Here is a 57,671-nt window from a genome sequence, read left to right as displayed (position 1 = left end):
ATCGGTTATCCGCTGGTCCGCGGCATCTTCCTGTCGCTGACCGACGCCAACGAGCGCAACGTCGCGCGGTCCATCGGTGTCAACCACCTGCCCGCCACGTACAAGTTCGTCGGTCTGGACAACTACGCCGATGCGCTCACCGGCGAACAGTTCCTCGGCACACTCGGGTGGACCCTGGTGTGGACGGTCTCCTGCGTCTCCATCACCTTCGTCCTCGGCATGGCGCTCGCGAACATCCTCAACCGCAGGATCGCCGGGCGCTCCGCCTACCGGATGGCGCTCATCCTGCCCTGGGCGGTCCCCGGGTTCGTCTCCGTCTTCGCCTGGCGCTTCCTCTACAACAACGACCGCGGGCTGCTCAACAAGATCCTCTCCGGCGCCGGCTTCGACGGGATCGACTGGCTGGGCGACCCCACCATCGCCAAGGTCGCCGTCATCGTGGTCAACGTGTGGCTCGGCGTGCCGTTCATCATGGTCGCCCTGCTCGGCGGTCTCCAGTCCATACCCGGCGAGCACTACGAGGCCGCGGAGATGGACGGCGCCAGCGCCTGGCAGCGCTTTTGCCACGTCACTCTGCCCGGACTGCGGCCGGTCTCCACGACCGTGATCCTGCTCTCCACCATCTGGACCTTCAACATGTTCCCGGTGATCTTCCTGCTGACCCGGGGAGGACCCGGCGACGCGACCCAGATCCTGGTGACGCAGGCGTACAAGTTCTCCTTCGAGATCAGCCCCCGCGACTTCGCGCAGTCCTCCACCTGGGGCGTGCTGATCCTCGTACTCCTGCTGATCTTCGCCACCGTCTACCGGCGAGTCCTGCGCACTCAGGGAGATGACTGGTGACCACCGCAACCACCCCCGCCGCGCGGCACTCCGCGCCCAAGGTCCGCAAGCGCGGCGAGCGTTCGCCGCTCGCCTCCACGGCCCTGCACCTGACGCTGATCGTCGCGTCCGTGATCGCGGTCTTCCCCGTGCTCTGGGTCCTGCTCACCTCGCTGAAGCCGGCCGAACTCGCGTCCACCACGGACTTCTTCAAAGAGACGACGTTCGAGAACTACACGAACCTCATCAAGGACACGAAGTTCCTGACCTGGTTCGGCAACTCGCTGATCGTCGCGGGGCTCACCACGCTCATCGGCGTCATCGTCTCCGCCTCCACCGGCTACGCCGTCAGCCGCTTCCGGTTCCCCGGCAAGCGCGGGCTGATGTGGACGCTGCTGATCACCCAGATGTTCCCGGTCGCCGTCCTCATCGTGCCGATCTACAACATCATGGCGGGCATGGGGCTGCTGAATAAGCCCGCCGGGCTCGTCATCACCTACCTGACCATCTCGGTGCCGTTCTGCGCCTGGATGATGAAGGGCTTCTTCGACACCATCCCGCGCGAGATCGACGAGTCGGGGCAGGTCGACGGCCTCACCCCGTTCGGCACGTTCTGGCGGCTGATCCTGCCGCTGGCCAAGCCCGGCCTCGCCGTCACGGCGTTCTACTCCTTCATCACCGCCTGGGGCGAGGTGGCGTACGCCTCCGCCTTCATGGTCGGCGAGGACAACCTCACCCTCGCGGGCGGACTCCAGCTGTTCGTCAACCAGTACGGCGCCCAGTGGGGTCCGATGACCGCCGCGTCCGTACTGATCGCGATACCCGCGGCCCTGGTGTTCCTGTTCGCGCAGAAGCACCTTGTCACCGGCATGTCCGCCGGAGCCGTCAAGGGCTGAGCGTCCTCAGCGGCACGCGCCCGTACGACCCGCACGCACCAGTCACGGTGGCGCCGGCATCCCGACCCGGTCCCGGCGCCACTCCCCACCCAGACACCCCAGGGACGACATGACCCAGCACCTCGCTGCCCCCTCCACCGGCACGTCCGACGAAGCCACGGGCCACCCCACCGGCTGGTGGCAGGACGCGGTGATCTACCAGGTCTATCCGCGCAGCTTCGCCGACGGCAACGGCGACGGCATGGGCGACCTCGCGGGCGTCACCGCCCGGCTCCCGTACCTCAAGGACCTCGGCGTGGACGCGGTCTGGCTCAGCCCGTTCTACGCCTCCCCGCAGGCCGACGCGGGCTACGACGTCGCCGACTACCGGGCCATCGACCCGATGTTCGGCACCCTGCTGGACGCCGACGCGCTGATCCGCGACGCCCACGACCTGGGCCTGCGGATCATCGTCGACCTGGTGCCCAACCACTCGTCCGACCAGCACGAGTGGTTCAAGCGCGCGCTCGCCGAGGGCCCCGGCTCCGCCCTGCGCGACCGCTACCACTTCCGCCCCGGCAAGGGCGCCGACGGCGAACTCCCGCCCAACGACTGGGAGTCCATCTTCGGCGGCCCCGCCTGGACCCGGACCACCGACCCGGACGGCACCCCCGGCGAGTGGTACCTCCACCTCTTCGCGCCCGAGCAGCCCGACTTCAACTGGGAGCACCCGGCCGTCGCCGACGAGTTCCGCTCGATCCTGCGCTTCTGGCTCGACATGGGTGTCGACGGCTTCCGCGTCGACGTCGCGCACGGCCTCGTCAAGGCCGAGGGGCTGCCCGACCTCGGCACCCACGACCAGCTCAAGCTGCTCGGAAACGATGTCATGCCGTTCTTCGACCAGGACGGGGTGCACGAGATCTACCGCAGCTGGCGCACCATCCTGGACGAGTACCCCGACACGATGGGGCCCGGAGCGCCTTCGTCGGACGGGCGGGTCCGGGCGACGGGCGGGCGCATCGCGGTCGCCGAGGCGTGGACGCCGACCGTCGAGCGCACCGCCAACTACGTGCGCCCCGACGAGATGCACCAGGCGTTCAACTTCCAGTACCTGGCCACCGCCTGGGACGCCGCCGCGCTCCGCGAGGTCATCGACGTCTCGCTCGACGCCATGCGGCCGGTCGGCGCCCCCACCACCTGGGTGCTCTCCAACCACGACGTCACCCGGCACGCCACCCGCTTCGCCAACCCGGCGGGGCTCGGCACCCAGATCCGTACCGCCGGCGACCGCGGGCTGGGCCTGCGCCGGGCCCGCGCCGCCACCCTGCTGATGCTGGCGCTGCCCGGCTCCGCCTACGTCTACCAGGGCGAGGAACTCGGCCTGCCCGACGTCACCGACCTGCCCGACGAGGCCCGCCAGGACCCGTCGTTCTTCCGCGCCGAGGGCCAGGACGGCTTCCGCGACGGCTGCCGCGTCCCGATCCCGTGGACCCGCGAGGGCTCCTCGTACGGCTTCGGCGCGGGCGGCAGCTGGCTTCCGCAGCCCGCGGGCTGGGGCGAGCTGAGCGTCGAGGCGCAGACCGGCACGGCCGGCTCCACCCTGGAGCTGTACCGGGCCGCGATCGCCGCCCGCCGGGCCCACACCGGTCTCGGGGCCGGCGCCGACGTGCGGTGGCTGGACGCCCCCGAGGGGCTGCTGTCCTTCGCCCGCCCCGGCTTCGTCTGCACCGTCAACACGACCGGTCAGCCGGTCCGTATCCCCGTCCAGGGCACCGTGCTGCTCTCCAGCACCCCGGTCGAGGCCGATGGCGACACGGTCGAGATCCCCGCGGACACCACGGTGTGGTGGACGGTGTGACGACCGTCCCCCTGCCACGGGGCCCCGGCGCGGGCGGCGCGCTCAGGCTGTCGGACATCGCGGGCCAGGCATCCGTCAGCGAGGCGACCGTCAGCCGGGTCCTCAACGGCAAGCCGGGCGTCGCGGACACCACGCGCCAGCGGGTGCTCGCGGCGCTCGACATCCTCGGATACGAGCGCCCCGTACGGCTGCGGCAGCGCAGCGCCGGGCTGATCGGGCTGGTGACCCCCGAGCTCACCAACCCGATCTTCCCGGCGTTCGCCCAGTCCGTGGAACAGGTGCTCGCCGGCCACGGCTACACGCCGGTCCTCTGCACCCAGCTGCCCGGCGGCGCCACCGAGGACGAACTCGTCGAGCAGCTCGTCGAACGCGGCGTCGGCGGCATCGTCTTCCTCTCCGGACTGCACGCCGACACCTCCGCCGACCCGGCGCGCTACGCCGCGCTGACCGAGCGCGGAGTGCCGTTCGTCCTGATCAACGGCTACAACGAGCGGATCAGCGCCCCGTTCGTCTCGCCCGACGACACCGCCGCCGTGCGGATGGCCGTGAGCCATCTCGCCGAACTCGGCCACCGCCGGGTCGGCCTCGCCATCGGACCGCAGCGCTACGTCCCCTCCCGCCGCAAGCGGGACGGCTTCGTGGACGCCGCGGTCTCCGTGCTGGGCCTGGGCCGCGAGGAGGCCGAACTCCTGGTCTGCTCCACGCTGTTCAGCGTCGAGGGCGGCCAGGTCGCGGCCGGCGCCCTGCTCGACCAGGGGTGCACCGGCATCGTCTGCGGCAGCGACCTGATGGCGCTGGGTGTGGTCCGCGCCGCCCGGGACCGCGGTCTGGACGTGCCGCGCGACGTCTCCGTGGTGGGCTTCGACGACTCCCAGCTCATCGCCTTCACCGACCCGCCGCTGACCACGGTGCGCCAGCCCGTCCAGGCGATGGCGGCGGCCGCGGTGGGCGCCCTGCTGGAGGAGATCGGCGGCAGCCCCGTCCAGCGCACGGAGTACGTGTTCCAGCCGGAGCTGGTCGTACGGGGTTCCACGGCGGCGCTGCGGAGCGCGTGAGGCGGCCGGGACGCGTGAAGGGCCGGCCGGAGGGGGCCGGCCCCGCGCCCGGGGGCGGTCCGCCTCAGTCCTGCCCGTCGCCCTCCTTGAAGAGGCGCACCGTGCCGAGGATCTCGCGGATCGTGGCGTCGGACACCTCGTCGGGCACGCCGTGCGCGCCGACGTAGGTCCAGGACACGAACGCGCCCTTCGCGTTCTTGAAGGCGAACGTCACCGCCTTGCCGTCGGTGTCGCACTTTCCCTTCTTCGGCGTCCCGGACGAGGTGACGGTCACGAGGCTGCCCTCGACGCCGCTCTCCGTCCGGAACGGCTCGGGCTCACCGACCGTGAGGCGGGAGCGGTCGGGCTGGGTGTAGAGGCCGTAGACCCAGGTCCTGGCGGTGTCCTCGGCGGCCGCGGCGGCGCTCTTGGAGCCCTGTTCCCCGGTGGTGCCCGTCGAGGCGAGCGCGTAGTTGTCCGCGGTGCCGTCCTTGTCGTCGTCGGACGTGCACCACTTCTCCTTGAGTACCGCCGGTGCCATCATCCCGACCAGCGGCTTCTCCTCGGGGTCGTCGTCCTCCGCCACGTAGCTCACCCAGTCCGCGGACTTCCGGGCCCAGGAGGCGGGCACGTCGAAGGTGATGCCGCGCTTGGCGTTGGTCACCGTCTTCCAGCCGGCGACGAGGGGGCCCGAGCCGCCCCCGGTCGTCGACCGGGCCGTGCCCTGGGGGCTCGGGGAGCCCGTCGGGGCCGGCTGCGGGCCCGCCTCGTCGTTCCCGTCGTCGCTGAGGACCCGGAAACCGATCACCCCGCAGGCCACGACGACGGCCAGGGAAGCGGCCACGACGGCGACCGTGATCAGGCTGCGGGGGCGGCGGGGCGGTTCGGGAACGGCCATGCCGACCGTGGGCGCGGTGTGCCGGTCGGGGCTTTCGCGGCCGGGCTGTACGGGGTCCGAACTGTGCTGCCCGCCTTGCGGGTTCGGCCGGCCGGGGGGCGACTGCTGTCCTTGCCACATGGAGGTCGAGCCTAAGGGGAGCCGCTCGGGCCGGACGGCTCAGGGGCGGGTCGGGAACGGTCGCAGGAGAGGCACCGGAGGTCGGCCCGGACGGGCCGGCGGGGAGGTGACCGCCGGTGCCTCTCTTGTCTTCGACCGGCCCGGCCGGCCGGGCGCGTGGGGCCCGGGGTAAGCGGGACCCCCGGCCGACCGGACCGGAGTCGGGAGAAACTTAACAGCGCTGCAATGTCTTGCGTAAGTCCTTGCAGGAAGAAATCTGCGGTATTTCGCGGATGTGAGCAGGGGATGTCCAAAGGGTTGACCGGGACCTGGCGGGCTCGTACGGTCTCCCCGCGGCAAGGTTTGCATTCTTGCAGCAAGAACCTTCAGGAGCCTTGAGGGCAGGGCGCGTTGCCGTATGAGGCTGAACCGTCACCCGCATTTCCCCCACCGCAGGAGGAAACATGGCCAGCAGACCCTTGTCTGCCGCGCTCGCCCTGATCGCGGGAGCCGCTGCCCTCGTGGTCCCCGCCACGACGGCCGAGGCTTCCGCCCCGGGCGGTAAGGACGTCACCGCCGTCCTGTTCGAGTGGAAGTTCGACTCCGTCGCCAAGGCGTGCACCGACACGCTCGGTCCGGCCGGGTACGGCTTCGTCCAGGTCTCACCGCCGCAGGAGCACATCCAGGGCGGCGAGTGGTGGACCTCGTACCAGCCGGTCAGCTACAAGATCGCCGGACGGCTCGGCGACCGGAGCTCCTTCGCCAACATGGTGAACACCTGTCACGGCGCGGGCGTCAAGGTCGTGGCCGACTCGGTCATCAACCACATGTCGTCGGGCTCGGGCACCGGCACCGGCGGCTCCTCGTACACGAAGTACGACTACCCCGGGCTGTACTCGGCGCCCGACATGGACGACTGCACCTCGCAGATCAACAACTACGGGGACCGGTACAACGTCCAGCACTGCGAGCTCGTCGGCCTGGCCGATCTGGACACGGGTGAGGACTACGTCCGGGGCAGGATCGCCGGCTACCTCAACGACCTGCTCTCGCTCGGCGTGGACGGCTTCCGCATCGACGCGGCCAAGCACATGCCCGCCGAGGACCTCGCCGACATCAAGTCCCGGCTGACCGACTCCGGCGTCTACTGGAAGCAGGAGGCGATCTACGGCGCGGGCGAGGCCGTGTCGCCCGACGAGTACGCCGGCACCGGTGACGTCCAGGAGTTCCGGTACGCCCGCAGCCTCAAGCAGGTCCTCAACAACGAGAGCCTCGCCAACCTGAAGAACTTCGGCGAGGGCTGGGGCTTCATGTCCTCCTCGAAGGCCGCGGTCTTCGTCGACAACCACGACACCGAGCGCAACGGCGAGACGCTGAACTACAAGGACGGCGCCAACTACACGCTCGCCAGTGTCTTCATGCTGGCCTGGCCCTACGGCTCGCCCGACGTCCACTCCGGCTACGAGTGGTCCGACAAGGACGCGGGCCCGCCCAACGGCGGCACGGTGAACGCCTGCTACAGCGACGGCTGGAAGTGCCAGCACGCCTGGCGCGAGATCTCCTCCATGGTCGGCTTCCGCAACACCGCGAGCGGCGAGTCCGTCAGTAACTGGTGGGACGACGGCGGCAACCGGATCGCCTTCGGCCGCGGCTCCAAGGCATACGTCGCGATCAACCACGAGGGCTCCTCGCTGACCCGTACGTTCCAGACCTCGCTGCCCGCCGGCGACTACTGCGACGTCCAGTCCGGCAACGGCGTCACGGTCAACGGCTCCGGCCAGTTCACCGCCACCCTGGGCGCCAACACCGCGCTGGCCCTGCACACCGGAGCCCGCACCTGCGGCGGCGGCTCGACGGACCCGACGGACCCGACCGACCCCACGGACCCGACCGAGCCCGGTACGGGCACCTCCGGCGCCTCCTTCGGCGTCAACGCCACCACGCAGCTCGGCCAGAACATCTTCGTCACCGGCAACCAGTCCGCCCTCGGCAACTGGAACACCGACAGCGCGCTGAAGCTCGACCCGGCCTCCTACCCGGTGTGGAAGCTCGACGTCGGCCTGCCCGCCGGGACCTCGTTCGAGTACAAGTACATCCGCAAGGACGCGAGCGGCAACGTCACCTGGGAGAGCGGTGCCAACCGCACGGCCACGGTGCCCTCCTCCGGCAAGGTCACGCTGACCTCGGACGTCTGGCGCGGCTGATCCTCCCGCCCCCCACCCGCCGGACGGGCCGTCCCCCTGCGGCCCGTCCGGCCCCGCACACCCCCGTACCCCTCCGAGGAGAGTCCGAGTGAAACGTCCGTCCCCGCGCGTGCCCGCGCGAAGAACGGTGCCCGCCGTCGTCGCGGCCGCCCTGTGCGCGGCCCTGGTGCCCGCACTGCCCGCCGCCGCGGCCCGGCCGCCCGCCGCGCCCTCGGACGCCGAGCTGGCCGCCCAGGCCACCCGGCACGACCTGACCCGCGAGCAGTTCTACTTCGTCATGCCCGACCGGTTCGCCAACGGGGACACCCGCAACGACCGCGGCGGGCTGACCGGCTCCCGGCTGGAGACCGGGTACGACCCCACCGACAAGGGGTTCTACCAGGGCGGCGACCTCAAGGGGCTCACGAACAGGCTCGACTACGTCAAGGGGCTCGGCACCACCGCCATCTGGCTCGCGCCGATCTTCAAGAACCGGCCCGTCCAGGGCACGGGCGAGGACGCGTCGGCCGGCTACCACGGCTACTGGATCACCGACTTCACCCAGGTCGACCCGCACTTCGGCACCAACGCCGACCTGACGAAGCTGATCGACAAGGCCCACCGCAAGGGCATGAAGGTCTTCTTCGACGTCATCACCAACCACACCGCCGACACCGTCGACTACGCCGAGAAGACCTACGGCTACAGGTCCAAGGGCGCCTACCCCTACCTCGACCGCGACGGCCGCCCCTTCGACGACAGCGCGGGCATGGCGCGGGTGGACGCCGACTCGTTCCCGTACAAGCCGGTGACCGGCGGTGGCAAGACGCCGTCCTGGCTCAACGACCCGACGATGTACCACAACCGCGGTGACTCCACCTATGCCGGCGAGTCCACCACGTACGGCGACTTCTCCGGTCTGGACGACCTGTGGACCGAGCGGCCCGAGGTCGTCTCCGGCATGGAGAAGATCTACGAGAAGTGGGTCCGGGACTTCCGGATCGACGGGTTCCGGATCGACACCGTCAAACACGTCGACATGGACTTCTGGACCCAGTGGGCGACCGCGCTCGACGCGTACGCGGCCCGGCACGGGCGCAAGGACTTCTTCATGTTCGGCGAGGTCTACTCCTCCGACACCGCCGTCACCGCGCCCTACGTCACCCAGGGCCGGCTGGACGCCACGCTCGACTTCCCCTTCCAGGAGGCGGCCCGCCAGTACGCCTCGCAGGGCGCCCCGGCATCGAAGCTCGCCGCCGTCTTCGCCGACGACTACCGCTACACCACCGACAAGGCCAACGCCTACGAACAGGTGACCTTCCTCGGCAACCACGACATGGGCCGCATCGGGACCTTCCTGGAGCAGGACAACCCGAAGGCCGGTGACGCGGAGCTGGTGAAGCGCGCCCGACTCGCCAACGAGCTGATGTTCCTCAGCCGGGGCAACCCCGTCGTCTACTACGGCGACGAGCAGGGCTTCACGGGCGCCGGCGGCGACAAGGACGCCCGCCAGACGATGTTCGCCTCGAAGACCGCCGACTACCTCGACGACGACCAGCTGGGCACCGACCGGACGCACGCCTCCGACGCGTACGACACCGGGCACCCGCTCTACCGCAACATCGCCGCCCTCTCCGAGCTGACCGCGAAGAACCCCGCGCTGCGCGACGGCGTGCAGACCGAGCGGTACGCCGAGGGCTCCGTCTACGCCTTCTCCCGTACGGACCCGAAGCACAGCAACGAGTACGTCGTCGCCACCAACAACGGCGACAGGGCGAAGACCGTCGAGCTGCCCACCGAGTCCGCCCGGATGGACTTCCGCACCCTGTACGGCGGCTCCGGCACCGTCCGCAGCGGCGCCGACAAGAAGATCGAGGTCACCGTCCCGGCCCTGTCGAGCATCGTGCTCCGCGCCGCGAAGCCCCTGGGCACCCCCGCCGCGAAGCCCAGGGTCTCCCTGAAGGCACCGGCCGCCGGCGCCACCGGCACCGTCGAACTGACCGCCGACGTCTCCGGCGGCTCCCTCAACCGGGTCGTCTTCGCCGCCCGGACCGGCAACGGCAAGTGGACGACCCTCGGCACCGCCGACCACGCCCCGTACAAGGTCACCCAGACCCTGAGCGACGACACGGCCGCCGGAACGCCCCTGCACTACAAGGCCGTCGTGGTCGACCGCACCGGCCGCACCGCGAGCGCCCTCGCCTCCTCCACCGCCGGGCAGGCACCCGCACCCGCCAAGCCCGTCGCCGTCGAGCGCGACTACGCCGTCGTCCACTACCAGCGCCCCGACGGCGACTACGACGGCTGGCAGCTCAGGTCCGGCGAGGCCACCGCGGACTTCACCGGGCGGGACGCCTACGGCGCGTTCGCCTGGGTCAAGGTCCCCGAGGACGCCACCTCCGTCCCGTACACCGTCGAGAAGTCCGGCACCGCCGACGGGCCCGAGCGCGCCGTCGACCTCGCCAGGACCGGCCAGGTCTGGATCGGGCAGGGCAAGGACGGCCAGGCCGAAACCGCCCCCGACGACGCCTACCCCGACCAGGACACCGGCAAGGCCGTCCTGCACTACTACCGGGCCGACGGCGACTACGACGGCTGGGGGCTGCACACCTGGACCGGCGCGAAGGAGCCCACCGACTGGGCCAAGCCGCTCCAGCCGGTGAAGCAGGACGCCTCCGGGCTCACCTTCGAGGTCCCGCTCACCGACGGCGCCACCTCGCTCAGCTACATCCTGCACCGGGGCGACGAGAAGGACCTGCCCAGTGATCAGGCGCTCGACATCGCGAGCCACGGCCACGAGGTCTGGCTGCTCGGCGGCACGGCCGGCTACCTGCTCCCGCAGGCCGGCGGCGTCCCCGCACCCGACCTCACCAAGGCCGAGGCGCAGTGGATCGACGCGGACACCGTCGTCTGGAAGGTGAAGGCCACCGAGGCCACCAGCCAGCAGCTCGTCTACGCGAAGAAGGGCGGCATCTCCGTCGTGGACGGGGCGCTGAGCGACGAGGGCCAGTGGCTGCGGCTCACCCCCTCCGCGCTGAGCGACGCCCAGAAGGCGAAGTACCCGCACCTCAAGGACTACCCCGCCTTCACCGTGGACGCCCGTGACCGGGACAGGGTCCGCGAGGCCCTGCGCGGCCAGCTGATCGCCACCCAGCGCGCCGCCAACGGCGCCCTGCTCGCCGCCACCGGGGTGCAGAGCGCCGGAGTGCTCGACGACCTCTACGGGGCGAAGGCGAAGAACGCCGCGCTCGGCCCGGTCTTCCGCGACGGCACCCCGACGCTCTCCGTCTGGGCGCCCACCGCCCGTACCGTCTCGCTCGAACTCGACGGAAAGTCCGTCGCCATGCGGCGCGACGACCGCACCGGCGTCTGGTCCGTCACCGGGAAGAAGAACTGGACGGGCAAGCCCTACCGGTACGTCGTGGACGTCTGGGCGCCCACCGTCCAGAAGCTCGTCACCAACAAGGTCACCGACCCCTACTCCACCGCCCTGACCACCGACTCGGCCCGCAGCCTCGTCGTGGACCTGGAGGACCGGAAGCTCGCCCCCAAGGGCTGGGACACGCTGCGCAAGCCGGCCGCCGAGCCGCTGCGCGACGCGCAGATCCAGGAACTCCAGATCCGTGACTTCTCCATCGCGGACCCCACCTCCCGGCACCCCGGCGAATACCTCGCCTTCACCGACACCCGCTCCGACGGAATGAAGCACCTGAGGCAGCTCGCCGACGCCGGCACCGGCTACGTCCACCTGCTGCCCGCCTTCGACATCGGCACCATCCCCGAGAGGAAGAAGGACCAGGCCGAGCCGGCCTGCGACCTGTCCGTCTACGCCCCCGACTCCGCCGAGCAGCAGGCCTGCGTGGCGAAGGCCGCCGCCAAGGACGCCTTCAACTGGGGCTACGACCCGCTGCACTACACCGTCCCCGAGGGCAGCTACGCCTCCGACCCGGACGGCACCAGGCGCACCGTCGAGTTCCGGCAGATGGTGCAGGGGATCAACGGCGCCGGGCTGCGGACCGTCATGGACGTCGTCTACAACCACACCGTCGCCTCCGGCCAGGACGACAAGTCCGTACTCGACCGGATCGTGCCCGGCTACTACCAGCGGCTCCTGGAGGACGGCACCGTCGCCACCTCCACCTGCTGCGCCAACACCGCGCCCGAGAACACCATGATGGGCAAGCTCGTCGTGGACTCCGTGGTCACCTGGGCCAAGGAGTACAAGGTCGACGGCTTCCGCTTCGACCTGATGGGCCACCACCCCAAGGCCAACATCCTGGCCGTCCGCAAGGCCCTCGACGCACTGACCCCCGCCAGGGACGGCGTCGACGGAAAGAAGATCATCCTGTACGGGGAGGGCTGGAACTTCGGTGAGATCGCCGACGACGCCCGCTTCGTCCAGGCCACCCAGAAGAACATGGCCGGCACCGGCATCGCCACCTTCTCCGACCGGGCCCGCGACGCCGTACGCGGCGGCTCCCCGTTCGACGAGGACCCCGGCGTGCAGGGCTTCGCCACCGGCCTCTACACCGACCCCAACACCTCCACCGCCAACGGCACGAAGGCCGAGCAGAAGGCCCGTCTGCTGCACTACCAGGACCTGATCAAGGTCGGCCTCACCGGCAACCTCGCCGACTACACCTTCACCGACACCTCCGGGGCCACCGTCAAGGGTTCGGGCGTCGACTACAACGGGGCCCCGGCCGGCTACGCCGCGGTCCCCGGCGACGCCCTGGCCTATGCCGACGCCCATGACAACGAGACCCTGTACGACGCGCTCGCCTTCAAGCTCCCGGCGGGCACGTCGGCGGCGGACCGGGCCCGCACGCAGGTCCTGGCCATGGCGACCGCCACCCTCTCGCAGGGCCCCGCGCTCTCCCAGGCAGGCACCGACCTGCTGCGCTCCAAGTCGCTGGACCGCAACTCCTTCGACAGCGGCGACTGGTTCAACGCCCTGCACTGGGACTGCCGCGCCGGCAACGGCTTCGGCCGCGGACTGCCGGTCGCCGCGGACAACGAGGACAAGTGGCCGTACGCCGGGCCGCTGCTCACCAACGCGAAGATCACCCCCGGCTGCGCGCAGATCAACGGCGCCTCGGCCGCCTACCGCGACCTGCTCACCATCCGCACCACGGAGAAGGACTTCGGCCTGACCTCCACCGCGCAGGTGCAGTCCCGGCTCTCCTTCCCGCTCTCCGGCAAGGACGAGACCCCGGGCGTGATCACCATGCGGCTCGGCAAGCTCGTCGTTGTCCTCAACGCCGCCCCCGGCACCACCACCCAGAAGGTCGCCGCACTCGCCGGCAAGAAGTACGCCCTGCACCCCGTCCAGGCAAAGGGCGCGGATTCTACCGTCAAGCGGTCGGCATATGAGAGGAGTTCGGGCAGCTTCACCGTTCCGGGACGCACGGTCGCGGTGTTCACCCTGCGCTGACCGTCTCAGGACTACCGTATGGGCAGCCGCCCGGGGGTGCCGCTCCACCGCCCCTCCCGGGCAGGCCTCCACTCCACCCGGCCGGCCCCGGCTCCCCGCATCCGCGCGGGGGCCGGGGCCGGCCGCTCCACCTGTGCAGCGACGGTGACGATGGTCAGCAACATCCCCGAGGAGACCACCAGCTTTGTCGGACGGGAGGCGGAGCTGGCCGGGCTCGAAGACGCCCTCGCCACCGGCCGGCTGACCACGCTCACCGGAACCGGCGGCGTCGGGAAGACCCGGCTGGCCCTGCGCGCCGCCCGCCGCGCCGAACCGGACTTCCGCGACGGCGTGTGGTGGGCGGACCTCTCCCCGCTGCACGACGACGAACTGCTCCTGGCCACCGTCTCCGACGCGGTCGGCCTCAGCGACCACACCCTGCGCATGCCCATCGACGTGCTGTGCGAATGGCTCGCCGACAAAGAGCTCCTGCTCGTCCTGGACTCCTGCGAACACCTCCGCCACTCCTGCGCCCACCTCCTCGGCGAGATCCTCACCACCTCACCCGGCCTCACCGTCCTCGCCACCAGCCGCCGGCCCCTGGACCTGCGGGGCGAGCAGCTGATCGAGGTGGAGCCGCTGCCCGTCGACGGCACCGCCGACGCGCTCACCCTCTTCCGGGAACGGGCCTCGGCCGCCGCCCCCGCAACCCCCCTCGACGACCCCGGCACCGCCGCGGCCGCCACCGCGATCTGCCGCCGCCTCGAAGGCATCCCGCTCGCCATCGAACTCGCCGCCGCGGGCGCCGGCCGGCAGACCGTCCAGGAGATCGCCGACCGGCTCGGCTCCCGCCTCGACGTCTTCGCCCACACCACGCTCCGTCCCCTGCGCCACCGCACCCTGCGCACCACCATCGGCTGGTCCCACGAACTGTGCACCCCGCTCGAACGGCTCCTGTGGGCCCGGCTGACCGTGCTGCGCGGCGACTTCGACGCGGACACCGCCGCCATCGTCTGCGCCGGCGGCCCGCTCACCGCACACGGAGTCCGTACGGCGCTGCGCGGCCTCGTCGCCCAGTCCGTCGTCGCCCGCGACGGGGACCGCCACCGCATGCTCGGCACGCTGCGCGAGTACGGCCGGATGTGGCTCGCCGAACTCGGTGAGGAGCGCGCCGCCGCCGACCGCCACGCCGCCTGCTTCCTGCGCCTCGCCCGCAACGCCCACGCCGGCTGGACCGGCGACGACCAGATCCTCTGGTACCACCGCATCGCCGACGCGCACGCCGACCTGTGCGCCGCCCTCGACCACCTCCTCGCCCACGACCCCGCCGCCGCCCAGGAGATGGCCGGGCGCATCGGCTTCTTCTGGTGCTGCTGCGGCCACCTGCCCCAGACCCGCTCCTACGCCCAGCGCGCCCTGGACACCGGACCGGCCGGCGGCCCGCACCGCACCCGTGCCCTGTGGGTGCTCGGCATCTGCGTCCTGCTCCAGGGCGACTACCCGGCCGCCGAGCGCATCGGCGCGGAGTGCGTCCGCGCGGCCGCCGCCGACAACACCGACGAGGGCGTACTCGCCGCCGCCTATCTGCGCGGCCTCACCCACCTGATGACCGGCGAGCCCGAGAGGGGGCTGCGCGTGTCGGAGCGGGTCCTGCGCACCGCCGGGAGCGCCACCCCGCTCGAATCGGCCTACCGGCTGCGCTGCCACCTGATCACCGTCTTCGCCCTCACCGGACTCGGCCGGCTGGACGAGGCGGCCGAGGCGGCCGTCGTCCTGCGCGCCGCCTGCGAGGCCCAGGACGAGTGCTGGACCCGCAGCTACGTCGACTACCAACTCGCCCTGATCGCCCTGCTCCAGGGCCGTGCCGCACCGGCCGCCGCGCACGCCCGCGCCATGCTCACCGGCAAGCACCGGCTCCGCGACCGCTTCGGGATCGCGCTCGGCCTGGACATCCTGGCCGCCGCCATCGCCGCCCAGGGCGAGGGGGCCAGGGCCGCCCGGGTCTACGGCACCGGACAGGTCTACTGGCGGATGGTGGGCCACCCGCAGCGCGGCACCCCGGAACTGGGGCCGCTGCGCGAGGCCTGCGAACGGCGGGCCCGGGAGGCCGTCGGCGACGCCGCCTACTGGCGCGCCTTCGAACAGGGCCGCTCCGACAGCGCGGAGGCGGGCCTGGCCCTCGCCCTGCACGGCGAACTGCTCATGTAGCGCCCGCCCCCGGGGCCGCTGCCCCTGCCCCTGCCCACATAGTGAATCGCTGTTGTGCCGGCCCACGGGGCCGGGGAAGGCTGGGCGGCGTCCCTCTGCCGCCGTCTCGCCCCGGGAGCCCGCCATGCCGCAGATCACCGTCGACTACTCGGCCGAACTCGCCGACGCCTTCGACCGCCCCGCCTTCGCCCTCGCGCTGCACCCGCTGATCGCCGAGACCGTCAACACCAAGGCCGCCGCCTGCAAGACCCGCTTCCGGCGGACCGAGGAGACGGTGGTGGCGGACGCCCCGGAGGGGGACGCGCTCGTGCACGTCGACATCTCGCTGCTGCCCGGCCGCACGCCGGAGATCAAGGCCAGGCTCACCGAATCGGTCCTGGAGCTGCTGGCCGGCCACCTCCGCACGGCCCGGGGAACGGCCCTGCACCTCTCGGTCGAGGCGCGTGACCTGGACCCCTCCTACCGCAAGCTCTGACCCGCTACGGCAACCGCTGCGGGGGTACGGCGGGGGCGACGGGGCCCAGTGCGGAGAGCCGCGTCAGCAGGTCCGCGAACGGCCCGTCCGCCGGCTCCCGCGCCAGCACCCGCAGCACGATGGCCGCCATCTCCTCGTCGTACGCGGCGCTCACGGCGGCCAGCGCCGCGAAGTCGTGCACCAGTTGCAGTTCCAGCTCGGCCCTCGGCACGCGCCGCCCGTCCAGCCAGAGCAGCGCCGTCGACTCGGCGAGCGAGACCCAGGAGCGTACGACCAACTCCAGCCGGGCCGGGGGCTCGTCGACGTCCAGATGGGCCAGGATCTGGGCGCAGGCCGCCTGGCGCACCCCGTCGATCATCGCGTTCGCCGTGGAGGAGCCCACGGCCGGGCCGCCCCGCATCAGCGCGGCGAACCCGGGCCCGTGCTCGTCCACGAAGTCGAAGAACCGGCCCATCACCCGCAGCAGCCGCGTGCCCAGGGGGCCTTCGCGCGGCTCCACGAACCGGCCCGCCAGCTCGTCGGCCGCCCGCCGCAACGCCGCCTCGTACAGGCTCTGCTTGCCCGGGAAGTAGTGGTAGACCAGCGGCCGCGAGATCCCGGCGGCCGCGGCGATCTCGTCGATCGACACCTCGTCCGGCGACCGGCGGCTGAACAACTCCAGCGCGACACCGATCAGCTGCTGCCTGCGCTCCTCGACGCCCATCCTGCGCCGCATCCCGGTGGTCATGCCCCCCAGCGTACCGACCGGTGGGTAAGGCCGGGTTACAGGTCCAGCACCAGCTTGCCGCCCCGGCACCTGGAGACGCAGATCAGCATGGATCCCTCCCGCTCCTGGTCCGTCAGCAGCTCGTCGCGGTGCTCCACCTCACCCTCCAGGACGCGCTGTTGGCACGTTCCGCAGAAACCCTGTTCGCAGGAGTACGAGACGTGCGGCAGTTCGGCGCGCACGGCGGCCAGCACCGACTGGTCCGCCGCGACCGGGACGGTGCGGCCCGAGCGGCGCAGCTCCACTTCGAACGGGGCCGAACCGGCCGGGTCCGTGGCCGCCGCCGAGAACCGTTCCAGGCGCAGCACGCAGCCGGGCGGGAGGGCCGCGGCGACCGCGTCCATCAAGGGCTGCGGCCCGCAGCAGTGGACCGCCGTGCCCTCGGGCGCCTCCGCGAGGGCGGCGGCGATGTCCGGGTGGCCCGCCTCGTCCTGCGGGACGACCGTGACCCGGCCGCCGTCGGCGCCCAGCTTCTCGATCTCCTCCAGGAACGGCATCGTGGCCCGGCTGCGGCCCCCGTACAGCAGCCGCCAGTCGGCGCCCCCGGCGGCGAGCAGGCGCGCCATCGGCAGGATCGGGGTGATGCCGATGCCGCCGGCGATCAGGATGTGGGCGGGGGCGGCGGAGAGCGGGAAGCGGTTGCGCGGGCCGTGCACCTCGACCTCCATGCCCTCGTGGAGCGCGGTGTGCACCTCGCGGGAGCCGCCCCGGCCGTCCTCGACCAGCCGGGCCGCCACGGTGTAGGCGCCGGTGTCGGCCGGGTCGCCGCACAGCGAGTACTGCCGGACCAGGCCGGAGGGCAGCACCAGGTCCAGATGGGCCCCGGGCTCCCAGGCGGGCAGGTCCGGCCCCTCCAGGCGGAGTCGGACGACCCCGTCGGCCAGGCTCGTCCGCTCGGCGATCAGCAGCCGCCGCCCGGTGGTGGAACGGCGCTCGGACCGGCCGGATATGGGCTCCTCCAGCGCGGGCAGCGGCCACAGCGGGGACTTCCGGACGCGCCGGCGCAATGCCCGCCGGGCGAGCAGCGCGGCTCCGGTCGCCACGGCGACCGTACGCAGGCGGGGCAGGGACAGGGGACGCCGCATGGTCAGAGGGCCTTCGGGGTACGGGCCTCGGCCGCGACGGCCGCGGGCGAGCGGGTGAGGTAGTCGACGGCCTGCGCCGTGCTGCCCTCCTGCGAGGGGTGGTAGGAACGGCTCAGATAGCGCGGGATCGATCGCAGCATGGACGGGGTGCTGGGCAGGGTGCCGCGCCGGCCGCTGCGGTAGAACTGCCCGAATGACGCCTTGCCGTCCAGCAGCGCGGGGTCGTTCTCCATGAAGAAGCGGGCGCCGCGCTGCCAGAGGAAGAGCAGCGCGGAGAAGGCCGTCGCCCAGGTCCGCACCCGCCGCCGGTAGCCGCCGTCGACGTGCATGAACACGTCGAAGGCGACGGAGCGGTGCTCGACCTCCTCGGCGCCGTGCCAGCGCAGCAGGTCCAGCATGGTGGGGTCGGCGCCGCGCCGGTCCAGCTCGTCGGCGTTGAGTATCCAGTCGCCGAGGAAGGCGGTGTAGTGCTCGATCGCCGCTATCGTCGCCACCCGCTCCAGCAGCCACCACTCGCGTGCCCGGCCCGGAGGCAGGGTCCGGTCGCCGAGGAGCTTCTCGAAGAGCCAGTCCACCTGAGCGGTGTACGGGGTCGGGTCGAGGCCCTGCTCCTTGAGGTGCGGCAGGACGTCGTCATGGGCCTGGGAGTGCATCGCCTCCTGGCCGATGAAGCCGATGACGTCCTGCCGCAGCTCCTCGTCGTGGATGTACGGGAGCACTTGGCGGTAGACGTGGATGAACCAGCGTTCCCCGGCCGGGAGCAGGAGGTGGAGCACATTGATCGTGTGCGTGGTGAACGGGTCGCCCGGCACCCAGTGCAGGGGGGTCCGGTCCCAGGCGAAGCTGACCCGGCGGGCCTTGAGGGTGGTTCGCTCCGACGCGACCGCCGCTGGCTGCGTGTTAGACATATTGTCAATGTAGTGAGGGGTGAGCCGGGGGGACAGGGGCGTGCGGTGAATTCCTGAGCCCGTTCCCGCCCTGTGCGGCGGTGTCAGGCGAACTGCGCCAGCGGGCCGTCGAGTGGTGCGTCCGTCATCCGGTTGGCGAGCGTCGACAGGGTGTAGGCGCCGATGCCGAGGACCACCTCCAGTGCGTTGCGCGGGGTGTAGCCGTGGGACAGGAACGCCTCCATCGCCTCGTCGCCGACGGCCCCGTTCGTCGCGACGGCGGCCAGGATGAACTGCCGCAGCGCTTCCAGCCGTTCGTCGGGGAGCGGGGCGGCCTCGCGCAGGGCGTCGAGCAGGGCGGGCTCGGTGTCCAGGGAGGTGAGGATCGCGGTGTGGATGGCGATGCAGACGTGGCAGCCGTTCCGGGTGGCCATCGTCATGCTCAGGACCTCGCGGGAGAGCCGGTCCAGGGTGGTGGCCTCGAAGAGGGCGTTGATCTTCAGGAAGCCGTTCAGCAGCTCGGGGGAGATGGCCATCCGGGCGGCCGCGGCCGGCAGGAAGCCCTGTTTCTGCGCGATGGCCGCCAGGGCGGGGCGGGCGGCGGCGGGGGCGGAGGCGTGGGTGTGGTCGGGGAAGACGGTCGCGGACATGGGTGACCCCTCGCGGTAAAATCGACAACGTGATTGACGAAAACGTAAACCAGGTTGTCGAGTTTCGCAATGGCTGAGCGCGCGCGGAGGCGCTCCGACGAGGCGGGTGCGGGCTTCGAGCTGCCCCTGCTGCTGTTCGCCGGGTTCCGGTCGGTCATCGACGGGCTCCACCGCGAGCTGGCCGAGGAGGGCCACCTCGACCTGCGGCCCGCGTACGGCTACGCCCTTCAGGCGGTGGGCGTCGACGGGGCGACCGCCAGCGAGATCGGCCGCCGCCTCGGCGTCTCCAAACAGGCCGCCGGGAAGACCGTGGACCGGCTCGAAGCCCTCGGTTACGTGGAACGCGCCGACGATCCGGCCGACGGGCGCCGCAAGTTGGTCCTGCTGACCGCGCGGGGGATCGACGTCCTGGTCCGGTCCGCCGAGGGCTTCGACCGGCTGCGGGCCGAGTGGGTCCGCAAGCTGGGGGCCGAGCGGGTCCGCGCCCTGGAGGACGACCTGCGCGCGATGGCCCCCGACGGCGCCTTCCGGCTCGATGTGGCGTCCTGGTTCAACGGCTGAGGGTGGTCCCGGCGGCTTGGACTTTACTGACGAGAGATAGGATGTATGTGGCCCGCACCCTTTCCGTGGGCCCTTGTTTGCGGCAGCATGCACGCGTCGGCACCCAAGAGATCCGACCACTCGTGGTCGTGAAGGAGAGGGAACCATGGCACGACGCACCCATGTGCTCAGCGCTCTCGCGCTGGCGGCCGCCGCCGCGCTCATCCCCGTGACCGCCACCGCGCAGCAGTCCGCGCCCGCGCCCTCCGCGCCCGCCGGTACGTGCCGCGGGCCCGTGAAACCCGCCTCGCAGATGACCGTCGAGGCCTGCGACAGCCCCGCCCGGATCATCGAGAAGGCGGCCAACATCGTCCCCACCACCGGGCAACTGGCCTGGCAGCAGCGGGAGATCACCGCCTTCACGCACTTCGGGATGAACACCTTCACCGGCCGCGAATGGGGCTCGGGCACGGAGGACGAGAAGCTCTTCGCGCCCGGCAGCATCGACGCGGACCAGTGGATGCGCGCCTACAAGGCCGCCGGCGCCGAGCAGGTCATGCTCACCGTCAAGCACCACGACGGCTTCGTGCTCTACCCCAGCCGCTACACCGACCACTCCGTCGCCCTCAGCCCCGGCAGCCCCGACGTCGTCGCCGCCTACGTCAAGGCCGCCCGCAAGGCCGGGCTGAAGGTCGGCCTCTACCTCTCCCCGTCCGACGGAGCCGAACTCCCGCACGCCTGGCACGCCGACTGGGTCGAGCAGATCCGCGCCAAGCAGGCCGAGGGCAAGACGCTGAGCCTGCCCGAGCGGATGGCCCTGGAGGACGGCGACCGCGCCCCGGCCGGCCAGGGACGCTTCGGCAACGGCAGCGCCGTCACCGAGCGCACCATCCCCACCCTCGTCCCCGGCGACGACCGCGCCGCCCGCGTCAAGAGCGGCAAGCTGCCCAGCTTCACGGTCCGGGCCGACGACTACGACGCGTACTACCTCAACCAGCTGTACGAGATCTTCACCCAGTACGGGCCCGTCGAGGAGCTGTGGCTCGACGGCGCCAACCCCTGGTCGGGCTCCGGCATCACCCAGAAGTACGACGTCGAGCAGTGGTTCGACATGGTCGGGGCCCTCTCGCCGAACACCGTCGTCTTCCAGGGTCCGCAGGGCGTGCGCTGGGTCGGCAACGAGAACGGGACCGCCCGCGAGACCGAGTGGAGCGTGACCCCGCACACCACCGACCCGTGGACCGGACTCGGCGGCCTGCCCAACGACTCAACCGACACCGACATCGGCTCCCGCGCCAGGCTCCTCGGCCCCGACGTCAACTACCTCCAGTGGTACCCGGCCGAGGCCGACGTCTCCAACCGGCCCGGCTGGTTCTACCACGAGGACGAACAGCCCAAGACCGCCGCGCAGCTGATGGACCTGTACGAGAAGAGCGTGGGCCGCAACGCCTCACTCCTGCTCAACGTGCCGCCCGCGCCTGACGGCCGGATCGCCGGGGCGGACATGGCGTCACTGACCGCCTTCGGCGCCGGTCTGCGCCGGATCTACGGCACCGACGTACGCGAGCGGGGCCCGGGGCCCTACACCTTCGACCGCGTCGCCGTCCGCGAGGACATCCGGCACGGCCAGCGGGTGGAGAGGTTCGCCGTCGAGGCCGAGGTCGACGGGGTCTGGCAGCGGATCGCCGAGGGCACCACCATCGGCCACGAACGCATCCTGCCGCTCCCCGAGGCCGTCACCGCGTCGGCGGTCCGCGTCAAGGTGCTGGAGTCCCGGGCGAAGCCGCACCTGGGCGCCACGACCATGCACCTGACCGGCACGCCCTAGCCCTGCCCCCGGTCCAGGTAGGCCAGGACGGCCAGAACGCGGCGGTTGTCGTCGTCGGACGGGGGCAGGCCGAGCTTCCCGAAGATGTTCGAGGTGTGCTTGGCCACCGCCCGCTCCGTGATCACCATCTGCGAGGCGATCGCCGCGTTCGACCGGCCCTGGGCCATCAGCTCCATGACCTCCCGCTCGCGCGGCGTCAGACCGCCCATCGGCTTGTCCTGCGAACGCCGCGTCAGCAGCTGCGAGATGACCTGCGGGTCCATCGCCGTCCCGCCCGCCGCCACCCGGCGCACCGCGTCGATGAACTGGTCGGCGTCGAACACCCGGTCCTTGAGCAGATAGCCGATCCCGCCGTTGCCGTCCGCCAGCAGCTCGCGCGCGTACAGCTGCTCCACGTGCTGGGAGAGCACGAGCACCGGCAGACCGGGCCGCGCGCGCCGGGCCGCCAGCGCGCACTGCAACCCCTCGTCCGTGTGGGACGGCGGAAGCCGGACGTCGACCACGGCGACGTCCGGCTCCAACTCGGCAAAGGCCCTGGTCAGTTCGGGCCCGGTCTCGACGGCGGCCGCGATCTCGAAGTCGTACGCCTCAAGCATGCGGACCAGGCCGTCGCGCAGCAGGAAGAGATCTTCGGCTAGGACAACTCGCAAGGGATCTCCATGGTCACCATGGTGGGACCGCCCGCGGGGCTGCTGACGGCCATGATGCCGTCGAATGTACCGAGCCGGCGTTCGATTCCGCTCAGGCCCGAGCCCGCGCCGACCGTCGCGCCGCCCTTCCCGTTGTCCGTCACCGAGAACCTGAGCGCCCCCTCGCCGTGGTGCAGGTCCACCCAGATCCGTTCGGCGCCCGCGTGCTTCACCGCGTTCGTCAGCGCCTCGCTGACCGCGAAGTACGCCGCCGACTCGACCGGCGCCCCGGCCCGGCCGGTCAGCTCCACGTCCACCTCGCACGGGATTGGCAGCCGCAGCGCCAGCGCCTTCACCGCGTCCCCGAGCCCGCGCTCGGCCAGTACCGGCGGGTGGATGCCCCGGACCAGGTCACGCAGCTCGGTCAGCGCCTCGGCCGAGGACTCACGGGCCATCGCCAGGAGCTTCTTCGCCTGCTCCGGGTCCTTCTCGATGAGCGCCTCGACGGTGCCCAGGTTCATGCCCATGGCGACGAGCCTGGCCTGCGCCCCGTCGTGCAGGTCCCGCTCGATGCGGCGCAGCTCGGACGCGGCCGTGTCGACCGCCTCGTGCCGGGTCTCGGTCAACCGCTCGATGCGCTGCGCGAGTTCACGCTCGTGGGTGGGGGCGAGGACCGAGCGGGCGATCATGAAGTGGGCCCGCAGCAGGGGATTGCTCAGGAAGACGCCGGCCGTGAACAGCACCACGCCCAGCGCGGCGGCGAGCAGGGCCGTCCCCTGGCTGTCGACCGGGACGAACGCGTACCAGTACCGGTCGTCCGTGTAGACCCGCCACAGCCCCGCCGCCAGGACGATCCCCTCCACCGGGTAGAGCATCAGCGCCGACGCCAGCACGGCCACCGCGTAGCCGGCCGTCATGTCGACCAGCAGCCACTGGATGTCCCGCCAGGTCGCCGGGTCCTTCAGCATCAGCGTGGTCCGCTCCACCTGCCCGGTGAAGCCGCTGCGCACATCCTTCGGGAACGGGCGGTACGGGACCGGGATGCGCACGTTCGACCAGGTGATCGCCATCAGCCGGCGCTGGTTCGCGTGCTTGCGGACGGCCTCCAGCACCTGCGGGGTGGTGACCAGGCCGATGCCCAGCGGGATGAAGGCGATCGAGAGCACCGTCAGCACGAAGAGTGTGATGGACCCCGCCAGCGCGACGACCGACAGCACCAGCCCGCGCCCCGCGGCCAGCAGTGCCGACCTGACCCGTCCCATTTTCGCGTCCATCACGGTCCCTCTTCCCCTCGCCGGGGCCTCGTGCCGGCCCCGGTCCGCACACAGTCTGACCCGTCGGGCACCGCGGGCGTCAGCCGGTTCCCCACCCGGCGGGGGTGTACCCAGCACCACCCCGCTGACCTCGCCCTACGTCTCGCCGAGCGGGGGGTTCAGCGGCTGGGGCGGCGGCCGGCGCCTCCCTAGATTCGAGGAGCAACGTCGGACATCCAGCAACAGGGGGCGAACCCGCCATGAGGCGTAACCTCGCGGCACGTATCGGTGTGTGGAGCGCACACCATCGCAAGACGGCCATTTTCGGCTGGCTGCTCTTCGTCGTACTCGCCGCGGGCATCGGCGGAGCTTCGGGCATGGTCGAGATGACCGACGCGGAGAACGGTGCCGGCGACTCGGCCCGCGCCGAACAGATCCTGTCCGACGCGGGTCTCGGTCACCGGGCCGGTGAACTCGTCATGGTGTCGGCGGCCGAGCCCGACGGCTGGCGGACCGCCGCGCGGGAGCTGACCGCCGCCCTCGACAGGACCGGCGAGGTCACGGGCCTGGCGGACCCGGTCCGCTCCGAGGACGGCAAGGACGCGCTGATCACCTTCGAGATGAAGGGCGACGCGGGCACCGCGTCCGACCGGGTGCAGCCGGTGCTCGACGCCGTGGCCGGGGTGGAGGAGAAGCGGCCGGACGTCACCATCCACCAGTTCGGCGACGCCAGCGCCGGCAAGTGGCTCGGCGACCTGCTCTCCGAGGACTTCAAGAAGGCCGAGTTCACCGCCGTACCCCTGGCCCTGGGCATCCTGCTCGTCGCCTTCGGAGCCGTCGTCGCGGCCCTGCTGCCCGTGGGGCTGGCCCTCACCGCGTGCATGGCGGCCTTCGGACTGCTCTCGCTGGCCAGCCACCAGCTGCACCTCTTCCAGACCACGTACTCCGTGATGTTCCTGATGGGCTTCGCCGTCGGCGTCGACTACTGCCTGTTCTACCTGCGGCGCGAACGCGACGAGCGGGCCGCCGGACGCGACGCCGAGACCGCCCTGCGCATCGCCGCCGCCACCAGCGGCCGGGCCGTGCTGGTCTCCGGGCTCACCGTGATGGTCGCGATGGCCGGGATGTTCCTGTCCGGGCTGATGCTCTTCAAGGGCTTCGCCCTCGCCACGATCATCGTCGTCCTCATCGCCATGCTCGGCTCCGTGACGGTGCTGCCCGCCCTGCTGTCCTGGCTGGGCGACCGCGTCGACGCGGGCAGGGTGCCGCTGCTGAACCGGCGCGGCAAGCGGGGCGGCAAGCAGAGCGGCCGACTCGCCGGCCGGCTGCTGCGGCCCGTCCTGAGGAGCCCGAAGTTCTTCGCCGCCGCCTCCGTCGCCGTCCTGCTCGCGCTCGCCGTGCCCGCCATCGGCATGAAGACCGAGTCCCTCGGCCTGGAGAAGCAGTTCGGCTCCGACTCCGCGCTGTCCGTCGCCTACCGCCACATCAGCGACACCTTCCCCGGCGGCCCCGCCCCCGCCCAGGTCGTCGTCGAGGCCGACGACATCACGGCCCCCGCCGTCCGCAAGGCCCTCGCCGGCTTCGACCACGTCACCGTGCACCGGGCGCAGAACGTCGCCGAGATCGAGGTCCCGCTGCCGGACGGGAAGGACGGCCTCGCCGAACTGCGCGAGGAGCGGCTGCCCGCCGCCTTCGGCTCGACCGGCGCCCGCGCCTACGTCACCGGTGAGGTGGCCGGGTCCGTCGACTTCAACGACCAGCTGAAGCGCGGCATCGCCCCCGTCTTCCTCTTCATCACCGCGGTGACGTTCCTGCTGATGCTGTTCTGCTTCCGCTCGTACGTCATCGCCGTCACCTCGATCCTGCTCAACCTGCTCTCGGTGGCCGCCGCGTACGGGGTGATGACCGCCGTCTTCCAGCACGGCTGGGGCGCCGGTCTGATCGGCTCGGAAGGCGTCGGCGCGGTCGAGGCATGGATGCCGCTGTTCGTCCTCGTCGTCCTGTTCGGCCTTTCGATGGACTACCACGTCTTCGTGGTCTCCCGGATCCGCGAGGCGCACGGTCGCGGGCTCTCCACCCCGGCCGCGATCGACGAGGGCATCCGGCGCACGGCCGGGGCGGTGACCGGCGCCGCCGTGATCATGGTGGCGGTGTTCTCGGTCTTCGCGACCCTCTCGATGCAGGACATGCAGCAGATGGGCGTCGGCCTGGCCGTCGCGGTACTGCTGGACGCCACGATCGTACGGATGGTGCTGCTGCCCTCCGTGATGGCGATGCTCGGCGAGCGCAACTGGCGCACCCCGCGCGGCCTCGGCCGGCTGCGGGCCATGGACCACGGCGAACCGGAGCCGGCCGCCCCCGCGACCCCGGTGGGACCCGGGGTGCGCGGCTGACCCCGGACGGACCGGACGGGCTCCGGCCCCGGTGCACCGCACCGGGGCCGGAGCCCGTTGTGTTCACACGAGTGCTCAGGGGGCGTACTTGTACCCCACCCGCCGCACCGTCTGGATCGAACGGCGGTGCTCGGCACCGAGCTTGCGGCGCAGCCGGGCGATGTGGACATCGACGGTGCGCCCGTCGCCCACGTGCCCGTACCCCCAGACCGTGGTCACCAACTGATCGCGGGTGTGCACCCGGTGGGGGTGCGCCACCAGATGGGCGAGGAGCTCGAACTCCAGGTAGGTGAGGTCGAGCAGCTGCCCGTTCACCGAGGCGGAGCGCTGGACGGGGTCGATGGTCACCGGCCCGTCCGCCGCCGCGTCCACCGGCTGCTCCGGCACCGTGTACTGGGCGGCGGCAGCGGCGAAGGCCGGCTGCTGGTCGGCGGGCACGAGCACCAGGTAACCGACCATCGGCGGCCGGCCCGGCAGAGTGGGCAGGGTGTGCTGAGGCGCCGGCAGCCAGGTCGCGTCCGGCGTGAGGAACGCGGATACGTCGGCCTGCCGGACGACCTCGTCGGGGGCGACGGCACGCAGCCGGTGCCGGTTGGGGGACTGGGAACGGACGGATGCGGTCGCAGCGGCCACCGCCGGCGCTGCGGTGGCAGCGGCTGCGGCGGAGAAGGAACGGGTGTTCGCCATGAGGGGTCAGCTCTTTCGCGCGAAGGAGTCGTCTGTGGACGGACTTGCTGCGTGCGCGCGGACCGGAGGCCGGGTGAGCGGCTTCAGAGGGCCGGCGCGTTCAGCGCGCGGCAACACACCCGGTCGAAGTCGTGATGCTGACGGGAGGGCCAGAACGGCTCTAGGTCGCTGCGACCTGCCGAGGTGTGCGGGTAACTGGCCATGCCCCCATTGAACCAGAGAACGGCACCCCGGAGCAGACCTCTTCCACCCGTCGATACCGACCCTTTGCGTTACGTTCCTCACGCCGACCCGGAACCGGCCCCACCGCCTGCCCGGAACCGGCCTCTCCAGCCCCACCAGCCGCTTGCGCCGGTCCAGACCGCCGGGATGGCTCTCCCGGGCATCGGGTCCGGCCGGGACCGCTTCAGTGCGCCTGGGGTCCCGGCCGGGTCATGGCCAGGGGGACGACCACGCGGTCGAACTCCTCGGCGTCGATTCCGCAGGCGATGGCCGCCTGTCGCAGCGTCAGGTCCTCATCCATGGCCTTGTGAGCGATCGCCGACGCCTTGTCGTAGCCGATCACTGGTGACAGAGCCGTCACCATCATCACCGAGCTGTCGACGTACTCCTTGATCCTGCGCTTGTCGAGAGTGGTTCCCTCGATCATGAAGCGCCGGAAATGGTTGCACATGTCGCCCATGATTCTCATGCTGTGGAGGAGGTTGGCGAGGATGATCGGCCGGAAGGCGTTGAGCTCGAAGTTCCCCTCCTTCCCCGCGACCGCCACAGTCGTGTCGTTGCCGATGACCTGGATGGCCACCATCAGCATGGCCTCGGCCTGTGTCGGGTTGACCTTGCCCGGCATGATCGACGAGCCCGGCTCGTTCGACGGCAGCACCAGTTCGTGAAGGCCGGCCCGTGGGCCCGACCCGAGCCATCGCAGATCGTTGGCGATCTTGAAGAGGGTGACGGCCAGATTGCGCAGCCCGCCGGAGCAGCGGACCAGAGCGTCAAGAGATCCTTGAGCGGCGAACTTGTTCGGTGCGGTGACGAAGGGGCGTCCGGTCAGATCGGCGATCGCCTCAGCCATCCGTCCGTCGAATCCCTGAGCGGTGTTGAGACCGGTACCGACGGCCGTGCCGCCGACCGCGAGACGCGGCAATCCGGACGAATCCGCCACCAGTGCGTCTCGTGCGTCCTGAACCATCGCGGCGTAGCCGGACCATTCCTGGCCCACGGTCAGTGGTGTTGCGTCCTCAAGATGGGTCCGGCCGATCTTCACCACGTCGTTCCACTGCCGGCTCTTGTCGCTCAGCGCCTTCTGCAGGTCGTCGAGCTGCGGCAGTACGTGCTGGTGAAGCATGGTGTCGGCTGCGATGTGCATCGCTGTGGGGAAGGTGTCGTTCGAGGACTGCGACATGTTCACGTGGTCGTTGGGGTGTACGGGCCTCTTGGTCCCCAGCTCGCCGCCCACCAGCTGAATGCACCTGTTGGAGATGACCTCGTTGACGTTCATGTTCGACTGCGTGCCTGAGCCGGTCTGCCATACGAAGAGCGGGAATTCGCTGTCGAGCTGTCCGGAGACGACCTCGTCCGCAACCGTGCCGATGAGGCTGCCCATCCAGGCCGGCAGGCTGCCCGCCGCGGTGTTGATACGTGCCGCTGCCTTCTTGACGATTCCGTACGCCCGGTAGACCTCGATGGGCATGCGGTCCTTGTCCCCGCCGATGTCGAAATGCTGGAGCGAGCGTTGGGTCTGCGCCCCCCAGTAGTGATCGGCCGGGACCCGCACGGCACCGAGGGAATCGCTCTCCTCGCGGGTCCCGGAGGTGTGCAGCCCGATTGCGATGTCGAGTACGCGGGGCGCCTGGCCGGAGTTCTGCGTCATCGCGCGTCACACCGCCTCGACCGTCGAGTACTCGGGCCACCACACATTCCGCCGGACGGCTTCCACCGGCTCATCGATCGTTGCTCGGGCCAGTCCCTGCTCGACAGCGGTCTGCACCACTTGAACGGCGACGATGCTCGACGTCGTCCGCAGTTCCGAGTTGGAGGGAAGGAGCGAAGCCCCCGGCGTGCTCACGTCCGCCTGCCCGGCCACCGCCTCCGCGGCGGCCTGCAGCATTTCGGGGGAGACCTTTGAGGCGCGGGAAGCAATGACGCCCAGCCCCAGCCCCGGGTAGAGCGCGGCGTTATTGGCTTGGCCGATACGGTGGACGACCCCGTCGCGTTCGACATCGTCGAATGGGGCGCCCGTCGCGACCAGGCACTTTCCATCCGTCCATTCCAGCAGATGTGCTGGAGTGGCCTCGTGCAGACTGGTCGGGTTCGACAAGGGGAAAACGATCGGGCGCTCCACGGAGGCCGCCATCTTCCGCACGATCTCCTCGGTGAACATGCCAGGAGTGGTCGACGTGCCGATGAGGATCGTGGGCTTCACGGCAGCCACCACCGTGGCGAGGTCGATGATTCCGTCGCCCGAAGCTGCCCGCGCTCGCAGGCCGGCCATGGCCGGCCAGCGCGTTTCGGCGGCGGTGACCACGTCGCACGGAGTGCGGGCCAGATCTTGGACCTCGGCCGAAGGCCGGGCGTAGGGACGCTGGTAGGGCAGCAGATCCGGCCCGAGATCCTCGGTCAGCAGGCCCGGCAGGTCAACGATCCAGATCCGCCGGGTGGCTTCGTCCTTCGACAGCCCGGACCGCACCATCTGATCGCGGATCTGGTCCGCGATCCCGCACCCGGCGCTTCCCCCTCCGAGGACCACCGCGCGCTGACCGGTCCACGGAGTCCCGCTCAGCCGGACCGCGTTGAGCAGACCGGCCATCACGACGGCTCCTGTGCCCTGGACGTCGTCGTTGAAGGACGGAACCCGGTCCGCATAGGTGTCCAGGATCCGGCGGGCGTTCGTGGACCCGAAGTCCTCCCAGTGCAGAAGGGCCTTGGGGAACAGTTTCTGCGCCGCGGTGACGTAGGCCTCGATGAAGGCGTCGTACTCCTTGCCGCGCTTCCGGCCGTGGCGGTACCCGATGTACATCGGGTCGTTGAGGAGTTTCTCGTTGTTCGTGCCCGCGTCCAGGATCACCGGAATGACCCGGTACGGGTCGATGCCGGCCGCGGCGGTGTAGACCGCGAGCTTGCCCACCGCGATGTCGATCCCGTTGGAACCCCAGTCGCCGATACCCAGGATTTCTTCGGCATCGGAGGCGACCAGCAGGTCGATGTCGTCGCCGTCGGCCCCGAACGCGGCGAGACGAGCCTCGACGCTCTCCGGATCCCCGAGGCTCAAATACACCCCGCGGGGCCGGGTGAAGACCTCGCTGTAGCTCTCGATCGCTTCGCCCACAACAGGGTCGTACACCACCGGAAGCATTTCCAGCAGGTGACGCTGGAGCAAGGCATAGAACAATGTGACGTTGTTGTCGTGCAGCCGCCACATGTACACATGCTTGGCCAGATCGGTGGGTTCCGAGGAATAGGCCGCGTACGCGCGATCCAGCTGCTGCTCCATATCCGCGGTGACCGCCGGAGGAAGCAGCCCGTCCAGACCGAGCGCCGCGCGCTCCCCCTCGCTGAATGCGGTGCCCTTGTTCAGCCCCGGATCCCGCAGGACTTCGTAGCCGCGCGCCGTCGTACGGATCACTCGCTTGTCACCATTGCGACGGGGCTGTGCTTGGCGGGTGTACCGCATTCCATCCTCCTGCAAGGCGTAGTGACGCTTCCTACGACATCGCGATAAAGGAAGTCTCACCCACCCGATTGCAACCCGCACCTTCGAAAAGCTCATGCCGGAGGTGTCCGCGCTCAGCCGCGTGACAACGCCGGAGGGGGCGCCCACCGGACTTTTGGTGGGCGCCCCCTCGTACGGGCGTCGGTGCCTGGGCTCAGACCTGGCCGGCCTTCTCCAGCGCCGTGCAGCAGGTGTCCACGATCAGCCGCGTGACGACGTACGGGTCGACGTTGGCGTTGGGGCGGCGGTCCTCGATGTAGCCCTTGCGGTCCTGCTCGACCTGCCACGGGATGCGGACCGAGGCGCCGCGGTCGGAGACGCCGTAGCTGTACTCGTTCCACGGGGCGGTCTCGTGCAGTCCGGTCAGCCGGTCGTCGATGCCCGCGCCGTAGTTCTTGACGTGGTCCATCGGCTTCGAGCCCTCGCCCAGCGACTCGCACGCGGTGATGATCGCGTCGTAGCCCTCGCGCATCGCCCTGGTGGAGAAGTTGGTGTGCGCGCCCGCGCCGTTCCAGTCGCCCTTGACGGGCTTCGGGTCGAGGGTCGCGGAGACGTCGAAGTCCTCGGCGGTGCGGTAGAGCAGCCAGCGGGCGATCCACAGCTGGTCGGAGACCTCCAGCGGGGACAGCGGGCCCACCTGGAACTCCCACTGGCCCGGCATGACCTCGGCGTTGATGCCGGAGATGCCCAGGCCCGCCTTCAGGCAGTTGTCGAGGTGCTTCTCGACGATCTCGCGGCCGAAGATCTCGTCCGCGCCGACCCCGCAGTAGTAGCCGCCCTGAGCGGCGGGGAAGCCGCCCTCGGGGAAGCCGAGCGGCCGGTGGCCGTCGAAGAACGTGTACTCCTGCTCGATGCCGAAGATCGCCTCCTGCCCGGCGAACCGCTCGGAGAACGGACGCAGCAGTGCCCGCGTGTTGGAGGCGTGCGGGGTCATGTCGATGTCGAAGACCTCGCACAGGACCAGGACGTCGCCGCCGCCGCGGATCGGGTCCGGACACGTGAAGACCGGCTTCAGCACCCGGTCCGAGGCATGGCCCTCGGCCTGGCTGGTGCTCGACCCGTCGAAGCCCCAGACGGGCAGCTGGGCCACGTCGGACGACGGGGCACCGGGCATGATCTTGGTCTTGGAGCGGAGCTTGGCGGTCGGCTCGGTGCCGTCGATCCAGATGTACTCAGCCTTGAACGTCACGGAAGCCATCCTTTGCGGGTGCTGCGGTGTATGCGACGCAGCTTCGCAAGGCGCGATTTCCCGACCGTTGCCCTCGTGTGAACCCCGTGTTACCGGGGTTTCCCGGCCGTCCGGCCCATAAGGCCTCATCCCTCCCGGTGCCGGAGCAGGTGCGCGAAGCCCGCGCCGCTGATCCGCCGCCGCAGCTCCGTCTCGCCGGTGCCCAGCGCCCGCGCGGCGACGGGCAGCCGCCAGTCCGCGTCGGCCAGCCGCCGCAGCAGGTATCCGCGCCGGATCTGCGCCTCGGACAGCCGGAACGTCTTCAGATACGCGACCCGCCCCTTGTGGTCGGTGACCGTCTCGCCGATGTGCTGCCCGGTCCCGTCGCGTACGAACGGCGGCAGGAACCGCCACAGCGTGAACCCGCCCATCCGGTACACCCGTTCGAAGCCGTACGAGGTGTCCAGCAGCTCCCGCGCGAAGAGCGTGTCGTGCGCCTCGGCCCACGCCCGCTCCTGCTCCCGCGCTGCCGCCCGCAGCCCCGCCACCGTCCGCAACCCGGGCCCGTCCGCGATGCGCGCCCCGAACTCCGGGACCGGCGCCCCGTACATCGCGTACTGGTGGACCAGCTCACCGAACAGGTCCTCCACGAGCGTGGGGTGCAGCAGCCGGTAGTCGTCCGGGTGGGGGACGACGAAGGCGGCGGCCAGGGCGTCCGCGGCGTACACCAGCACCCCGCACTGGCCCGGATGGATCTCGAACGCCCGCAGCGCGTCCCCGAGCCCGCGCACCGACCGGCCCAGGTAGGCGTCCTCGGCACGCGGCGAGAGCCCGTCGCGCAGCGCCTGCCGCGACCACTCCTCCCAGGCCGTCGAGGGACCGCCGAAGTGCAGCGCCAGATAGCCCTCCAATGCCAGGTGCAGCGGCAGGAAACGCAGCCGGTCACCGGCCTGCCGCTCGGCGAGCCGGTGATGGCGGTGGCGCGGCAGCCGCAGGACCCGGGCCGGCCCGCCGGGCCGGCTCCGCCCGTCGTCGGCGCCGAGCTGCGTCCCGTACGCGGCACCGGCCGCCCCCTCACCGGACCAGTCGGCGACGAACCCGTGCGGAATGTACGAGGTGTCATGCGTACGCGCCCCCACCCGCACCGCCCCGGTCCCGCCTCCCGCGTACACCTCCCGGTGCAGTCGCAGCCCCTCGACGGGACGCTCACGCACCAGCGGCACCAGCCGGATGCCGCCCCACACCTGCGAGGGGCGGACGGCCAGTCCGGTCAGCTCCAGCCGGTTCACCGCGCCCCGCCCGTCTCCGTGAACCGGGCGGCCCGCCGGTCCAGATACGCGTACAGCTCGGCGGACCCGGTGCGCCCCTCGGAGAACCGGGCGATCTCCACCAGCGCCGGCAGGTCCTCGGCGTCCCGGATCCCCGCGGTCGGCACGCTCGCCGACAGCCGCCGGACGTCAAATCCGTCCGCGTCGTATACGGGGTTCACGTGCACCACCGCCGTACGCCGGTCCGGGTCGATCCGGGCCCGCCATACCCGCAGCACCTCACCCGCGAGCCCCGGCGGGGCGTTGTCCCAGCCGTCCGAGACGATGACCAGCCGGTCGGGGCCGTGCTCCAGGGCATCGACGACCCGGGTGCCGAGCGGGGTCGGCCCCCACGGCACGACCAGCAGCGGATCACTGGTCCCGGTCGTCCACAGCGGGGTGTACGCGCCGGGCGCGGCGAGCGCCTCCAGCAGGAAATGGCAGGCCAGCGCCACGGCGAGCGGCCGGCGCCGCTTCTCGCCCGAACCGGACGAGGAGTAGCTGTCGTCCAGGACGGCGGCCACCCGCCCCCAGCTCCCGGCATGCGGACCCGCCGCGCGGCGGGCGGCCGCGCGCAGCGCCCCGGTCAGCTCCTCGCGGCGACGCGCACGCGCCTGTCGGCCCAGCGACAGGACGTACAGCGCGAGCCTGGTCAGCGGCATCACCGTCAGATCGACGCCCGCCGGCGGATCCGGCGGACCGTCCGCACGCTCCCCCTGGGTGCGCAGCCGCTCCAGCCGGGTCATCCGGGGCACCATCCGCTCCACGAACGCCTCCCGCTTCATCCCGTGCCGGGCCGCGAACCCCTCCGCGACGGTGAACGGCAGCTCGCCGACCGCGCCCTGTTCGTAGTGCGCGCGGCGCCAGGCGTCCAGCAGCCGGTGCGCGTAACGCGGCAGCGACCCCGGCCGGAACAGGAACGCGCCCAGCTCACCGTCGGGCGCGGCGCCGGTGCCCAGGCCGTCGAGCCGCAGGTGGGCGTGGCGGACAGCGGTCTTCAGCCCGGCCCGGTACTTCACCGCGTCGTGCGCCGCGTCCGGCCGCGCGGCCAGCCAGTCCCGCATGATCGCGCGGGTGCGCCGGTTGTTGACCCGGGCCGCGCGCAGCTCCCGGAACAGCCGGTAGACCCGCTGCGGCGGCAGCTTCGCCAGCCGCGCCGCGATCAGCGCCCCCTCGGCGCGCCGCTCCTCCACCGAGGCGTCGGCCGCGTGCTCCAGCAGACCGCGCACGATGCGTGCGGCGTTGTGGTCGTTGATGTCCAGGGCGAGCGAAGTGGCGTACACCCGGCGGTAGTTGACCCGCACGTACGCGTGCAGGAAGTCCAGCGAGAGCCGCTGCCGGTACGCCTGGGTGCGGAACTCGCGCTGCCCGGTGGCGGTGATCGCGGCGTTGACGAAGAGGAGTACGTCCTCCGCGGCGACGAGACCGGCGCGGCCCTCGGCCCCGGTCGTGGTTCCGGTCGTCATGATGTGTGTCCCCCGTGGCGTTCCGGGCGGCGGTACGCGCGCCCGGAAGCCGGCCGGGGAATGAGGGGGCGAACAGCGAAAAATTTGCTTTACAGGCAAGTCCCGGAAGTCGCCCCGGAGTCCCGCGGCCGGCCCCGCCAACGTAACCTTCCGGCCCGGAGCCCCGCCACCGCATTGCCCGGCGGCCAGGGGGCGTCGGCCCGGGGCACACACAGGCGCGCCGGGGCCGCCTCCATCCCGACCGCGCCGGGCCCCGCCGCCCGGGTCGCGCGGGCGCACCGGTACCGCCGCCGCCCCGCCCGCACCGGGCACACTGGTCCCATGACGACACCCGAGACCCCCCTGCGCATCGGCCTGGCAGGCACCGGCCCCTGGGCCCGCAACACCCACGCTCCCGCGCTGGCCGCCCATCCCGGCGCCGTGCTCAGCGGAGTGTGGGGCCGCCGCGCCGAGGCCGCCGCTGAACTGGCCGCCGCGCACGGCGCCCCCGCCCACTCCGGCGACACGGGGCTCGACGAGCTGTTCGCCGCGAGCGACGCCATCGCGTTCGCGCTGCCGCCGGACGTACAGGCCCCGCTGGCCGCCCGCGCCGCCGAGGCCGGCTGCCACCTGATCATGGACAAGCCGGTCGCCACCACGGTCGACGGAGCCCGGCTGGTCGCCGAGGCCGCCGAGCAGGCCCGGGTCGCCTCCGTCGTCTTCTGCACGCTGCGGTTCGCGCCCCGGACCTCGGCCTGGATCGCCGAACAGGGCGCGGTGGGCGACTGGTTCACCGCCCGCGCGGAGTGGATCGGCGCGCTGTGGGCCCCCGGGGCGGACAGCGAGTACGCCGCCTCCCCCTGGCGCCGCGAGCGGGGCGGCCTGTGGGACGTCGGCCCGCACGCCCTCTCGGTCCTGATCCCGCTCCTGGGCGACGTCACCGGACTGACCGCCGCCCGGGGCCCCTCCGACGCCCACCACCTCGTCCTGCGCCACACCTCGGGAGCCTCCAGCACGGTGACCCTCGCCCTGGGCGCCCCGGTAGCCGCGACCGGGGTGGAGGTCGTGCTCAGGGGCGAGCACGGCGTGGCCGAACTGCCGAAGTGGGACGGCGCGGTGGAGGCGTTCGCGGCGGCGGTGGACGCGCTGATCACCTCGGTGCGCACGGGCGAGGCCCACCCCTGCGACGTACGCTTCGGCCTCCGCCTCACCGAACTGCTGGCCGAGGCGGAGGCGCTGGCGGGCACGGGGGAGTAGCGGCGGCTGCTCAGCGGCCCATCGCGTCCCGGACCGCCTCGTCGGTGCGGGCGACGACGGCGGTACCGTCCTGCGCCGTGATGATGGGCCGCTGGATCAGCTTCGGGTGATCGGCGAGCGCGGTGATCCACCGCTCCCGGGCCTCCGTGTCGCGCGGCCAGTCCTTGAGGCCCAGCTCCTTCGCGTCCGCCTCCTGGGTCCGCGTGATGTCCCACGGTTCGAGCCCGAGCCGGTCGAGCACGGCCCGGATCTCCTCGGACGACGGCACGTCCTCCAGGTAACGGCGGACCGTGTAGTGGGCCCCCTCCGCGTCGAGCAGCCGCACCGCGCTGCGGCACTTGGAACAGGCGGGATTGATCCAGATCTCCATGGGGCCAAAGGTACGGGACGGACGCGCGGAGGATCCACGAAAGCCCCTCTGGCCAGGGGCGATTGTCAGTGCCCGGCGGTAAAATGGGGGGTAGTTCGTGAGGGTTCCCAGGAGTACCGCCACCGCGCCAGGAGGTTGCCCATGGCCGTTGCCGCAGTCACGACCGAGCCGCTGACCAAGACGCCGCCGACCAAGACCCCGTTCCAGCCCCTGAGGAAGAAGCGGCTCCCCGCCGGCCGCCCCCGCGAGTGGTACGTCTCGCACAACCGCCGCCTCAAGGCGATGCGCCTGGCCATCGCCCTGCTGGACTCCGGCGTCTACCTCCCGTCCAGCGCGAACAACGCCCGGATACGCACGACCGCCGAGCGCCTCGGCATCCACCCGCCGTCCGACACCACCTGCCGCATGGTCCGCGCCCTCATCCGCTACGGCCGCTGACCGAAGGGACGGGCGCCCCCGCGCAACGTGGGGGCGCCCGTCCTCCGTCTCAGTACCCGTCACACGTGGCCGTGGCGAACGCCCCGGAGGCCGAGTCCGTGCGCCGCGTACCGTCGTCCACGGTCACCGCGCAGGAGACGTCACCACCGCCCCGGCCCACGCTGACGACGAACGAGCCCCCGCTCATGAACCCCTTCGTGTCCAGCTCCCCGGCCCACGGCAGCGCCCGCAGCGCCAGCCGCCCGGTCGACAGCTCCTCACCCCGCCAGGTGCTGTACGTCAGCACCACGTCCTGGGCGGACCCCGTGACCTCGTACCGGATGTGCACGGTCCGCGAGCCCTCCGAGCGGATCACGTCGGAGAGCACCGCCCAGGCCGCGCCCGCGGCGAGGGCCAGCAGCACGGCGATCATCAGCAGCACCCACGGCCACATCCGCCGCGGGGGAGGCGGCGGCGGGACCGGGTTGCCGGGAGGCGCCTGCTCACTCATCCCCCCAGCCTCGGCGCATCCGCCCGGCACCGCGACCCCGCCGCCGCCCCTCCTCGGCCGTCCGGCTTACAGATAGGGGCGGGTGATCAGCTCGATCGCGTGCCCGGCGGGGTCCTTGAAGTAGACGCCCCGCCCGCCGTGCCCGGTGTTGGTCTCCCCGGGGCGCGTCATCTGCGGATCGGCCCAGTGCTCGATCCCGCCCTCGGTGAGCCGCTGGTAGGCCCGGTCGAACAGTTCGTCGTCGACGAGGAACGCGTAGTGCTGCATCTGGATCTCGACCGGCGGCTCGGCGAACTGGAGCAGCACGCCGTCGGGCAGTTGAATGTTGACGAACGGCCCCCAGGAGGGAGCCTCGTCGACCTCCAGCAGTTCGCGGAAGAACCGCGCGGACGCGTGGCGGTCCCGGGAGGCGATGATGGTGTGATTGAACGAAACGGACATGGGTGAACGACCTCGTGATCTCTTCGTGGCTCGGCACAGTGGGAAACGCACGCTGTACGAGCCCGGGGAGGTCCCCGTGCCAGGCATACGGAACGCGCCGCGAGGCGCGTCCGGAGGGGGCTCAGCCCACCACCGGGTAGCCGTTCCGTGTATGGCCTACAGCCGGTCCGGTGTTCACGGGCACGATCTTAGGGGCCACGGCCGGGGCAGGTACAGTTGTTTGGCGCCCGGGACCGCGCGTACGCGTGTGTGTACATTCCACGCCCTAGCGGGCGGAGCCGAGGAACGCGCCCGAATTCCGGTGGGAGAGAGAGCGAGCGAGCGGATGACGACGACGCCCCGCAACGCCGCCTGCCCGCCGTGACCCGTCACCCCTGAGCCCCGGCTCCACCCGGCACGCCGCCCCGCGCGTCCGCCCCCTCTCGTCCTTGCACGTACCCCCGTACGCCCGCACGCTCCCAGCGACCGGGCGCGCCCGACCGACAGGTACGCCCTCTTGTCTGCTTCTGCGCTCTCCTCCACAGCACGGCTGCGTTCCCTCCGACCGGACTGGCTCTCCGACCCCAAGGTGTGGCGTACGGAGGTCCTCGCCGGTCTGGTCGTCGCGCTCGCCCTGATCCCGGAGGCGATCTCGTTCTCGATCATCGCCGGGGTGGACCCCGCGATCGGCCTGTTCGCCTCCTTCACGATGGCGGTCACGATCTCGGTCGTCGGCGGCCGGCGCGCGATGATCTCCGCAGCGACGGGCGCGGTCGCCCTGGTCATCGCCCCGCTGAACCGCGAGCACGGCTTCGGCTACCTGATCGCGGCCGTGATCCTGGCCGGCCTCTTCCAGATCGTGCTGGGGGCCCTCGGCGTCGCCAGGCTGATGCGGTTCGTCCCGCGCTCCGTGATGGTCGGCTTCGTCAACGCCCTCGCCATCCTGATCTTCATGGCGCAGGTGCCCGAGATGCACGACGTGCCCTGGGCGGTGTACCCGCTGATCGCCGGCGGCCTGCTGCTGATGGTGTTCTTCCCGAAGGTCACCCGGGTGATCCCGGCGCCCCTGGTCTCCATCGCCGTCCTCACCACCATCACCCTGGCGGCGGGCATCGCGGTCCCGAGCGTCGGCGACAAGGGCGACCTGCCCTCCTCGCTGCCGGTCCCCGGCCTGCCCGACGTGCCGTTCACCCTGGACACCCTGACGACCGTCGCCCCCTACGCCCTGGCGATGGCCCTGGTCGGCCTCATGGAATCCCTGATGACCGCCCAGCTGGTGGACGACATCACCGACACCCGCTCCAACAAGACCCGCGAGTCCATCGGCCAGGGCATCGCCAACATCGTCACCGGCTTCTTCGGCGGCATGGGCGGTTGCGCCATGATCGGCCAGACCATGATCAACGTCCGGGTCTCCGGGGCCCGCACCCGCCTCTCCACCTTCCTCGCCGGCTCCTTCCTGATGGTGCTCTGCGTCGCCTTCGGCCCGATCGTCTCCGACATCCCGATGGCGGCGCTGGTCGCGGTCATGGTGATGGTCTCGTTCGCGACGTTCGACTGGCACTCCATCGCCCCGAAGACCCTCCGCCGGCTGCCGGTGGGCGAAACGGCGGTCATGGTCATCACCGTCGCCATCGTGGTCGCCACGTCCAACCTCGCCATCGGCGTCGTCGTCGGCTCCGTCACCGCGATGGTCGTCTTCGCCCGCCGCGTCGCACATCTGGCGGACGTCACCGCGGTCACCGACCCCGACGGCGGCCAGGTCGTCTACTCCGTCACCGGCGAACTCTTCTTCGCCTCCTCCAACGACCTGGTCACCCGCTTCGCCTACGCCACCGACCCGGACAAGGTCGTCATCGACCTCTCCGCCACCCACATCTGGGACGCCTCATCGGTCGCCGCCCTGGACGCGATCGAGACGAAGTACGCCCAGCGCGGCAAGACCGTCGAGATCGTGGGCCTCAACCCGCCGAGCGCTGCCCTGCACGGCACCCTGAGCGGCGAGCTGACGGGCGGGCACTGAGCTACTCGGCGCCCGCCGCGCCCTCCCCGGCCAGCCGCGTGAAGGCGAGGAGCAGGCTGGGAAGGGCGACGGCGGCCGATATCAGGAAGATCGCCTGCGGGTTCCACCACAGCACGATCACCGAAGCGGCCGTGAACCCGCAGACGCTGATGAAGTTGTCGATCATCGTGTCGATGCCCTCGACCCGGCCGAGATACGCGGCCGGAATCCTGCTCATGTACAGGGACGTCACCGACACGTTGTACGGGGCGTTGGCGAGGGCGCTGACGGCGACACCCACCCCCAGCACGTAGATGTTCGGCGCCAGACCCATGACCACCTGGGCCACGCACAGCCCCAGCATCGACAGCGCCATGAGCCGCCCGAGGAACGCCTGTTTCGCCAGCGCGGTGGCCAGCACCGCGGCGATCACGGCGACCGCTCCGTTCAGCGAGTAGAGGTACCCGAGAGCCGAGGCGTGCAGCGCGAAGGTGCGTGCGACGACGAAGATCAGTCCGTAGCTCGTGCAGGCGGTCAGGAACGCGATCCCGTAGGACGCGAGCAGCAGCGCACGGATGTCCTTGCTCCGCCGGATGATCCTGACGCCGTCGGTGAAGTCCGCCCAGTGCCCGCCGCCCCTCTCGTCCTCCTCGCCCGCCGCCGGTCCGGCGTCCACCGGCGGCGGACCCGGCGCCCTCAGCACCCCGCGCAGGCACCGGAGGATCACGGCGGACACGATGAAGGACGCGCTGTCGAGGACGAAGGCGAGACTCGCGGAGCCGGTCGCCAGGGTGATCGCGGCGAGGGCCGGCCCCACGATCTGCACGACCCACTGCCCGGTCTCCATGAACCCGTTGGCGCGCGGCAACCGCTCCTTGCTCACCAGCCGCGGCAGCAGCGAGAACGACGAGCTGTTGAAGAAGACGCCGACGCCGTTGCCCACCGCGATCAGCACGAGAGCGGGAACCGTACGGGAATCGAGCGCGCACCACGCGAGCCCGAGCCCCACCCCCGTACGGACCAGGTCGGAAGCGATGAGCACGTCGTACTTGTCGTAGCGGTCCGCGACGACACCGGACAGACCGCCGAGCAGCATCCCGGGCAGATTCGCCAGCAGCACCACGAGGAGCCGGGCACCGGTGGAGCCCGAAGTGGCGTTGAAGATCCATACGTTGACGGCGAGGAGCCGGAAGGCGTCGCCCAGGGCCGACACGACGAACGACGTGTAGAAGAGACCGAAGGCCGCGTGAGTCCTTCGATCCCGGAGGCCCTCCGCGCCCGTGCCGGCATGTACGGTCATCGAGTCCCCGCCCCCAGGCGCCGGCCGGCATCTTCGTGGCGCACAGGATGCCGAAGGCGGGGTGCGCCCGCAATCGATATTGGCGGCGGCGAGCAGCCTCGGAACCGGCGAGGGCCGCTGCCCCTTCCGGGGTAGCGGCCCTCACTGCCAGTGCTTCGCGCCGGGGCTCCCGCCCCCGCCTCCTAGAGGTCGAAGTACAGCTCGAACTCGTGCGGGTGCGGGCGCAGCTGGATCGGGGCGATCTCGTGGGTGCGCTTGTAGTCGATCCACGTCTCGATCAGGTCGGACGTGAAGACGCCGCCGGCCTGGAGGTACTCGTTGTCCGCCTCCAGGGCGTCCAGGACGGCCGGGAGGGAGGTCGGGACCTGCTGGACGTTGGCGTGCTCCTCGGGAGCCAGCTCGTAGAGGTCCTTGTCGATCGGCTCGGCGGGCTCGATCTTGTTCTTGATGCCGTCCAGGCCGGCCATCAGGAGGGCCGAGAAGGCCAGGTACGGGTTGGACGACGGGTCCGGGGCGCGGAACTCGACGCGCTTGGCCTTCGGGTTGGAGCCGGTGATCGGGATGCGCATCGCGGCGGAGCGGTTGCGCTGCGAGTACACCATGTTGACCGGGGCCTCGAAGCCGGGGACCAGGCGGTGGTAGGAGTTCACCGTCGGGTTGGTGAAGGCCAGCAGCGACGGGGCGTGCTTCAGGATGCCGCCGATGTAGTAGCGCGCCATGTCCGACAGGCCCGCGTAGCCCTGCTCGTCGTAGAACAGCGGGTCGCCGCCGGCCCACAGGGACTGGTGGACGTGCATGCCCGAGCCGTTGTCGCCGAAGATCGGCTTCGGCATGAAGGTCGCGGTCTTGCCGTTGCGCCAGGCGACGTTCTTCACGATGTACTTGAAGAGCATCAGGTCGTCGGCCGCGGCGAGCAGCGTGTTGAACTTGTAGTTGATCTCGGCCTGGCCGCCGGTGCCGACCTCGTGGTGCTGGCGCTCGATCTGAAGGCCGCTGTTCTCCAGCTCCAGGGACATCTCGGCGCGCAGGTCGGCGAAGTGGTCGACCGGCGAGACGGGGAAGTAACCGCCCTTGTAGCGGACCTTGTAACCGCGGTTGTTCTCGATCGCACCGGTGTTCCAGGCGCCGGCCTCGGAGTCGATGTGGTAGAAGCTCTCGTTCGCCGACGTCTGGAAACGGACGTTGTCGAAGACGTAGAACTCGGCCTCGGGACCGAAGTACGCGGTGTCGGCGATGCCGGTCGAGGTGAGGTAGGCCTCGGCCTTCTTGGCCACGTTCCGCGGGTCACGGCTGTACTGCTCGCCGGTGATCGGGTCGTGGATGAAGAAGTTGATGTTGATGGTCTTGTCGCGGCGGAAGGGGTCGACGCGGGCGGTCGACAGGTCCGCGCGCAGCGCCATGTCGGACTCGTGGATGGCCTGGAAGCCGCGGATCGACGAGCCGTCGAAGGCAAGCTCGTCGGCCGGGTTGAAGGTCGCCGCCGGCACGGTGACGTGCTGCATCACACCGGGCAGGTCACAGAACCGGACATCGATGAACTTGACGTCGTTGTCGGCGATGAACTTCTTCGCGTCGTCGGCGTTCTGGAACATCCAACTCCTCCTACTCCCGGCCCGGGAGGGACGGGGTTGCAGCTCGTTGTGTGACCAGTGCGGTGGCACACGCTGGACCCGACCATAGGCAGACCGGATTTCTCAAGCATGACCCAATTGTTTCGCCGAAGTTAACCGAGCCGGGTGCGACAGGCGGTCGAACGGCCCCCCGGCCGCCTTCGTGCCGGGGTCCGGCGGGTTTCCCGGCTGTCTCACCCGGATGTCCGGGGAATGGGACGACACCCGCCGGGGAAGACGCGCGGGCGCGCGCAGTACCGTGGTCGGGTGGACAACAGGCAAGCAATCGGATCGTGGCTCTCCGGGCCGCGCGCGGCCGCCGAGGAGATGGGCGCCGACTTCGGGTACCGGGGCAAGCGGCTCGGCCTCCCCGAGCAGGGACCGGGGGCCATCGCCCCGCTCGGCCGGCGCTTCGGAGCCCTCTTCATCGACTGGGCCCTGTGCCTGCTGATCGCATACGGACTGTTCGCTCGCGGTGACCAGCAGTCCGCGGGCAACTGGGCGCTCGGCATCTTCCTCGTCATGAGCGTGCTCACCCTCGGCACCATCGGCTGCACCCCCGGCAAGCGCCTCATGGGCATCCGCGTCATCGCCGAGGACGGCGGCCGCCTCGGCCTCGTACGCGTCCTCATCCGCAGCGTGCTGCTCTGCCTGGCGATCCCGGCCCTCGTCTGGGACCGCGACGGCCGCGGCCTCCACGACCGCCTCGCCCGCGCGGTCCAGGTCCGTCTCTGAGCCGTACGAAGCGCGAAGAGGGCGGGGCCGTGAACCACGAGGTTCACGGCCCGGCCCTCTCGCTGTCGGGGCTGGGCGCGGCTCCTACTAAAATTCCGGTCGGAATGAGAATTCGGTCTATCAGGGAGAAGCGCTGTGCCCTTGGTGTCTGTCGTGATGCCGGTGTACAACTCGGCAGTCACTCTCGGTGCTGCGGTCCGGTCGGTGCTCACCCAGACGCACAGCGATCTGGAGCTGCTGGTCACCGATGACCAGTCCTCCGACGGGTCCATGGACCTGCTGGAGGAATTCGCCCGGCAGGACGAACGCGTCCGCCCGGAAGCGGCCCCGGAGCGGGGCGGTGCGGGCCGGGCTCGCAACCTCGCCATGGAGCGGGCCAACGGGGACTACATCGCCTTTCTCGACAGTGACGACATGTGGCTGCCGGAAAAGCTGGAGCGGCAACTCGCGTTCGCGGCGACGGCGCGGGCACCTCTGACATTCACGGCCTACTACAAGATGGACGCCGACCATGTCGGTGAGAGCTCCGATTTCGAGCCGAATGGGCGCATCGTCCCCGTCCAGGAACGCGTCGACTACCGCGCGATGCTGCTTCAGGACCACATCGGTGCGCTGACCGCCATGTACGACCGCACGGTCCTCGGGACGAGGCTGATGCCGGAGATGCCCAAGCGCCAGGATTACGCCCTGTGGCTGTCCATCATGCGTGACGGGTTCGATGCCGCGGGGCTCCCGGAGCCGCTGGCCGTGTACAGGGCCCAGCGCCCGGGATCGCTGTCCTCGAACAAGCTGTCACTCATCCCGTACAACTGGGCCCTGTACCGGGAGCACGAACAGCTGTCGGTGCCCCGGTCGACGCGGGCGCTGGCAGGGGCCGCCTGGCACTCGCTGCGCAAGAGGCGGATCTAGGGCCCGGCCCGGCTCCGGATACATATGAAGCCTGTGACAGGACGCCGACGGCGTCCTGTCACAGGCTTCATGGGGTGGAGACGACCGCCGTGAACCGGCGGCTAGCGAGCGCGGGGCGGGCGGCCGGCGCCCCCGCGGCCGGGGAGGGGGCCCTTCGGCAGCGGCATGTTGCTCATCAGGTCGCCCATCGCGCGCAGCCGGTCGTTGGCGGCGGTGACCTGGGGGCCGGTCAGTACGCGCGGCAGCTTCAGCATCTTGGTGCGCACCTTCTTCAGCGGCACCTGGCCCTCGCCGTCGCCGACGATGATGTCGTGGACGGGGACGTCGACGACGATGCGGGCCATCCGCTTCTTCTCGGCCGCGAGCAGGCTCTTCACCCGGTTCGGGTTGCCCTCGGCGACCAGCACGATGCCCGCCTTGCCCACAGAGCGGTGGACGACGTCCTGGTTGCGGTTCATCGCGACCGCGGGCGTCGTCGTCCAGCCGCGGCCCACGCGGTCCAGCACCGCGGCCGCGGCGCCGGGCTGGCCCTCCATCTGCCCGAAGGCCGCGCGCTCGGCGCGCCGTCCGAAGACGATCGCCATCGCGAGGAGGGCGAGCACGAAGCCCAGGATGCCCAGGTAGATCGGGTGGTCGATCAGGAAACCGATCGCGAGGATGACACCGAAGGTGACGATTCCCACACCCGCGACCACAAGACCGATCTTGGTGTCGGTCCGCCTGGTCATCTTGTAGGTCAGGGCGATCTGCTTGAGCCGCCCCGCGTTCTCGGCGCTGTCCGCGCCTTCAGTGGTGTTTGCCTTCCTCGCCATGCAAGGAAGTTTACGTGGCCCGGGAACGACGGGCGGCCACGGCCTCCCGTTCCAGCGCGTAGCCGGATTCGGCCCGGTCCTTGGCCCGGCGGCGGTCCTCCAGGACGGCCGTCCAGGCGTTGCGGCGAGCGGTGCGCTGGCCGCTGCTCAGCAGCAGCGACTCGACGGCGCGGAGGGCATCGGTGACGGTCGGGATGACGGTGGCGCGTACCGGCGCGGCCTGCATCGTGGAAGTCCCCTCAAAACGATGTGCGTGTGCTGCGCGGACTGGAGACGGGGCGCAGGGTCGGCGGTGGCGGTCGAAGTCACCGCGCTGCGCGTTCATCCAGCGTCACTGTCCGGTGTTACCAGCGCATGACCGGTCGGTCAAACACCAATGAAACCCTGATATCGGCGCCGCGCACGCCGACGCGGTCCGTCCGCGCCCCGGTGGCCTCTCGGACCTGCGAGGAGTGGAAGGACCGCGTCGGTGCGGCCATTACTCGGCGGTAGCCGCTTGTGCGCGATTTCACACAGGGGCGGTCGCGCGGTGCTTACGCGGAGGGCGCCGCGACCTGGGCCCCGCGCCGGTCCATCGCCTGCTGGAACAGCCGGCCCGCGCGGTAGGAGGAGCGGACCAGCGGCCCGGACATCACGCCCGAGTAGCCGATCGCGTCGGCCTCGTCCTTCAGCTCCACGAACTCGTGCGGCTTCACCCAGCGCTCGACCGGGTGGTGGCGCGGGGACGGCCGCAGGTACTGGGTGATCGTGATGAGCTCGCAGCCCGCGTCATGCAGGTCCCGGAGAGCCTGGCTGACCTCCTCGCGGGTCTCGCCCATGCCGAGGATCAGGTTGGACTTGGTCACCAGACCGGCCTCGCGGGCCCGGGTGATGACCTCCAGGGAGCGTTCGTAGCGGAAGCCGGGACGGATCCGCTTGAAGATGCGCGGCACCGTCTCCACGTTGTGCCCCAGCACCTCCGGGCGCGAGGAGAAGACCTCGGCGAGCTGCTCGGGCTCGGCGTTGAAGTCGGGGATCAGCAGCTCGACCTTGGTGTGGCCGCCCTCCCGCTCCGCCGTCTGCGCGTGGATCTGGCGCACGGTCTCCGCGTACAGCCAGGCGCCGCCGTCCTCCAGGTCGTCGCGGGCGACGCCGGTGATCGTGGCGTAGTTCAGGTCCATCGTGACGACCGACTCGCCGACGCGGCGGGGCTCGTCCCGGTCCAGCGCCTGCGGCTTGCCCGTGTCGATCTGGCAGAAGTCACAACGCCGGGTGCACTGGTCGCCGCCGATGAGGAACGTGGCCTCGCGGTCCTCCCAGCACTCGAAGATGTTGGGGCAGCCGGCCTCCTGGCACACCGTGTGCAGGCCCTCGCTCTTGACGAGTTTCTGCAGCTGGTTGTACTCGGGGCCCATCTTGGCCCGGGTTTTGATCCACTCGGGCTTGCGCTCGATGGGGGTCTGGCTGTTCCGGACCTCAAGGCGCAGCATCTTGCGCCCGTCAGGTGCGACAGACACTCCGGCACTCCCCTTTGCTTTCACTGCATTGGATTCTTCGGCGAACACCAGGGTACGCCCGTAGTTCATTCGGCTTTACGTCTGCCCAACCTGGGGGCGGCAGGGCCTATTCCCGGAGGCGTGTTCCGTGGGTCACGCCGTGGCCATGGCGTCGTCGGCGCGGGCGACGACGCGCGGGGCGGGTTCGGCGTTCTCCAGGATGTCGCGCAGGTGCTTCTCGACGACCGGGAGGACCTCGGCGATGGTGATGTCGCGGCCGAGTTCGTACGCGAGCGAGGTGACGCCCGCGTCCCGGATGCCGCAGGGCACGATCCGGTCGAACCAGGTGTTGTCCGGGTTCACGTTGAACGAGAAGCCGTGCATGGTCACGCCCTTGGCGACCCGGATGCCGATCGCGGCCAGCTTGCGGTCCTCGCGGCGCTGGCCGGCGTTGGACGGGGCGTACTCCGGACCGTTGAGCCGGGGGTCGAACTCGTCGTCCTGCACGCGCGGGTCGAAGTCGAGGGTGAGGCCGCCGGCGGCGGGGCGCTGCTCGACCGGGTCGCCCAGGACCCAGACACCGCTGCGCCCCTCGACCCGGGTGGTCTCGACGCCGAACTCGGCGGCGGTGCGGATCAGCGCCTCCTCCAGGCGGCGCACGTGCGCGACGACGTCCACCGGGCGGGGGAGCTTCTGGATCGGGTAGCCGACGAGCTGGCCGGGGCCGTGCCAGGTGATCTTGCCGCCGCGGTCCACGTCGATGACCGGGGTGCCGTCCAGGGGGCGCTCGCTGTCGGCCGTGCGCCGGCCCGCTGTGTAGACGGGCGGGTGTTCCAGGAGCAGGCAGGTGTCGGGGACGCTGTCCTCGAACCGTGCCGCGTGCACCTCGCGCTGCTTCTGCCAGGCCTCCTGGTAGTCGACGGCGTCCTCGCCGAAACCCAGACGGACGAACCGGAGCTCAGTCACGACAGCAGCCTCTCTACTCGCGGTGCCGTGGTCCGGAGGGTTTCCCCGGCACCGCGTCACCCTGCACGAATCGCGCCCGAGCCACTGTACGACCGTCGGGGGAGCGGGGGACGGGCAGGTCTTTCCCGTCAGCACCGCCCGCAATCCTCACACGATCGGATGAATGTGGAGCAAAGGAGACCGGGGCCGCCCCGCCGACAGTTAAATTCGCGCCGTTCGTCAGAGGAGGCCCTGAGGGCTGCCCGCCCGGCCCAGAAGGCAGGAGACCCTACAGCTGATGTCGGAACGACCCCCGCAGCGCACCCCCAACCGTCGGCTCGCCTCACTCATCACCGAGGCCGGATTCTCCAACGCCGGCCTCGCCCGCCGGGTGGATCAGCTCGGCCTCGAACACGGCCTCGACCTGCGGTACGACAAAACCTCCGTGACCCGTTGGCTGCGCGGCCAGCAGCCCCGGGGCACCACCCCCGCGCTGATCGCCGAGGTCTTCACCCGGCGGCTCGGCCGCCGGCTCTCCGCACAGGACCTGGGCCTGGACGCCTGCGCCCCCGTCTACGCGGGGCTCGAGTTCGCCGCCACGCCCGCCGAGGCGGTCGACATCGTCAGCGGACTGTGGCGCAAGGACTCCGGCAGCCACGCCGAGCTGCGGAAGATCGCCTTCACCCCGGCGGGCCTGGTCGTCCCCAGCCGGGACTGGCTGATCGGCCGGGCGGACGAGTGGGTCGGCCGGGGCGGCCCCGTGAGCCCGGTCCGGACCGGTGGCGCGGGCCGGGCCGCGAGCGGCGCCCCGGCCCCCGCCGCCTCCCGCGGTGCCTCCGGGCCGTACGCGGCACACGGCCCCGCGCCCGGCGCCCTGCCCGGCGTGCCCGAACAGGGCGGGGCCCCGGGCACCGGCCGGCACGGCGTCCGGGGGCCCGCGCCCTCCAGGCCCGGCGGGCCGCCCGCCCCGCCCGGTGCCCCGGCCGTCGTCGTGCCCGGCGCCCCCGGCGTTCCCCGGCAGCGGCAGACCGAACGGGGCTCCGGACTGCGGGTCGGTGACGGGGACGTCGCCGCCCTGCGCTCGGTCGCCGAGCTGTTCCGCACCCTGGACCACGCCTACGGCGGCGGTCACGCCCGGCAGGCCCTCGTCCGGTACCTGGAGCACGAGACGGAGCCGATGCTGCGCGGCACGTACACGGAGGCCACCGGCCGGCGCCTGTTCGCGGCCGCCGCCGACCTGACCCGGCTGGCCGGCTGGACCTCGTACGACATCGCCGCCCACGGGCTCGCCCAGCGCTACTTCGTGCAGGCCCTGCGGCTCTCCCAGGCCGCCGGGGACCGCGCCTACGGCAGCTACGTCCTCATCACCATGAGCCGCCAGGCGGTCTATCTCGCGCACGGCCGGGAGGCGGTCCAGCTGGCCCGGGTCGCCCAGCAGGGCATCGGTTCCGCCGCCCCCCACGCCGTCCTCGCCCTGCTGCACGCGGTCGAGGCGCGCGGCCACGCGGTGCTCGGGGACGCCAAGGCGTGCACCGCCTCGCTCGCGCGGGCCGAACGGGCGCTGGAGACGGCCCGCCCCGGTGACGAGGTGCCGCACTGGGCGCGCCACTTCGACGAGGCGCAGCTCGCCGACGAGTTCGGCCACTGCCACCGCGACCTCCAGCAGTACCGGCCCGCCGCCCAGCACGCGGAGCGCTCGCTCCAGCTGCGCGCCCCCGCGTACGCCCGCAGCAGGCTGTTCTGCCGGGTGGTGCTGGCCTGCGCCCGGCTCGGTCTCGGTGAGCTGGAGCAGGCCTGCCGGCTGGGTGCGGAGGCCGCCCAGCAGGCCGCCGAGATGCGTTCGGTGCGGGCCACGGAGTACGTCCGCGACTTCGAGCGGCGGCTCGAACCCTTCCGGGACGCGGCGGCCGTGCGCGGCTACCGCGAACGGGTCGCCGCGCTGGGCTGAGGCGTCAGGCGGCCCGGGGGAGCACCGCCCCGCCCCCGGCGGCCGGCCGTACGCCGAGGTCGCTCAGGATCGAGACGGCGGCCCGGCGGCCGGACGCCAGGGCGCCCCGGACCGTGCCGGTGTCGCGGTGGTCGCCGCACACGTACAGGCCCGCGAGCACCCGGACCGGGCGGGCCGGGTCGTGCGGCGGCGTCATCGCGGGCACCGCCTCCGGGTCGTGGTGGGCGGCCAGCAGTTCCCAGTCGTCGGTGGGCACGCCGTAGAGCGCGGCGAGGTGGGCGCGGACCGCGCGGTCGAGGCCGGGGGGCGGGGTGCCGAGCACGGTGGAGCTGATCAGGGTCCGGCCGCGCGGGGCGCGGGCCGGGTCGACCTCGCTCATCACCGCGGTGTGCGCGACCGGGCCCGAGCGGTCGGCGTCCAGCACCAGTGAGGCACCGGTCGGCGGGGGAGCGGGGGCGGTGTGGTGGAGCACCGTCACGGGGTGGAAGGACGGCATGCGCAGGCCCGGCAGCAGTTCGGCCGCGGCGCTCGCGCCGGTCGCGATCAGCAGGGAGCGGCAGCCCAGTTCGCCGTGTTCCTTGGTGCGGACCGAGGTGATGTCGGCGGAGGTGACGTGCACGCCGCTGCGTACGGTGCCGGGCGGCAGGGAAGCCGCGAGGAGTTCGGGCAGGGTGCCCGCCCCGCCCTCCGGTACGCACAGCCGCCCGCTCGCGTAGGTGCGCAGGGCGAGGTCGGCGTACCTGCTGGAGGTGGCGAGGTCCGGGTCGCTGAGCAGCGCGGTGAGCAGGGGGCGTACGAAGCCGTTGAGCGTACGGGCGGACAGCCGGCCGGACAGGGCGTCGAGTGCGGCGCGTTCGGGCCGGGCGAGGATGCGGGCCGGCGGGGTGGCGGCGAGGCGGGCCAGCGCCACGCCGAGCCGTGCGTGGTCGATCGCGCCGCCCATGGCTCCGGTGAGGGCGCCCGCCCGTGGCGGCCTGGGGGCGCTCGCGAGGGCGCGCGCCGCTTTCAACGCGCCCCGTGCGCTGCGTGGGCCCTGAGCGCCGCGTGTCTCCCCGGTCCGGTGGCGGCGGCCCTCGCTGTGGACGAGGACGCCGGGAGCGAAGGTACGCAGGACGAGACCGTCGAGACCGGGCGTCGTGCGCAGCTCCGGGTAGGCGGTGTTGAGCAGCGGACCGACCCGGTCGAGGCGGAACCCGTCCACCTCGTCGGTCGTCATCCGGCCGCCGACGCCGGGGCCGGCCTCCAGGACGCTGACACCGACTCCCGCGCTGGTCAGATGGTGGGCCGCTGACAGGCCGGCGATTCCGGCCCCGATGATGACGACGTCCGCGTGGTGTGCCGTGCTGAGCACGTGCCCTCCCCGATTCGGCGCGATTGGTGGGGGGCTCTTGCCCTCGACCGCCCACCGGAATGCGTGTGTTCATCAGGAGGCTAGGAGAGTGGCCCGATCGTGCGCAGTCGCGCGCGTACGGGGGCACCGGTGCACGGGGTCGCACACCCTTCCGAGGCTTGGTGCGGGTGGTGCGGGAGGTTCAGCGCAGGGCCGCGCGGATGGCGGCGTCGATGCCGGGGAAGGCGTACGAGAAGCCCGAGTCCAGCAGCCGCGCGGGCAGCACCCGCTGACTGCCCAGCACGTCCCCGGCGAACTCGCCCAGCGCGATCCGCAGCGCCGGCGCGGGCGCCGTGAACAGAGTGGGCCGCCGCAGGACCCGCCCCATCGCGGCCGTCACCTCGGCGTTGGTGACGGGCGCCGGGCCGGTCAGGTTCACCGGGCCGGACAGCTCCGGGGTGTCCAGGATGTGCCGCAGCGCCGCGATGTGATCGTGCAGCGCGATGAAGCTCCAGTACTGCCGCCCGTTGCCCAGCCGGCCGCCGAGCCCGGCCCGGAACAGCGGGAAGAGCCGGCCCCAGGCGCCGCCCTCCCGGGCGACCACCAGTCCGGTGCGGGCGTGCACCGTACGCACCCCGGCCTCCTCGGCGGCGGCCGTGGCCTCCTCCCACTCCACGCACACCGACGGCAGGAAACCCTCGCCCGGCGGCGCGTCCTCGTCGATCGCGCGGTCCGCGGTGTCGCCGTAGAAGCCGATCGCCGACCCGGACAGGAGCACGGCGGGCGGGGTGTCCAGGGAGGCGACGGCGTCCGCGATGGCGGCGGTCCCCAGCACCCGGCTGTCCCGGATCTCCTTCTTGTACGCCTCGGTCCAGCGGTGGTCGCCCACCCCGGCGCCCGCGAGGTGCACGACCGCGTCGCAGCCCACCAGACCGGCCACGTCGACATAGCTCCGCCGGGGGTCCCACTCCACCTCGTCACCGGCCCGCGCCGGGCGGCGGACCAGTCGGACCACCTCGTGCCCGTCGGCCCGCAGCGAGCGCACCAGCGCCGCTCCGATGAGTCCGGTCGATCCGCTGACGGCGATACGGGAGTGCGGCATGGCACCCATCCTGCCCCATGGACCCCGCCCGGCACCGCCGTGGCACAGTGGCGGCCATGACCGAGTCACCCGCCGCCGCAGCCCCTGCCGTCCGCCGCGCCGTCCCGCAGGACGGCCCCGCACTCGGCGAACTGGACCGGGCCACCTGGTCGACGCTGCACTCCGTGCAGCCGCGCCCGCAGCCGCCCTACGAACCGTTCTTCGACGAGCGGCACCCGCCCCAGGACATCCTGGTGGCCGAGGCGGTGAACGAGGCGGGGGTTTGGGGCCTGGCCGGATACATCCGGGTGGTGCCGCCCACCCCGCTGGCCTGCAACGCGCACGTCCGTCAGATACAGGGCCTCGCCGTCGCCGACTGGGCGCGCGGCCGGGGCGTCGGGCGCGCGCTCGTCCGGGCCGGCTGCCTCGCGGCGCGCGGCGAGGGCGCGAACCGGATGACCCTGCGGGTCCTCGGCCACAACGCGCCGGCCCGCGCGCTGTACGAGGCGGAGGGCTTCACCGTCGAGGGTGTGCTGCGCGGCGAGTTCTTCCTGGACGGGCGGTACGTGGACGACGTGATGATGGGCCGGCCGCTCGCCCCGTGACCCGCGCGGCGCTCAGTGGCCGAACCGCTCCCACAGCGCGGGCAGCCGGGCCGCCGGCGCCGCGTCGTCGCCGGGGTCCAGCGGTGTGCCCTCCGGCTCCTCGGCCTGCGGCGGCAGCCCCAGGTCGGGCGCGACCAGGCCGGTGAGCTGCTCGTACGCCTCGTCGGCCGCGTATCCCAGCTCCTCCGCGTCCCCGTCCAGCTCCTCGTCGAAGTCGTCCAGCAGCTCGGCCAGGCTGTCCGGGTCGTGCACCGCGCCCTCGAAGACCTCCCGGCCCCGGCCGATCAGCCAGCAGCGGAAGTAGTCGAAGGCGTCCTCGTCGGCCCCGCCGAGCAGCACGGCGGCGGCGGCCCACAGGTCCCAGCGGTAGGCGCGGTTGAAGCGGGCCTCGAAGTGCCGGGCGAAGTCCAGCACGGAATCGGGATCGAGCCGCACCAGCCGTTCGACCAGCAGGTCGGCATGGTCCTCGGGGTCGCCGTCGGCGGCCTCGCGGGTGCTGTCGACCAGCTCCCAGAACTCCGTCTCGTCCATCACGGGTCCAGCATCTGCCCTGGGCGCGGGCCACGCACGCCCAGTCACCGCGACGGGGCTCAGGACGCGCCCCGGTAGAGCGCGTGCAGCCGGGCGGCGGCGGCCGCGAACCCGGCGCGCAGGGCCGCGGGTTCCAGCACCTCCAACTCCGGCCCGAGGCCCATCAGCTGGCCGCGGGCGACGTCCAGGGACTCGACCGGCAGGGTGACCGTGACCCATCCGTCGGCGCCGGGCGGCCCCGCCGCCTCCAGCGCCTCCCGCGCGGCGGCCCGGTCCACGGCGTGCGGCAGCAGACGCACTCCCGTCTCCGAGAGCCGTACCGTCACCCGCGCCCGCAGCAGCGACCGGGCGAACTCGGCCGACCGCTCCGCCCAGAAGGAGGGCAGGTCGAAGCCCTCGTCCCGGACGAACGGCGTGTCCGAGACGGTCGCGGCGGTGAACCGGTCGATCCGGTACACCCGGAAGTCGTCGCCCGCGCGGGCGCACAGGTACCAGACCCCGGCCTTCAGGACGAGGCCGTAGGGTGCCAGCTCCCGTTCCGCCCCGGTCTCCCGGCCGGCCCGCCGGTAGCGGGCGAGGAGCAGGCGGTCGCGCCACACGGCCTCGGCCACGGCGGGCAGCAGCTCGGGCGCGACCGGCTCCTGGTACCAGGCGGGCGCGTCCAGGTGGAAGCGGCGGCCCGCCCCGGCGGGGGCGTCCCGCAGGGCGGGCGTCAGGGCCGCCGAGACCTTCAGGCGGGCGGCGGACGCGGCGTCCGCGAGGCCCATCTCGCGCAGGGCCGACGGCAGGCCGGACAGGAAGAGCGCCTCGGCCTCGTCCCGGGCGAGCCCGGTCAGCCCGGTGCGGTACCCGCCGACGAGCCGGTAGCCGCCCGCCCGGCCGCGTTCCGCGTACACCGGGACACCGGCCTCGGACAGGGCCCGGGCGTCCCGGGTGACGGTCCGCTCGGACACCTCCAGCTCCGCGGCGAGCCCGGCTGCGGTCATACCGGGGCGGGCCTGGAGGAGCAGCACCATTCTGATCAGCCGGGCAGCACGCATACGGCCATTGTGGCCGTACGGAAAACGGGACGAGCCCGCCTCGCGCACGGGGCGCGGGACGGGCTCGACCGTGCGTGAGGTCAGAGACCGTACCGGTCCCGGGCCTCCTTGACCGCCGTTGCCGGGACCTCGCCGCGGCGGGCCAGCTGGGCCAGGACCGCGACCACGACGGACTGGGCGTCGACACCGAAGTGGCGGCGGGCCGCGTCACGGGTGTCGGAGATCCCGAAGCCGTCCGTGCCGAGCGAGGACCAGTCCTGCTCGACCCACTGGCTGATCTGGTCCGGCACCGCGCGCATCCAGTCGCTGACCGCGAGGACCGGACCCGGCGCGCCCTCCAGCGCCTGCGTCACGTACGGCACCCGCTGCTCACCGCGGAGCAGCGCCTCGTCGCACTCCAGCGCCTCCCGGCGCAGCTCGCCCCACGAGGTCGCGGACCAGACGTCGGCCGTGACACCCCAGTCGGCGGCGAGCAGCTCCTGGGCCTCCAGGGCCCAGTGGATCGCCGTACCGGAGGCCAGCAGCTGGGCGCGCGGCGCGTCCGCCCTGGCGGGCGTGCCCTCCTTGAAGCGGTAGAGGCCCTTGACGATGCCCTCCTCGACGCCTTCCGGCATCGCGGGCTGCGGCTTCGGCTCGTTGTAGACCGTCAGGTAGTAGAAGACGTCCTCGGCGTCGGGGCCGTACATCCGGCGCAGACCGTCCTGGACGATCACCGCGATCTCGTACGCGAACGCCGGGTCGTAGTTGAGCGACGCCGGGTTCGTGGCCGCGATCAGGTGCGAGTGGCCGTCCGCGTGCTGGAGGCCCTCACCCGTCAGCGTCGTACGGCCGGCGGTCGCGCCGACCACGAAGCCGCGGCCGAGCTGGTCGCCGAGCTGCCAGAACTGGTCGCCCGTACGCTGCCAGCCGAACATCGAGTAGAAGATGTAGAACGGGATCATCGGCTCGCCGTGCGTCGCGTACGACGTGGCGGCGGCGATGAAGTCGGCCATGGCGCCGGCCTCGGTGATGCCCTCGTTGAGGACCTGGCCGTCCTTGGCTTCCTTGTAGTACATCAGCTGGTCGCGGTCGACCGGGTCGTACGTCTGGCCGAGCGGCGAGTAGATGCCGGCCGACGGGAACAGCGCCTCCATGCCGAAGGTCCGGGCCTCGTCGGGGACGATCGGGACCCAGCGCTTGCCGGTCTGCTTGTCCCGCATCAGGTCCTTGACCAGGCGGACGAAGGCCATCGTGGTGGCCAGCTCCTGTTTGCCGGAGCCCTTCTTCAGCGCGGCGAACGCGCGCTCCTCGGGCGTCGGCAGCGCCACCGCGTGCACCCGGCGGGCCGGGGCGGGGCCGCCGAGGGCGGCGCGGCGCTCCTGGAGGTAGCGGACCTCGGGGGAGTCGGCGCCCGGGTGGGCGTAGGGCACCAGGCCCTCGTCCAGCTTCGCGTCCGGGATCGGCAGGTCGAGCAGGTCGCGCATGGCGCGGAACTGCTTGCCGTCCAGCTTCTTCATCTGGTGGTTGGCGTTGCGCGACTCGAAGCCGGGGCCGAGCGTGTAGCCCTTCACGGTCTGCGCCAGGATCACCGTCGGCGCGCCCTTGTGCGCCAGGGCCGCCCGGTACGCCGCGTAGACCTTGCGGGCCTCGTGGCCGCCGCGCGAGGTGTGGAAGCACTCGGCGATCTTCGCGTCGGTGAGCAGCTTCGCCAGCTCGGCGAGGGCGGGCTCGGCGCCGAAGAAGTGCTCGCGGATGTAGGCGACGTCGCGGGTGGCGTACGTCTGGAACTGCGCGTCCGGGACCTCGCGGAGCCGGCGTACCAGCGCACCCGTGGTGTCGAGCTGGAACAGCTCGTCCCAGGCGGTGCCCCAGAGCGTCTTGACGACGTTCCAGCCGGCGCCGCGGAAGGCGCCTTCCAGCTCCTGGACCACGCGGAAGTTGGCGCGGACCGGGCCGTCGAGGCGCTGGAGGTTGCAGTTGATGACGAAGGTCAGGTTGTCGAGCTGCTCACGGGCCGCGAGGGCGAGGGCGGCGGTCGACTCGGGCTCGTCCATCTCGCCGTCGCCCAGGAAGGCCCAGACGTGCGAGTTCGACGTGTCCTTGATGTTGCGGTTGGCCAGGTAGCGGTTGAAGCGCGCCTGGTAGATCGCCGAGAGCGGGCCGAGGCCCATCGAGACGGTCGGGAACTCCCACAGCCAGGGCAGCCGCCGCGGGTGCGGGTAGGACGGCAGGCCGTTGCCGCCCGCCTCCTGGCGGAAGTTGTCGAGCTGCTGCTCGTCGAGCCGGCCGTCGAGGAAGGCGCGGGCGTAGATGCCGGGGGAGGCGTGGCCCTGGATGTACAGCTGGTCGCCGGAGCCCTCGCCCTCCTTGCCGCGGAAGAAGTGGTTGAAGCCGGTCTCGTACAGCCAGGCCGCCGAGGCGAAGGTGGCGATGTGGCCGCCGACGCCGAAGCGCGAGCCGCGGGTGACCATCGCGGCCGCGTTCCAGCGGTTCCACGCGGTGATCTTCGACTCCATCTCCAGGTCACCGTCGAAGGCGGGCTCCGCGGCGGTCGGGATGGAGTTGATGTAATCGGTCTCCAGCAGCTTGGGCAGCGCGAGACCGGCGCCCTCGGCGTGCTGGAGCGACCGGCGCATCAGGTACGCGGCGCGGTGCGGGCCCGCGGCCTTGGTGACGGCATCCAGGGAGGCCGCCCATTCAGCGGTCTCCTCCGGGTCGCGGTCCGGGAGCTGGTCGAGCTCGCTCGGAAGCTTTCCTACGGGGTCGGTCATGATCGCCGCCTTCCGGTGAGGAGGGGGGTGGAGAAGTCCCTGACTGGCAGGACAGGGCGATGGGGCCGGTGGGCCCGCGAAGTGAACTGTAAGTCGCCGATCGATGATCGATCAAAGGATGAAAGGAAAAACTTCTCGTTCTGAAGAAAGTGGCATGCCGTGCCATGAAATGGGGCACCGAGTGACGGGATTTAGCAGGCAAAAGGGGCGCTGACCTGCACGGTTGAGCACCCCTCGTGACAGATGCGTCACCGGCCCGGCGCGGGGCTCAGGCGCGCGGCGCGCAGCCCAGCACGTGCGCCTTGACCAGGGTCCCTATGTCCGGGTCCTTGCGCAGGAAGGCGTCGATGAGCGCCTCGTGCTCCTCGGCGTACGACTTCTGCACCGTCCCCAGCCAGCGGATCGACAGCGCCGTGAACACCTCGATGCCCAGCCCCTCCCAGGTGTGCAGCAGCACCGCGTTGCCCGCCGCCCGCACCATCTCGCGGTGGAAGGCGACCGTGTGGCGCACCTGCGCCTCGCCGTCCGCCAGCCGGTCCGCCTCGTAGAGCGCCGCCACGTGCGGGGCCAGCAGCGAGCAGTCCTCGCCGAGCCCGGGGGCCGCCAGCTCGGCGGCGATCTGCTCCAGACCGGCCCGTACGGGGTAGCTCTCCTCCAGATCGGCGGCCGTGAGGTTGCGGACCCGGACGCCCTTGTTGGGCGCCGACTCGATCAGCCGCAGCGTCTCCAGCTCCCGCAGCGCCTCGCGCACGGGCGTCTGGCTGACCTCCAGCTCGGTGGCGATGCGCCGCTCCACGATCCGCTCGCCCGGCTTCCAGCGCCCGCTGACGATCCCCTCCACGATGTGCTCGCGGATCTGTTCGCGCAGCGAGTGGACGACGGGCGGGGTCATGACGGGCTCCTTCGGACAGACCGGTACGCCTGCACCGGCACGGTGGCCGGGGCGACCGGTGGTGTCTAGACAATACGGCGGCGCCCCCGCCCGGGAGTGTTCCGGACGGGGGCGCCGATCGTGAGGCTGGTTACAGGCCGAGCTCGACCTCGAACTCGCCGGCCTCCAGGATCGCCTTGACCGCGGTCAGGTAGCGGGCGGCGTCCGCGCCGTCCACCAGACGGTGGTCGTAGGAGAGCGAGAGGTACGTCATGTCGCGGACACCGATGACGGTGCCCTCCTCGGTCTCGATGACCGCCGGACGCTTGACGGTGGCGCCGATGCCCAGGATGGCTGCCTGGTTCGGCGGCACGATGACGGTGTCGAACAGCGCACCGCGCGAGCCGGTGTTGCTGATGGTGAAGGTGGCACCGGACATGTCGTCCGGCGTCAGGCCGCCACCGCGGGCCTTGCCGGCCAGCTCGGCGGTCTTCTTCGAGATACCGGCGATGTTGAGGTCGCCCGCGCCCTTGATGACCG

The 57,671-nt window shown here is 71.6% G+C and carries 47 protein-coding genes (2 of these 47 cut by a window edge); 18 read left to right on the top strand and 29 right to left on the bottom strand.

Translation table 11 applies throughout. The annotated features are described in order from the left end of the window. From P8A18_RS08285 to P8A18_RS08270, 4 genes are all read left to right on the top strand, one after another. Positions 1-843: the 3' portion of a carbohydrate ABC transporter permease gene (locus tag P8A18_RS08285; RefSeq protein WP_306053146.1), read on the top strand. The gene continues 174 nt to the left of window position 1, outside the view; 843 of the gene's 1,017 nt are visible here — the last part of the coding sequence; its start codon lies off the left edge, out of view; its stop codon occupies positions 841-843. After that, positions 840-1,718: a sugar ABC transporter permease gene (locus P8A18_RS08280; RefSeq protein ID WP_306053144.1), complete on the top strand. Its 879-nt coding sequence runs from the start codon at positions 840-842 to the stop codon at positions 1,716-1,718. Before P8A18_RS08285 ends, P8A18_RS08280 begins: the two co-directional genes overlap by 4 nt. Positions 1,719-1,827: 109 nt before the next feature. Further along, positions 1,828-3,555: a glycoside hydrolase family 13 protein gene (locus tag P8A18_RS08275; RefSeq protein ID WP_306053142.1), complete on the top strand. Its 1,728-nt coding sequence runs from the start codon at positions 1,828-1,830 to the stop codon at positions 3,553-3,555. Then, positions 3,540-4,610 carry a LacI family DNA-binding transcriptional regulator gene (locus P8A18_RS08270; RefSeq protein ID WP_306053140.1) on the top strand — a complete coding sequence of 357 codons (1,071 nt, stop codon included), beginning with the start codon at positions 3,540-3,542 and terminating at the stop codon, positions 4,608-4,610. The genes P8A18_RS08275 and P8A18_RS08270 overlap by 16 nt, the downstream gene beginning before the upstream one ends. A 64-nt stretch (positions 4,611-4,674) precedes the next feature. Here P8A18_RS08270 and P8A18_RS08265 read toward each other — a convergent pair whose 3' ends face one another. Beyond that, the gene (locus P8A18_RS08265; RefSeq protein WP_306053138.1) at positions 4,675-5,487 is read right to left on the bottom strand and encodes a DUF8017 domain-containing protein; all 813 of its coding nucleotides are present in this window, start codon (positions 5,485-5,487) and stop codon (positions 4,675-4,677) included. Positions 5,488-6,050: 563 nt separating this feature from the next. Here P8A18_RS08265 and P8A18_RS08260 point away from each other — a divergent pair. The 4 genes from P8A18_RS08260 (at position 6,051) to P8A18_RS08245 (ending at position 15,865) form a co-directional block, all read left to right on the top strand. After that, positions 6,051-7,790, top strand: coding sequence for a carbohydrate-binding module family 20 domain-containing protein (locus tag P8A18_RS08260; protein ID WP_306053136.1), 1,740 nt, complete (start codon positions 6,051-6,053; stop codon positions 7,788-7,790). 88 nt (positions 7,791-7,878) lie between these two features. After that, positions 7,879-13,203: a pullulanase-type alpha-1,6-glucosidase gene (pulA, locus tag P8A18_RS08255; protein ID WP_306053134.1), complete on the top strand. Its 5,325-nt coding sequence runs from the start codon at positions 7,879-7,881 to the stop codon at positions 13,201-13,203. 150 nt (positions 13,204-13,353) lie between these two features. Next, complete coding sequence (locus tag P8A18_RS08250) at positions 13,354-15,390, top strand: ATP-binding protein (protein ID WP_306060756.1); 2,037 nt, start codon at positions 13,354-13,356, stop codon at positions 15,388-15,390. A 124-nt stretch (positions 15,391-15,514) separates the two neighbouring features. Further along, a complete protein-coding gene (locus tag P8A18_RS08245) occupies positions 15,515-15,865 on the top strand; it encodes a 5-carboxymethyl-2-hydroxymuconate Delta-isomerase (RefSeq protein ID WP_306053132.1) in 351 nt (116 codons plus the stop codon). A 4-nt stretch (positions 15,866-15,869) separates the two neighbouring features. Here P8A18_RS08245 and P8A18_RS08240 read toward each other — a convergent pair whose 3' ends face one another. From P8A18_RS08240 to P8A18_RS08225, 4 genes are all read right to left on the bottom strand, one after another. After that, complete coding sequence (locus tag P8A18_RS08240; RefSeq protein ID WP_306053130.1) at positions 15,870-16,592, bottom strand: TetR/AcrR family transcriptional regulator; 723 nt, start codon at positions 16,590-16,592, stop codon at positions 15,870-15,872. A gap of 35 nt (positions 16,593-16,627) precedes the next feature. Then, positions 16,628-17,716 (bottom strand): PDR/VanB family oxidoreductase, encoded by a 1,089-nt coding sequence (locus tag P8A18_RS08235; protein ID WP_306053128.1) that lies wholly within the window; start codon positions 17,714-17,716, stop codon positions 16,628-16,630. 2 nt (positions 17,717-17,718) lie between these two features. Beyond that, positions 17,719-18,624: a metal-dependent hydrolase gene (locus P8A18_RS08230; protein ID WP_018550205.1), complete on the bottom strand. Its 906-nt coding sequence runs from the start codon at positions 18,622-18,624 to the stop codon at positions 17,719-17,721. 83 nt (positions 18,625-18,707) lie between these two features. Beyond that, on the bottom strand, positions 18,708-19,253 hold the full coding sequence (locus P8A18_RS08225) for a carboxymuconolactone decarboxylase family protein (protein ID WP_306053125.1): 546 nt from the start codon (positions 19,251-19,253) through the stop codon (positions 18,708-18,710). Between the two features lie 69 nt (positions 19,254-19,322). On the opposite strand from P8A18_RS08225, the gene P8A18_RS08220 reads away from it, so the two are divergent. Both P8A18_RS08220 and P8A18_RS08215 read left to right on the top strand, forming a co-directional pair. Further along, complete coding sequence (locus P8A18_RS08220) at positions 19,323-19,814, top strand: MarR family winged helix-turn-helix transcriptional regulator (RefSeq protein WP_306053123.1); 492 nt, start codon at positions 19,323-19,325, stop codon at positions 19,812-19,814. Between the two features lie 145 nt (positions 19,815-19,959). Further along, a complete protein-coding gene (locus P8A18_RS08215; RefSeq protein ID WP_306053121.1) occupies positions 19,960-21,621 on the top strand; it encodes an alpha-L-fucosidase in 1,662 nt (553 codons plus the stop codon). Here the strand turns inward: P8A18_RS08215 and P8A18_RS08210 are convergent. Together P8A18_RS08210 and P8A18_RS08205 are read right to left on the bottom strand one after the other, a co-directional pair. Then, positions 21,618-22,271, bottom strand: coding sequence for a LuxR C-terminal-related transcriptional regulator (locus tag P8A18_RS08210; protein ID WP_026249341.1), 654 nt, complete (start codon positions 22,269-22,271; stop codon positions 21,618-21,620). The two genes, P8A18_RS08215 and P8A18_RS08210, sit on opposite strands and share 4 nt — an antisense overlap. Then, positions 22,256-23,524 (bottom strand): sensor histidine kinase, encoded by a 1,269-nt coding sequence (locus P8A18_RS08205; RefSeq protein ID WP_306060754.1) that lies wholly within the window; start codon positions 23,522-23,524, stop codon positions 22,256-22,258. Before P8A18_RS08205 ends, P8A18_RS08210 begins: the two co-directional genes overlap by 16 nt. Positions 23,525-23,763: 239 nt before the next feature. Here P8A18_RS08205 and P8A18_RS08200 point away from each other — a divergent pair, with 239 nt between their 5' ends. Further along, entirely contained in the window at positions 23,764-25,896 is a 2,133-nt protein-coding gene (locus P8A18_RS08200; RefSeq protein WP_306053117.1) for an MMPL family transporter, read from the top strand. Between the two features lie 75 nt (positions 25,897-25,971). Here P8A18_RS08200 and P8A18_RS08195 read toward each other — a convergent pair whose 3' ends face one another. From P8A18_RS08195 to P8A18_RS08170, 6 genes are all read right to left on the bottom strand, one after another. Next, positions 25,972-26,583, bottom strand: coding sequence for a winged helix-turn-helix domain-containing protein (locus P8A18_RS08195; protein WP_306053115.1), 612 nt, complete (start codon positions 26,581-26,583; stop codon positions 25,972-25,974). Between the two features lie 406 nt (positions 26,584-26,989). Further along, positions 26,990-28,453 carry a class II fumarate hydratase gene (locus tag P8A18_RS08190; RefSeq protein WP_306053113.1) on the bottom strand — a complete coding sequence of 488 codons (1,464 nt, stop codon included), beginning with the start codon at positions 28,451-28,453 and terminating at the stop codon, positions 26,990-26,992. Positions 28,454-28,459: 6 nt separating this feature from the next. Continuing rightward, the gene (locus P8A18_RS08185) at positions 28,460-30,253 is read right to left on the bottom strand and encodes an NAD-dependent malic enzyme (RefSeq protein ID WP_306053111.1); all 1,794 of its coding nucleotides are present in this window, start codon (positions 30,251-30,253) and stop codon (positions 28,460-28,462) included. Positions 30,254-30,446: 193 nt separating this feature from the next. Continuing rightward, on the bottom strand, positions 30,447-31,481 hold the full coding sequence (gene glnII, locus P8A18_RS08180) for a glutamine synthetase (protein ID WP_306053109.1): 1,035 nt from the start codon (positions 31,479-31,481) through the stop codon (positions 30,447-30,449). Between the two features lie 125 nt (positions 31,482-31,606). Then, positions 31,607-32,749, bottom strand: a complete 1,143-nt coding sequence (locus tag P8A18_RS08175; RefSeq protein WP_306053107.1) for an ARPP-2 domain-containing protein — start codon at positions 32,747-32,749, stop codon at positions 31,607-31,609. Beyond that, positions 32,746-34,233, bottom strand: a complete 1,488-nt coding sequence (locus P8A18_RS08170; RefSeq protein WP_306053105.1) for a hypothetical protein — start codon at positions 34,231-34,233, stop codon at positions 32,746-32,748. The genes P8A18_RS08175 and P8A18_RS08170 overlap by 4 nt, the downstream gene beginning before the upstream one ends. A 321-nt stretch (positions 34,234-34,554) precedes the next feature. On the opposite strand from P8A18_RS08170, the gene P8A18_RS08165 reads away from it, so the two are divergent. Beyond that, positions 34,555-35,469 (top strand): Gfo/Idh/MocA family protein, encoded by a 915-nt coding sequence (locus P8A18_RS08165; RefSeq protein WP_306053104.1) that lies wholly within the window; start codon positions 34,555-34,557, stop codon positions 35,467-35,469. Between the two features lie 10 nt (positions 35,470-35,479). Here the strand turns inward: P8A18_RS08165 and P8A18_RS08160 are convergent, their stop codons facing one another. After that, a complete protein-coding gene (locus tag P8A18_RS08160) occupies positions 35,480-35,839 on the bottom strand; it encodes an arsenate reductase family protein (protein ID WP_306053102.1) in 360 nt (119 codons plus the stop codon). Positions 35,840-35,980: 141 nt separating this feature from the next. Here P8A18_RS08160 and P8A18_RS08155 point away from each other — a divergent pair, with 141 nt between their 5' ends. Beyond that, on the top strand, positions 35,981-36,277 hold the full coding sequence (locus P8A18_RS08155) for a hypothetical protein (RefSeq protein WP_306053100.1): 297 nt from the start codon (positions 35,981-35,983) through the stop codon (positions 36,275-36,277). 49 nt (positions 36,278-36,326) lie between these two features. On the opposite strand, the gene P8A18_RS08150 is transcribed toward P8A18_RS08155, so the two are convergent. Then, positions 36,327-36,767: a hypothetical protein gene (locus P8A18_RS08150; RefSeq protein ID WP_306053099.1), complete on the bottom strand. Its 441-nt coding sequence runs from the start codon at positions 36,765-36,767 to the stop codon at positions 36,327-36,329. Positions 36,768-36,833: 66 nt separating this feature from the next. Continuing rightward, positions 36,834-37,208, bottom strand: coding sequence for a VOC family protein (locus P8A18_RS08145; RefSeq protein WP_306053097.1), 375 nt, complete (start codon positions 37,206-37,208; stop codon positions 36,834-36,836). 496 nt (positions 37,209-37,704) lie between these two features. On the opposite strand from P8A18_RS08145, the gene P8A18_RS08140 reads away from it, so the two are divergent. After that, positions 37,705-39,210 (top strand): SulP family inorganic anion transporter, encoded by a 1,506-nt coding sequence (locus P8A18_RS08140; RefSeq protein ID WP_306053095.1) that lies wholly within the window; start codon positions 37,705-37,707, stop codon positions 39,208-39,210. A 1-nt stretch (position 39,211) separates the two neighbouring features. Here the strand turns inward: P8A18_RS08140 and P8A18_RS08135 are convergent, their stop codons facing one another. Then, positions 39,212-40,489, bottom strand: coding sequence for an MFS transporter (locus P8A18_RS08135; protein WP_306053093.1), 1,278 nt, complete (start codon positions 40,487-40,489; stop codon positions 39,212-39,214). A 182-nt stretch (positions 40,490-40,671) separates the two neighbouring features. Beyond that, complete coding sequence (glnA, locus tag P8A18_RS08130; RefSeq protein WP_306053091.1) at positions 40,672-42,081, bottom strand: type I glutamate--ammonia ligase; 1,410 nt, start codon at positions 42,079-42,081, stop codon at positions 40,672-40,674. A gap of 285 nt (positions 42,082-42,366) precedes the next feature. On the opposite strand from glnA, the gene P8A18_RS08125 reads away from it, so the two are divergent. Beyond that, complete coding sequence (locus tag P8A18_RS08125; RefSeq protein WP_026249337.1) at positions 42,367-42,834, top strand: RDD family protein; 468 nt, start codon at positions 42,367-42,369, stop codon at positions 42,832-42,834. A gap of 135 nt (positions 42,835-42,969) precedes the next feature. Then, positions 42,970-43,743 carry a glycosyltransferase family 2 protein gene (locus tag P8A18_RS08120; protein WP_306053088.1) on the top strand — a complete coding sequence of 258 codons (774 nt, stop codon included), beginning with the start codon at positions 42,970-42,972 and terminating at the stop codon, positions 43,741-43,743. 101 nt (positions 43,744-43,844) lie between these two features. Here P8A18_RS08120 and P8A18_RS08115 read toward each other — a convergent pair whose 3' ends face one another. From P8A18_RS08115 to lipB, 4 genes are all read right to left on the bottom strand, one after another. Beyond that, the gene (locus tag P8A18_RS08115) at positions 43,845-44,555 is read right to left on the bottom strand and encodes a DUF4191 domain-containing protein (protein ID WP_306053086.1); all 711 of its coding nucleotides are present in this window, start codon (positions 44,553-44,555) and stop codon (positions 43,845-43,847) included. Positions 44,556-44,565: 10 nt separating this feature from the next. Continuing rightward, positions 44,566-44,781, bottom strand: a complete 216-nt coding sequence (locus P8A18_RS08110) for an SCO2195 family GlnR-regulated protein (protein WP_018550176.1) — start codon at positions 44,779-44,781, stop codon at positions 44,566-44,568. A 307-nt stretch (positions 44,782-45,088) separates the two neighbouring features. After that, positions 45,089-46,024, bottom strand: coding sequence for a lipoyl synthase (gene lipA / locus P8A18_RS08105; protein ID WP_306060752.1), 936 nt, complete (start codon positions 46,022-46,024; stop codon positions 45,089-45,091). 159 nt (positions 46,025-46,183) lie between these two features. Beyond that, entirely contained in the window at positions 46,184-46,996 is an 813-nt protein-coding gene (gene lipB / locus P8A18_RS08100; RefSeq protein ID WP_306053084.1) for a lipoyl(octanoyl) transferase LipB, read from the bottom strand. A gap of 277 nt (positions 46,997-47,273) precedes the next feature. Here lipB and P8A18_RS08095 point away from each other — a divergent pair, with 277 nt between their 5' ends. After that, positions 47,274-48,923 carry an NsdA family TPR-like regulatory protein gene (locus tag P8A18_RS08095; RefSeq protein WP_306053083.1) on the top strand — a complete coding sequence of 550 codons (1,650 nt, stop codon included), beginning with the start codon at positions 47,274-47,276 and terminating at the stop codon, positions 48,921-48,923. A gap of 4 nt (positions 48,924-48,927) precedes the next feature. Here the strand turns inward: P8A18_RS08095 and P8A18_RS08090 are convergent, their stop codons facing one another. Both P8A18_RS08090 and P8A18_RS08085 read right to left on the bottom strand, forming a co-directional pair. Then, positions 48,928-50,274, bottom strand: a complete 1,347-nt coding sequence (locus tag P8A18_RS08090; protein WP_306053081.1) for an NAD(P)/FAD-dependent oxidoreductase — start codon at positions 50,272-50,274, stop codon at positions 48,928-48,930. 181 nt (positions 50,275-50,455) lie between these two features. After that, the gene (locus P8A18_RS08085; RefSeq protein ID WP_306053079.1) at positions 50,456-51,355 is read right to left on the bottom strand and encodes a TIGR01777 family oxidoreductase; all 900 of its coding nucleotides are present in this window, start codon (positions 51,353-51,355) and stop codon (positions 50,456-50,458) included. 56 nt (positions 51,356-51,411) lie between these two features. Between P8A18_RS08085 and P8A18_RS08080 the strand changes: the two genes are divergently transcribed. Continuing rightward, positions 51,412-51,939 carry a GNAT family N-acetyltransferase gene (locus P8A18_RS08080; protein ID WP_306053078.1) on the top strand — a complete coding sequence of 176 codons (528 nt, stop codon included), beginning with the start codon at positions 51,412-51,414 and terminating at the stop codon, positions 51,937-51,939. Between the two features lie 12 nt (positions 51,940-51,951). Here the strand turns inward: P8A18_RS08080 and P8A18_RS08075 are convergent, their stop codons facing one another. The 5 genes from P8A18_RS08075 to sucB all read right to left on the bottom strand — a co-directional run. Continuing rightward, positions 51,952-52,470 (bottom strand): DUF4240 domain-containing protein, encoded by a 519-nt coding sequence (locus tag P8A18_RS08075; protein WP_306060750.1) that lies wholly within the window; start codon positions 52,468-52,470, stop codon positions 51,952-51,954. A gap of 59 nt (positions 52,471-52,529) precedes the next feature. Beyond that, entirely contained in the window at positions 52,530-53,510 is a 981-nt protein-coding gene (locus P8A18_RS08070; protein WP_306053077.1) for a helix-turn-helix transcriptional regulator, read from the bottom strand. A gap of 80 nt (positions 53,511-53,590) precedes the next feature. Beyond that, positions 53,591-56,260, bottom strand: a complete 2,670-nt coding sequence (gene aceE, locus P8A18_RS08065) for a pyruvate dehydrogenase (acetyl-transferring), homodimeric type (protein ID WP_306053075.1) — start codon at positions 56,258-56,260, stop codon at positions 53,591-53,593. Between the two features lie 268 nt (positions 56,261-56,528). Next, positions 56,529-57,152, bottom strand: a complete 624-nt coding sequence (locus P8A18_RS08060; protein WP_136320625.1) for a GntR family transcriptional regulator — start codon at positions 57,150-57,152, stop codon at positions 56,529-56,531. A 130-nt stretch (positions 57,153-57,282) separates the two neighbouring features. Beyond that, a protein-coding gene (sucB, locus tag P8A18_RS08055; RefSeq protein ID WP_306053073.1) for a 2-oxoglutarate dehydrogenase, E2 component, dihydrolipoamide succinyltransferase crosses the window boundary here: on the bottom strand, positions 57,283-57,671 show its end. 1,411 nt of this gene lie beyond the right edge of the window; the window shows 389 of its 1,800 coding nt (coding positions 1,412-1,800); its start codon lies beyond the right edge, outside the window; it ends in the stop codon at positions 57,283-57,285.

The sequence above is a fragment of the Streptomyces sp. Mut1 genome, assembly GCF_030719295.1.
Taxonomy (GTDB): Bacteria; Actinomycetota; Actinomycetes; order Streptomycetales; family Streptomycetaceae; genus Streptomyces; species Streptomyces castrisilvae.
The sequence above is the reverse complement of the archived record's forward strand: the minus strand, read 5'-3'. Positions and strand labels throughout refer to the sequence as shown.

Coding starts and splice junctions, on each gene's coding strand:
- P8A18_RS08240 (WP_306053130.1), bottom strand. CDS start 16,592: ATGACCACCGGGATGCGGCGCAGGATGGGCGTCGAGGAGCGCAGGCAG.
- P8A18_RS08245 (WP_306053132.1), top strand. CDS start 15,515: ATGCCGCAGATCACCGTCGACTACTCGGCCGAACTCGCCGACGCCTTC.
- P8A18_RS08155 (WP_306053100.1), top strand. CDS start 35,981: ATGGCCGTTGCCGCAGTCACGACCGAGCCGCTGACCAAGACGCCGCCG.
- P8A18_RS08170 (WP_306053105.1), bottom strand. CDS start 34,233: ATGACGACCGGAACCACGACCGGGGCCGAGGGCCGCGCCGGTCTCGTC.
- P8A18_RS08070 (WP_306053077.1), bottom strand. CDS start 53,510: ATGCGTGCTGCCCGGCTGATCAGAATGGTGCTGCTCCTCCAGGCCCGC.
- P8A18_RS08225 (WP_306053125.1), bottom strand. CDS start 19,253: ATGTCCGCGACCGTCTTCCCCGACCACACCCACGCCTCCGCCCCCGCC.
- P8A18_RS08095 (WP_306053083.1), top strand. CDS start 47,274: ATGTCGGAACGACCCCCGCAGCGCACCCCCAACCGTCGGCTCGCCTCA.
- P8A18_RS08085 (WP_306053079.1), bottom strand. CDS start 51,355: ATGCCGCACTCCCGTATCGCCGTCAGCGGATCGACCGGACTCATCGGA.
- P8A18_RS08115 (WP_306053086.1), bottom strand. CDS start 44,555: ATGGCGAGGAAGGCAAACACCACTGAAGGCGCGGACAGCGCCGAGAAC.
- P8A18_RS08265 (WP_306053138.1), bottom strand. CDS start 5,487: ATGGCCGTTCCCGAACCGCCCCGCCGCCCCCGCAGCCTGATCACGGTC.
- aceE (WP_306053075.1), bottom strand. CDS start 56,260: ATGACCGACCCCGTAGGAAAGCTTCCGAGCGAGCTCGACCAGCTCCCG.
- glnA (WP_306053091.1), bottom strand. CDS start 42,081: ATGTTCCAGAACGCCGACGACGCGAAGAAGTTCATCGCCGACAACGAC.
- P8A18_RS08190 (WP_306053113.1), bottom strand. CDS start 28,453: ATGACGCAGAACTCCGGCCAGGCGCCCCGCGTACTCGACATCGCAATC.
- P8A18_RS08060 (WP_136320625.1), bottom strand. CDS start 57,152: ATGACCCCGCCCGTCGTCCACTCGCTGCGCGAACAGATCCGCGAGCAC.
- P8A18_RS08275 (WP_306053142.1), top strand. CDS start 1,828: ATGACCCAGCACCTCGCTGCCCCCTCCACCGGCACGTCCGACGAAGCC.
- P8A18_RS08080 (WP_306053078.1), top strand. CDS start 51,412: ATGACCGAGTCACCCGCCGCCGCAGCCCCTGCCGTCCGCCGCGCCGTC.
- P8A18_RS08215 (WP_306053121.1), top strand. CDS start 19,960: ATGGCACGACGCACCCATGTGCTCAGCGCTCTCGCGCTGGCGGCCGCC.
- P8A18_RS08150 (WP_306053099.1), bottom strand. CDS start 36,767: ATGAGTGAGCAGGCGCCTCCCGGCAACCCGGTCCCGCCGCCGCCTCCC.
- P8A18_RS08195 (WP_306053115.1), bottom strand. CDS start 26,583: ATGGCGAACACCCGTTCCTTCTCCGCCGCAGCCGCTGCCACCGCAGCG.
- P8A18_RS08200 (WP_306053117.1), top strand. CDS start 23,764: ATGAGGCGTAACCTCGCGGCACGTATCGGTGTGTGGAGCGCACACCAT.
- P8A18_RS08165 (WP_306053104.1), top strand. CDS start 34,555: ATGACGACACCCGAGACCCCCCTGCGCATCGGCCTGGCAGGCACCGGC.
- P8A18_RS08205 (WP_306060754.1), bottom strand. CDS start 23,524: ATGGACGCGAAAATGGGACGGGTCAGGTCGGCACTGCTGGCCGCGGGG.
- P8A18_RS08220 (WP_306053123.1), top strand. CDS start 19,323: ATGGCTGAGCGCGCGCGGAGGCGCTCCGACGAGGCGGGTGCGGGCTTC.
- P8A18_RS08235 (WP_306053128.1), bottom strand. CDS start 17,716: ATGCGGCGTCCCCTGTCCCTGCCCCGCCTGCGTACGGTCGCCGTGGCG.
- P8A18_RS08145 (WP_306053097.1), bottom strand. CDS start 37,208: ATGTCCGTTTCGTTCAATCACACCATCATCGCCTCCCGGGACCGCCAC.
- P8A18_RS08160 (WP_306053102.1), bottom strand. CDS start 35,839: ATGGAGATCTGGATCAATCCCGCCTGTTCCAAGTGCCGCAGCGCGGTG.
- P8A18_RS08110 (WP_018550176.1), bottom strand. CDS start 44,781: ATGCAGGCCGCGCCGGTACGCGCCACCGTCATCCCGACCGTCACCGAT.
- lipA (WP_306060752.1), bottom strand. CDS start 46,024: ATGCTGCGCCTTGAGGTCCGGAACAGCCAGACCCCCATCGAGCGCAAG.
- P8A18_RS08260 (WP_306053136.1), top strand. CDS start 6,051: ATGGCCAGCAGACCCTTGTCTGCCGCGCTCGCCCTGATCGCGGGAGCC.
- P8A18_RS08230 (WP_018550205.1), bottom strand. CDS start 18,624: ATGTCTAACACGCAGCCAGCGGCGGTCGCGTCGGAGCGAACCACCCTC.
- P8A18_RS08185 (WP_306053111.1), bottom strand. CDS start 30,253: ATGCGGTACACCCGCCAAGCACAGCCCCGTCGCAATGGTGACAAGCGA.
- P8A18_RS08075 (WP_306060750.1), bottom strand. CDS start 52,470: ATGGACGAGACGGAGTTCTGGGAGCTGGTCGACAGCACCCGCGAGGCC.
- P8A18_RS08135 (WP_306053093.1), bottom strand. CDS start 40,489: ATGACCGTACATGCCGGCACGGGCGCGGAGGGCCTCCGGGATCGAAGG.
- P8A18_RS08250 (WP_306060756.1), top strand. CDS start 13,354: ATGGTCAGCAACATCCCCGAGGAGACCACCAGCTTTGTCGGACGGGAG.